A 57,671-nucleotide genomic window follows, 5' to 3' on the forward strand; every position below is an offset into this window, starting at 1 on the left:
GGCCAGCTAGCCTGTGTGGGCTTGCTGACCTGGCCTTTGTGGAGCTGCCGGGAATCGAACCCGGGTCCTCTGCTGCATTGCCAGGGCTTCTCCGTGTGCAGTCCGCTATGCCTCTACTTGGATCTCCCGATCTCGCGAACAAGTCAGGATGACGATCCCAGCCACTGTTTGGTGTTCCTCATCATCCCGCGGCCGGATGAATCGGTGAGCCCTCTAGCTGATGCCAGTACCCGGACCGAGGGCAAGCCCGGACTGACAGACACGCAGTCGCTACTTAGGCAGCGAGTGCGTAGTCGCGCTGATTGGAATCGGCGCTTATAAGGTTGCGATGACGCTTACGGTGGTCTCTCGCCTGCACCGACACGCTTCCCCTGACTCAACATACAAAGTCGAAACCGTTCAGCCCCGTATGTTCCCGAACACTGTGTCCGGGCTGTTCAGTGTAACGCCTCGCATGGCCACTTTCATCCCATTAACTGCCGGCACGGCGATCCGTCGCTCGCGATGCGGCATCGGCGTCCACACGCTGCACCACCGTGCGCAGCATTCGGCGCGCCACGACCAACCGTGCCGGCAGAGAGGCGTACCAGACCGCGCGACCGGCCAGACCACGGGGGAAGAACACCAACCGCTGCTCGATCGTCGGCTGCTTCGCCGTGCCGCCGACCGTCAGGTCGAGCCAGGCCTCGCCGGGCAGTCGGGTGGAGGACTTGAGCCGAGTGGTGTGTTCGGTGCCCGACGCGGATGCGTCGGGTCCGGTGACGTCGCGGTGCCAGCCGGTGAGAACGTCGGCGTCGGCCAATCGTTCGAGTGCGGGCCGGATCGCGGTCGACTTCGCTGCGCTTCGGGCGACGCGGGTGTCGGTGTAGACGACCTCGCCTGCCCACGCCGGATCCGAGGGCAGCGGGTCCGACGGTGCCGCGGTGCCGGTGGCGTCGGTCCACCGCGTCTCCACCTCACCGTCGTCGATCTTGCGCAGTGCCAATCTCACGGAGTCGCGGTAGCCGGTCAGGCCGCCGTCCGGACGGGGTACGACGGCGTCGATGTCCATCTCGTGGCCGACGGCGTCGTATTGCAGCGATTCGATGAGCGGCATCGCCAGCCCGCGCGGAATGGGAGTCACCAGCCCGATCCAGTGGCCTGCCAGACGCGGCGTCAACACCGGGAGCACGATGATTCGACGCTGCCGCAGACCCGCGACGTCGGCGTAGATGTTCATCATCTCGCCGTACTGCATGACGTCGGGACCACCGATGTCGAACGTTCTGGATTCGGTGATCGGCGCACTCGCGGCCCCGATCAGGTAGTGCAACACGTCGCGCACAGCGATGGGTTGGATGCGGTTGTGTACCCACCGCGGTGTGGTCATCACCGGAAGCCGGTTGGTCAGGTGCCGGATCATCTCGAACGACGCCGAGCCGGATCCGATCACGACCCCCGCCTGCAGCACCACGGTGGGAACGCCCGACTCGATCAGAATGCGACCCACCTCGGCACGAGACTTCAAGTGTGGCGAGAGCTCACCGGTCGGCGGATGCAACCCGCCGAGGTAGACGATGCGACCGACGCCGCACTCGGCAGCAACGGCCGCGACGTTCTCGGCGCTGTCGCGTTCGGTGTCGGCGAAATCCGAGTGCCCTGCGGTGCCCATCGAGTGCACCAGGTAGTACATGATGTCGACTCCGCTGAGCGCTTCCTTCAACGATTCCCGATCGCTCAGATCGCCCTGAACGATCTCGACATTCGCCGCCCACGGCACGTTGTCGAGCTTGCTGGGGGTGCGAGCAAGCACTCGGACCCGGTACCCCTCGTCGAGCAGACGCGGTGCCAGACGCCCGCCCAGGTATCCCGTGGCACCGGTGACCAGAACGCGGGGAGGGCGTCCGTCGTCCTGAACCACGGGGATGTCGGACGGCGAATCGGAAGCTGTCATAAACGAGGTCATTACCCCCGAGCGGTCCAGTTCAACCTGCGAGGGCGATCATCGCGATCGCGCCGAGCGCCAACGCCATACCGATCTTCTGCAGAGTGCCGACTCTTTCGCCGAGCATCACCATGGCCAGCAATACCGTCGCGGCCGGATACAGCGAGGCGATGACGCTCACCAACGAGAGAAGACCGTCCTGATAGGCGTAGATCAAGGCGGCGTTGGCGACCACGTCGAGCACGCTGACGAACGCCGCAAGCTTGAGCACGCTGCCATGCGGGGGCGAGAAGTGCCCGGATGCCAGAGCTACTACCCAGACCACTGCGGTTGCCGACGCACGCGACGCCGCAAGCGGCCACAGTCCACTGCCGTCGCCGATCTGGTGCAGAAAAATGAACGCGAAAGCGAACGTCACGCCCGAACCGACCGTCAACCAGGCCACGGTTCGGGTGAACTTCATCTCCCGACCGCCTGCCACTTCACCGGTCACCTCGTCCGGGGATTCCTTGCTGACCAGCACCACGGCCACCAGGGCGACGGCGATACCGACGAACGCGATGATGCCGGGACGCTCGCCCATCGACAGCCCGACCAGCACCGGGATACCGGCGACCAGTACTGCGGTGACAGGCGAGACCACAGCCATCGGCCCGGCGGCGAGGGCAAGGTAGAACCACCACACCGCAACGCCGCCTGCGACACCCGAGGCCAGTCCCCACAGCATCGCCTGCAGCTCGATGGTGCCACCGACGAATGGAGCTACGAACAGAACGATCACCAGCGACAGCGGGTAGGACACGATGACCACCCGGAGGGCGGCAACCCGGCGGGATGCGACACCGCCGACGAAATCGCTCACCCCGTAGCCGACGGCAGCTACCAGAGCGAGCAGAACAGCGGTCAGCGCATTCCCTTCACACGACGCCCCAGCTCACGAGTGACCTCGCGTTCGGCGGTGCGCTTGGCCAACGACTGTCGCTTGTCGTAATCCTGCTTGCCCTTGGCCAGCGCAAGTTCGACCTTGACCTTGCCGTCGGAGAAATACATCGACAACGGCACCAGCGTCAGGTTTCCCTCTTTGACCTTGCTTGCAAGACGATCGATCTCGCGACGGTGGAGGAGCAGTTTGCGGTTCCGCCGCGGCGCATGGTTGGTCCAGCTACCGAGCGTGTATTCGGCGATGTGCAGTCCGCGTAGCCAGATCTCACCGTCGTCGACGGTCGCGAAGGCGTCGACCAGCGAGGCCTTGCCGTCACGCAGACTCTTGACCTCGGTTCCGACGAGGGCAACTCCGGCCTCGAGGACGTCGAGTATGGAGTAGTTGTGCCGCGCCTTGCGATTGGTCGCGATGGCCTTGCGGCCCTTCTCTCTCACTGCAGGGCCCTTTCTCGAGCGTTCGCCGGATGGATCGGTTCCACGGGCAACCGCTCCAGCATAGAACCGAACGGCAAGCGAATTTATTCGCGCACGTACAGACGCAACGTGATGTACGCCGTCACCGCCGCCATGCCGACTCCCACCAGCGCGAGGAACGGCGAGACGAGGAGAACGTCACTATTCGATATCCGGGCCAGAATATTCGCCTGATACACATCCGAGAGCACGTCGTCGATGAACATGTTCTTCGCGGTGAACAGGCCCGCAATGGCCAGCGCAGATCCGATCAAGGCCGCCACCACCGCCTCGAGCAGGAACGGCAGCTGGGTGTACCAGCGAGTGGCACCGACCAATCGCATGATGCCGACCTCGGTTCGTCTGGTGAACGCGGCGATCTGAACCATGTTGGCGATCAACAGGATTGCGGCGATCGCCTGCACCGTCGCGATGGCGAAAGCAGCGTTGCGCACGCCGTTGAGCACACTGAACAGGCGCTCGACCAGATCGCGCTGATTGAGCACGCTCTGCACTCCCGGTCGATTCTCGAAGTTGTCGTTGATGACCCCGAACCGTTCGGGGTCACTCAGACGCACCTTGAACGACGCGGGAAAGCTGTCGGCACTGACCAGTTCGGCCAGTTCGGGCTGATCCTTGAACACACGCTCGGTTGCGTCCTTCACCGCGTCCTCACGGTTGAGGTACTGCACCGACACCACCGACGGGGTGTTCTCGAGATCCGAGCGCAACGTCGCGCAGGTTTCCTGCGCACAGTCGGCATCGCTCGCCGAGATGTCGTCGGTGAGGAAGATCTGCACCTCCACCCGATCGAGGAAGATCTGCTGAGTCTTTCCCGCCATCTGCACCACGAGCAGTCCGCCGCCGAACAGGCCGAGGGAGATAGCGGTCGTCAAGATCATGGCGATCGTCATGGTGATGTTGCGGCGAAGTCCGGTGAAGACCTCGCTGAAGATAAAACTTGCGCGCATCGCGGAATCCGAGCCCTTCGATTCGTTCGGTCGTGAAGTCCGATAGGTCCTGGTCGGGTGTCGTCAGCGACCGACGCCGTAGACCCCGCGGGCCTCGTCACGAACGACTCGTCCGTTGTCGAGTTCGACGACGCGTCGGCGCATCGAGTCGACGATGTGGTTGTCGTGGGTGGCCATGAGCACCGTCGTTCCGGTGCGGTTGATGCGCTCGAGCAGCAGCATGATGTCCTGGCTGGTATCCGGATCGAGGTTGCCGGTCGGCTCGTCCGCGAGCAGTACGAGCGGACGATTGACGAACGCCCGAGCGATGGCCACGCGCTGTTGTTCACCACCGGACAGCTCGTTGGGCAGACGATCCGACTTGCCGCCGAGTCCCACGAGGTCCAGAACTTCGGGAACGGTGCGCTTGATCATCGAGCGTGGCTTGCCGATCACCTCGAGCGCGAACGCCACGTTCTCCACGACGGTCTTCTGCTGCAACAGGCGGAAGTCCTGGAACACGCAGCCCATGCTCTGCCGCAGCCGAGGCACGCGTCGGGCCGCCAACCGGTTGACGTGAAAATCGGCGACGTGGATGTCCCCGGAGGTGGGCGTCTCCTCCTTGAGGAGCAGCCGCATGAACGTCGACTTACCCGAACCCGACGGACCGATCAGGAACACGAACTCACCCTTGTCGATGGAGACCGTCACCTTGTCCAGGGCAGGCCTGGTGGAGGTCTTGTAGGACTTGGAGACATTCGAGGTGCTGATCACGGGTCGCCAGTGTAGTCCTTACTCGCCGGTAACCGCCGGAACCGCTGGGGCGTCGCGGCGAGTCCCGAGAGACGGTAAAGGCCGCCTCAGCGCGCGGATGTCGGCGCAGGTTGGGTGGGTATCAGCGACTGAATCGCCGGGGGAATCGGCACGCCGAACGGCGCGGTCGTCGTCGACGGCACAGTCGTCGTGGTCGCAGGCTGGCCGGATTCGTCGACGCTTCCCGACCCATCCGGATCGGCGGTGGCCGTCGGAGTGGGCGAGACCGTGGTTGTCGAGAATCGCGGCTCGGAGGTCTGCGGTTGGATGTAAGGGGTGGTTGCATCCGGGTCTACGGCGACCGGGCCTTGCACTGGTTCGGCGTCTCGTTCTGCGATGTCGGCACTGACCTGCCCGTACAGCAGGCCTGTGAGCACGAAGCAGATCCCGAACGCGACGGTGGACGTGCGCACCCGGCCGTAGATCTTGTTCGGAATGCGCCACTGCCGCCAATTTCGCTGCGAGCGTTCGGTTCCGGTGTCGGGTGTACTCACTGGTCTTCCGTCCGATCTCGTCCTGACGATTCGGGTGCGACTCCGGCCGTACTCACGTCGGGGGCAACGTTGATGCCCTCGGGCTGCAGCGCAGCGGCCACTCTCACTCGAAGCTCTCGCCCCACCTGGAATTGCTTGCCCGGCAGTGTCCGTGCGACCAACCGCACGTTGACCTGCCCCACCTCGATGCTCTCCACGCCCATCACGGTCGGTTCGTCGAGCAGGAGCGGACGCAACCGCGTATCGGCGAATGCGTCCCGGCCGACTGCACGGAGCAGCGCGTTGACCTGGGTGAGATCGGCGGTGCTGGGGACAGGAACATCGACGACGGCGCGCGCCCAATCCTTCGACAGGTTGATCGCCTTGACGATCTGCCCGTTGGGGACCGTGATGACCTCGCCGTCGACGCTACGAACCCGGGTCACTCGGAGCGTGACGTCCTCGACGGTGCCCTCGGCGTCTTCGGCGGAGCCGTTGACGGCGATCTGTACGACGTCACCGAAGCCGTACTGACGTTCGGTGATGATGAAGAAGCCGGCCAGGATGTCTTGAACCACGCGCTGAGCACCGAAGCCGAGGGCGGCTCCGATGACCGTCGCGGGTGCGACAAGACCGCCGACGCCGAAGCCGAAGCGGCGCAGTACCTCGATGGTGACGAGGATGTAGATGAGAGTGACCAGCACCCAGGTGATGACCTGAGCCAGCGCATGACGGTGTTTCGCGGCCTCGGATCGCACGAGCGCGTCGCTGTGCTGGTAGTTCTGGTCGATGCGGGCAGTGATCCGAGATCCGGTCCAGGTGACGAAGCGCGCGGCCAGCAGTCCGCCGAGGATGTACAGCACGATTCCGAGGCCGTTGAGCTTGACCTCGTCCGTCACGTTGAGCCAGGCCGTCATCGGATCGTTGGAGTGGAGCCTGCGCAATGACCGGTCATCTACTGCTCCCCTCGCATGCGCCAGCGGATTCCGGATTCGAGGAATCCGTCGATGTCCCCGTCGAGAACAGTAGACGGATTGTTCACCTCGTACTCGGTACGCAAATCTTTGACCATCTGGTACGGGTGCAGTACGTAGGAGCGCATCTGATTGCCCCAGGAGCTGCCGCCGTCACCCTTGAGCGCGTCCATCTCGGCGCGCTCTTCCTTGCGCTTGACCTCGAGCAGCTTGGCCTGCAGCACTCGCATGGCCGACACCTTGTTCTGCAGCTGCGACTTCTCGTTCTGACAGGTCACCACGATGCCGGTCGGGATGTGTGTCAATCGAACGGCGGAGTCGGTGGTGTTGACCGACTGCCCGCCCGGGCCGGACGAGCGGTAGACGTCCACGCGAATGTCGTTCTCAGGGATCTCGATGTGGTCGGTGGTCTCGACGACCGGAAGAACTTCCACCTCGGCGAAGGAGGTCTGGCGTCGACCCTGGTTGTCGAAGGGACTGATGCGCACGAGCCGATGCGTGCCCTGCTCCACCGACAACGTGCCGTACGTGTACGGGGCCTTCACAGCGAACGTGGCGCTCTTGATACCCGCTTCTTCGGCGTAGGACGTGTCGTAGACCTCGACGCCGTAGCCGTGCTTCTCGGCCCAGCGGATGTACATGCGCATGAGCATCTCCGCCCAGTCGGCGGCGTCGATTCCACCTGCGCCGGACCGGATGTTGACCAGTGCGTCGCGCGCGTCGTATTCGCCGGACAGCAGGGTCCGTACTTCCATGGCTGCGATGTCCTCTCGGAGCGAGGCACGTTCGGCGTCGGCGTCGGCGGTGGCCGATGCGGCCGCCTCGCCCTCCTCGCCCTCGGCGAGCTCGTACAGAACCGGCATGTCCTCGAGGCGCTGACGGAGCTCTTCGACGCGGCGAAGCTCGGCCTGCGCATGCGAGAGCTGACTGGTCACCTGTTGAGCGTGTTCCTGGTCGTTCCACAGGTCCGGCGAGGCCGCCTGATGTTCGAGTTCGTCGATGCGTCGCCGCAGTTCCTCGACGTCGAGAACCGACTCGACGGTGGAGAGAGTGGTGTCGAGCTCGGCGAGGTCTGCAGAAACGTCGGGATGCACGAGAGTCAAGGTTACCGGCACACGAACCCGAGCCCGACCGCCCCCGATTCCGCCGGCCCGCACGAGCCGGACGGAGACCGTCGTAAAGGGTTCGAACCGCGGTGATTTCAACTCTCGCCGGGCCACCGGTCGACTGCTAGCTTTCGGCTCATCGGCATATTCGCATGTCGACATGCCTGTCACCGCCCGGTGCCGGCCACACCCGCAGTCCACAGGAGCGTCGTATGACCGTCACCGACCAGTACCTCGAGAACAACAAGGCCTACGCCGCGACGTTCGACGGTCCCCTACCGCTCCCGCCGTCGAAGCACGTCGCCGTGGTGGCGTGCATGGACGCCCGACTCGACGTCTACCGCATTCTCGGTCTCGCCGACGGAGAAGCCCACGTCATCCGAAATGCCGGTGGCGTGATCACCGACGACGAGATCCGTTCGCTGGCCATCAGTCAGCGTCTGCTCGGCACCAAGGAGATCATCCTGATCCATCACACCGACTGCGGCATGCTCACCTTCACCGACGACGAGTTCAAGAAAGATCTGCAGGACGAGACCGGCATCGAACCGAACTGGGCCGCGGAGTCGTTCTCCGACTTGGACCGCGATGTTCGCCAATCGCTGGCACGCATCGAGCAGAGCCCGTTCGTCACGAAGCACGAATCCATCCGAGGCTTCGTCTTCGATGTGGCAACCGGGAAGCTGAACGAAGTCACCGGATAGGCCCGACCACACAGATCGCCGTATGCGAGACGCCGTATGCGCGGCGATAGTCTTCTCCCGTGACCGACTACGCCGCTGATCTCTCTCTCGCCCTCCGACTCGCCGACGAGGCCGACGCCATCACCCGTCGACGTTTTCTGGCCATGGATCTGTCGGTCGATTCCAAGCCCGATCTCACGCCCGTCAGTGACGCGGATCTGGCGGTGGAGACGATGATTCGCGCCGAACTCGGCTCGGAGCGTCCGGCAGACGCGTTGCTGGGCGAGGAGTACGGCGGCACGGCCACCTTCAGCGGCCGCCAGTGGGTCGTCGATCCCATCGACGGCACCAAGAATTTCGTCCGTGGCGTTCCGGTGTGGGCGACCTTGATCGCTCTGCTCGACGACGGCATACCTCGCGTCGGAGTGGTGAGCGCGCCTGCTCTGAACCGGCGGTGGTGGGCGGCACTCGATCTGGGAGCCTGGACGGCATCGGACGGGGGCACTCCGCGCCGGATCGAGGTCTCGAAGGTCGATTCGGTGGCCTCGTCGAGTCTGAGTTTCTCCAGCCTCAGCGGGTGGACCGAACTGGGCATCAGGGATCGGTTCCTCGATCTGACCGACGCCGTGTGGCGGGTGCGCGGTTACGGCGACTTCTTCTCGTACTGCCTCGTCGCGGAGGGGGCAGTCGACATCGCCGCCGAACCCGAGGTCTCGCTGTGGGACCTGGCCGCCCTCGACGTTCTCGTACGCGAGGCCGGGGGCGATTTCACCGCGCTCGACGCCAGCGCAGGACCACACGGGGGCAGCGCCGTGGCCACCAACGGCCTACTGCAACACCAGGTCCTCGCACTCCTGTCCCCCAGCGCGAAAAATCTCGCCTAGAGAACTACAGCCAGAATCAGCGCGATCAGCGGCGTGATGCCCTGCACGAATGCGGGCCGGAAGTACTTTGCGCCGCCGGTGGCCAGAACGAGCGCTGCGCCGACGATGCTCGCGCACGCGAAGTAGACGATGGCGTCTCCCGCGGATCCGCCCACGACGAGGCCCACCACGATGCCGACGGCCAGAAACAGGTTGTAGAAGCCCTGGTTGAAGGCCATCGATTTGGTGATGTCGGCGTCGTTCTGGCTGGCCACGCCGAACCTTGCCCATACGGCCGGCTTGGACCAGAGCACGCTTTCCATGACGAAGATGGCGACGTGGAGGGCCGCGGCGAGGGCGGCGAAGACCTGGGCGATCGGATGCACGCGAACAGCCTGTCACACCGATACGACGGGTGATACGAAAGGTCGTTCGAGTGTCGAGCGCCACCGGTACTTACTCGACAGTAGACAGCTAACTTACTCGGGAGTAAGATCTGTGAAGTCCGTGCCCGACGCCGAGGAACTGGTGATCATGAGCAAGCAAGACAGTGTGGTCGACGCGAAGGCCCCGAAGGTGCCCCGCGATACTTCTGCGGTTGGCCTCAACCCGTTCAAGAGAGATGCGATCGGAACCGCCATGCGCGTTCTGACCGCCATCACCGGATCGGAACTGGCGGAGAAGTACAACCTCCGCCAGACCATCGACCGGGTGACGTACGAGAGCACCAAGACCGGGTTCAAGACCCTCGGCGCTGCCAATCGCACGTTCGCCAAGGTCACCGGTGGCGGCAAGCCCAAGCGTCTCGACGACGGTGCCGCCAAGAACCTCAGCTACTTCGACCTGACGCCCGACGACGAACAGCGCATGATCGTCGAGACGGTCAAGGAGTTCGCCGAGGAGATCCTCCGCCCGGCCGCCTTCGACGCAGACCACAGCGCCTCGTCGCCCGAGGATCTGGTTCGTCGTTCCGCCGAGCTCGGCATCACGCTCATCAACGTTCCCGAGGAACTCGACGGTGCCGCCAGCGAGCGTGGCGCGGTCACCAATTCTCTCGTCGCCGAGGCACTCGCCCACGGTGACATGGGCTTGGCACTGCCCATCCTCGCGCCCAGCGGTGTCGCCGTCGCGCTCACCCAATGGGGCACCGACGCGCAGCAGAAGACCTACCTCCCGGCATTCGTCGGCGAGAAGGTGCCGAACGCAGCAGTGGTCGTCAACGAGCCCCGCGCACTGTTCGATCCGTACGCGTTGCAGACCAAGGCCGTTCGCTCCCCCAGCGGCTACAAGCTCAACGGAGTCAAGAGTCTCGTACCCGCTGCCGGCAGCTCCGAGCTGTTCGTCATCGCCGCAGAACTCGAAGGCCGTCCAGCATTCTTCATCGTCGAGTCCGACTCCAAGGGCCTTGTCGTCGAAGCCGACCCGAGCATGGGCCTGCGCGCAGCAGGCCTGGGTCGCCTGATCCTGACCGACGTCGCAGTTCCAGAGTCGGCACTGCTCGGTGACGGTGACGCAGATCAGCGGGCCGCCGAGTACAGCGCCGCCATCGGACTGGCGCGCCTCGGCTGGGCATCACTGGCCGTCGGCACCAGCCAGGCCGTACTCGACTACGTCGTTCCGTACGTCAACGACCGTGTTGCCTTCGGTGAGCCGATCAGCAACCGTCAGGCCGTGGCCTTCATGGTCGCCAACATCGCCATCGAGCTCGATGGCATGCGGTTGGTCACGCTGCGCGGTGCGTCTCGCGCCGAGCAGGGACTGTCGTTCACTCGTGAGTCCGCGCTGGCTCGTCGACTCGCATCCGAGAAGGGCATGCAGATCGGTTCCGACGGCGTGCAGCTGCTCGGCGGTCACGGTTTCACCAAGGAGCACCCGGTCGAGCGTTGGTACCGCGATCTGCGGTCCGTCGGCGTCGCCGAGGGCATCGTTCTCATCTAGCTCGCCGCCCCGAATTCCATGGCACTCACCCAAGGACATACACGATGATCAATCTTGAACTTCCCAAGAAGCTTCGGGCGCAGGCGAATCAGGCTCACCAGGTCGCTGCCGAGATCTTCCGCCCGATCTCCCGCAAGTACGACCTCGCCGAGCACGAGTACCCGGTGGAGCTCGACACCATGGCGTCGATGGTCGAAGGCATGTCCGACGCCGGTGGCGAAATCGGCGGAGCCGCCGGTGGCCGCGAGAAGGACAGCGAGTCGGCCAAGCCCAGCAAGACCGCGAATGCCAACGGCGGCAACATGTCCGCTCTGGTGAACGTGATCGAGACCTGCTGGGGCGACGTCGGCCTCACGCTGTCGATCCCCTACCAGGGACTCGGCAACTCGGCCATCGCGGCGGTGTCCACCGACGAGCAGCTCGAGCGCTTCGGCAAGGTATGGGCGTCGATGGCCATCACCGAGCCCAGCTTCGGATCTGACTCCGCGGCCGTCACCACCACCGCTGTCCTCGACGGCGACGAGTGGGTGCTCAACGGCGAGAAGATCTACGTCACCGCCGGTGAGCGTTCCACCCACATCGTGGTGTGGGCAACGGTCGACAAGTCGCTCGGCCGCGCGGCCATCAAGTCGTTCGTCGTCCCGCGTGACGCTCCGGGCCTGTCGGTTGCCCGCCTCGAGCACAAGCTGGGCATCAAGGCCTCCGACACCGCAGCCCTGCTGCTCGAGGATTGCCGCATCCCGAAGGACAACCTGCTCGGCACCGCCGAAGTGAACGTCGAAAAGGGCTTCGCCGGCGTCATGCAGACCTTCGACAACACCCGGCCTCTGGTGGCAGGTATGGCAATCGGCGTCGCACGCGCGGCACTCGAAGAGCTGCGGTCCATCCTGGTGGACGCCGGAGTCGACATCTCGTACGAGACGCCCGCCTACAACCAGCACGCGGCAGCCGCAGAGTTCCTGCGCCTCGAAGCGGACTGGGAGGCAGCACATCTGCTCGCACTGCGTGCAGCGTGGATGGCCGACAACAAGGAGCCCAACTCCTTGCAGGCCTCGATGTCCAAGGCGAAGGCCGGTCGCTCGGCCGTCGACATCACGCTCAAGGCAGTGGAACTGGCCGGCACGTACGGCTACTCGGAGCGCCCACTGCTCGAGAAGTGGAGCCGCGACTCCAAGATCCTCGACATCTTCGAGGGAACCCAGCAGATTCAGCAGCTGATCGTTGCTCGTCGAGTGCTCGGAAAGACCTCGGCAGAACTGAAGTGACTCCTGGCTCGTCGTCGAGCCGAGAATCAACCACACAACGGCACCGGACATTGCGTCCGGTGCCGTTGTGCGTGCGCAAGAAAGAAAACTCCGGAGCCGATGTCGATATCGTGGTCTGTCGAACGTCGTCATCGTGTACGGCGACTCGCGCCGCGACACCGAGGTACCGAACCCAGGAGCGCACCATGAAGTACATCCTCTTGATCAACGCAAACACCGCACCCGGAGCAGCACCGGGCTGCAGCAGTGTCGAGGACTGGATGACCTACGAGAAGGAGATGAAGGAGGCGGGCGTCTACGTATCCGGTCACGCCATGGCGGATCTCACCACTGCCACGGCCGTGTGCGTCGATGCCACCACCGGAGAACGCACCGTCACCGACGGACCGTACGCCGAGTCACACGAAGTACTGGGCGGCTACGACGTCATCGACGTTCCCGACCTGGACGCTGCACTCGAATGGGCGGCCCGATGCCCGGGCTCCAAGGACGGCGGCACGGTGATCGTCCGTCCCCTTGCCGAGTTCTGAACCGCCCACGTATCGGGTTCTTCGGTGACCGATGCCGAGGTTCGTCGAGCGCTCGACTCGGTCTTCCGAGCCGAGCGCTCGATTCTGCTCGCCTCGCTGGTGCAGCGGTATCGCGATCTCGACCTCGCAGAAGAAGTGACCTCGGACGCCATCGAATCGGCGCTGAAACACTGGCCGGTCGATGGTGTCCCGGCCAGGCCTGGTGCCTGGTTGCTCACCACTGCCCGACGGAAGGCGGTCGATCGCCTGCGGCGCGACCAGAGCCTGGCCGCAAAAGTCGGAGTGCTGCAGGCGGATACGGATCGTAGCGAACCGAGTCACCTGAATTCGCTCGACGACAGTCTGCCCGACGACCGACTGCAGTTGTTCTTCACCTGCGCGCATCCGGCCCTCGCCGCCGGTGACCGGCTCGCACTGACTCTCCGATGCCTGGCCGGTCTCACCACCGGCGAGGTGGCGCGGGCGCTGCTGATCCCTCCGGCCACGGCAGCGCAGCGAATAGTGCGAGCCAAGAACAAGATTCGCGTCGCACGGATCCCGTTCCGCCTCCCGGGCCCGGACGAATTGGCAGACAGGGTGCCGATGGTGCTCGAGGTGGTCTATTCGATCTTCACCGAGGGCTATTCTGCGACGTCGGGTCATCACGTCGGACGAATCGATCTCACCGACGAGGCACTCGGGATGGGCCGACTCCTGCACGCCGCATTGCCGGGCGAGCCCGAGGTGACCGGTCTACTGGCGCTTATGTTGCTCGTCGACGCACGACGCGATGCTCGAATCGGACCGGACGGTGAAATCGTGTTGTTGGCCGACCAAGACCGTCGACTCTGGAATGCCGCGTTCATCGCCGAGGGTACGAAACTTGTGGTCGAGGCCCTCGGCGGCGGCCGGAGCGGTCCTTACGCCGTGCAGGCGGCCATTGCTGCACTGCACGACGAATCACCGGACGCCGACAGCACGGACTGGCCTCAGATCGTTGCCCTGTACGACGTGCTCATGACGCGGGCACCGAGCGCGGTCGTCGCGCTGAACCGGGCGGTCGCGCTTGCGATGCGCGATGGTCCAGCGGCCGGGCTGCAGGAATTGGATCTGCTCGCCGATGAGCCGTCACTGCGCCGCTATCACCCCTATCCGACGGCGAGAGCCGATCTGCTGCAACGACTCGACAGGTTCGAGGAGGCGGCTGTCGACTATCGACGAGCGTTGGATTTCGCCCGAACCGCACCGGAGAAGCGCCTGCTACGACGTCGGCTCGCGGAGGTGAACACCTGCCGCGCTCAGGCCGACAGCACCACGTCCACCTGACCTGCTGTCAACGGGCGGTCTGCGTACACCGAGCGAACTGCGTCGGCGTCGGGATTGCCGACGTCGGGTCCACGGGCGATCAGCTCCAGGCCCGCGCGCTCGGCCACCCGGGCCGACGCGACGTTGTGCTCGAGGAGGTACGCCACGATCGGCAATTCGGGCTCGGTTCGGTGCGCGCACTCGACTGCGATCTCACACATCTCCGCGGCGTACCCGTTGCCCTGTGCGTCGGGATGGAGGCGATAGCCAAGATTCCAGAAGGTGTTCCGCCGCTTCGAGCATCCGCCGTAGCCACTGATCGTGCGGTTGCCGCGCTCACGAATGATCCAGGTGGACAGTCCGTCCCGCCGCCACTGCTCCGCCCAGCTCTGCAACATTCGTTCGGTTGCACCGGGATCGGTGTGCCGCAGGCTCGGGAAGTGTGTCCACGACTGCGGGTCGCTGCAGATCGCGTACAGCGCATCGAGATCCGTGCCGACCGGCTCGTCGAGATCGAGACGCGAGGTTCGTGTTCGCACACCGTGAATCCTAGGCGGAAGAAGTCTGGTAGACCGGTGGTACACGATCGAGCGAAGGGTGTGACCGTCATGGCCGAGTGGATCAAGAAGATCGAAGAGAACGCGAAGGGCCTCATCGCCGAGGCAGAGCAGGAACTGACCGCACTCGAGGGTGCGGACACCGTCGACCTCACAGCTGACGATGCAGACACGACCGACGGCGATACCCCTGAAACGGTCACCAGCGACGATGCGCGAGAGCAGGTCTCGGACTGACGCCATGACGGACCGCCGTCCGCGGCCGCAGTGGACGGCTCAGTCGTCGAACACGGACCAGCAGATACTGTTTCTTCTCTGCTGATCCTCCAGTACCAACTCCCGCACACTGTTCGGTAGTCGTTCTCGCTGCCATCGCAGTTCCTCGCGGCCCGTGTTCGTCTCCGCACCTGCAGGTGCGGCGGCCCGTACCGCCTTGATGGCGTAGGCAGCCGCCCCCAGGTCGTGCTCGGGTACGTGAGCTACACACGCCGCCTGGCCGGCCGCATATGCGGCGAAGCGCTCGGCACCGCTCAGCGGCCGTGCCGCACCCATGGCATGGCCACCGAGAGCGCGGGTAGCCATCATCGCGAGTTCGCCGCGCGTCCATTCCCGAATGCCCTCGATTGCCTCACGCGGCCGCGAGTCGGAGGGTTCGACAGTCTCGAACAAGTGGAGAACATGTTCCGCGCACTCGGCCGCCCAGAGCGCGAGACTCCGGTGATCGTCGTCGGTCAGAAGTCCACCGCGACGCACGGTGACGAGGCGAGAGTCTCGGACGGCGGGAAGAATCACGTGAGTCGATCCTCCCAGCGGTGTCGCGTTCGGCCGTCGCCCGAACGGCCGGTCATGCGTCTATCAGAGCATGAAAAAAGACCCAGGACATCTGTCCTGGGCCTTTTTCGGTGGTAGCGGGGACAGGATTTGAACCTGCGACCTCTGGGTTATGAGCCCAGCGAGCTACCGAGCTGCTCCACCCCGCGTTGCATTTACGAAGTTACTCCCGTGTGTACAGCCAATGCAAATCACATGACTTCTCGGCGCTCTCACGCGCTCGAACGAGTGCATGACAACGCGTCACAGCGCGCGGTTATCACGTCGGAGGCGGTTCAAAATAGTGCTCCGCGTCTCTTTTGATGCGTGTTTCGAGTCACATAACGGTGGGGTTACAGACTTGAAACAATACCGCCACAAGTTGGTCTGAGCTGCGAAAACACCTACCTTCGTCCCAACATGTGGACACCCGTCATCCCATTCCGGCTCAGTGACGGTGAGCAGATCCTCGACTACCTTCACGGACGGCCCTAAACCGCTGGGCCTGCACCACCCCGCCGCTCCTTTCGCTCTGCCCCGCGGGTGTGGTCCCCAAGACGTACGGGGGCAGAGCCGCGACGATACGAAGTGCCTGGTCGCCACCGCCATCAACACCGGCGAAACGATTGCAGGCCAGTCGCGCCAGTAGAGCGCGGAGAGGATTCACCCCGAATGACCACACTGAACAATGTCGGCAAGCGTGCACTCGGATTGGCCGCCATCGCAGGTGCCGCCGTAGCAATCCCCCTCGGCCTCTCGGCCGGAACCGCCAACGCAGCCCCGAACAACTGGGACGCGGTCGCGCAGTGCGAGAGCGGTGGCAACTGGAGCATCAACACCGGTAACGGCTACTACGGTGGCCTGCAGTTCTCGCAGAGCACCTGGACGGCCAACGGCGGATCCGGATCACCGGCCAACGCATCCAAGGCCGAGCAGATCCGCGTCGCGGAGAACACTCTTCAGACCCAGGGACCGGGCGCATGGCCCGTGTGCGGTCAGCAGCTGAGCAAGGGTGCCTCCGCTCCCGAGCCCGAGGCAGCTCCCGCACCGGCACCGCAGCCGGCTCCCGCACCGGCACCGGCACCGGCCGTGGCTCCCGAGGCCGCAGCGGCCACGCAGGCTGCACAGGGCGCATTCGACGCCGCGTCCAAGCTTGCCGACCAGTACGGCCTGAGCACCCAGTTCCAGCACCTCGTTGCTGCCAACGCCCCGGTGCTCGCGCCCATCGGACGCTGATCCACCCGGCAGTTCGTCGAACTGCCACACACCTTGCCGCTGTGCCCCGCGCACGAGCCAGGTGACGAAGAACAAAAGAGCCGCCTCACCGTTTCGGTGAGGCGGCTCTTTCTCGTTCACATCATCGTGCGGTGAACGTGTCGATCAACTGCCGGTGCTGTTGTACGTGTCGACCGCGGTCTGCAGGTTCTCGAGCGCAGTGCCGAGTTCCGCCAGATCTCCACTCTGCTGCGCCGTGCGCACAGCGGAGAGTGCAGCGTTCAAACCGGTGACGGCAGCATCCCTGGTCGTCGAACCGCCGGTGGTCGGCGCAGGAGTGGCCGGGGTCGACCCGCCGTCGGACGGTGTCGTCTCCGGTACGGCACCTGGCTGCGTGGTTCCGTCGGTCTCACCGGGTGCCGTGACGGTACGACCGGCACCTGCTCCGAAGACCTGCTCGATGGCTTCGGGCAATGTGGCGGCATACCCGACGCGGCCCTCGTACGAGACCAGCACTCGAATCAACTGCGGGTACGCAGAGGCCTCGTTGGTACGCGAGGCGTACACCGGCTCCACGTAGATCAACCCGCCGTTACCGACCGGAAGGGTCAGCAGGTTGCCGAACTCCACGGTGTTCTCACGGCGCACGATGCCGAGACTCTCGGATACGTCCGTGGTGGTCGTCATCTGGTTCTGCACCTGGTTCGGACCCTGAGTGGAGGTATCCGTCGGCAACCTCAGCACCGTGATCTTGCCGTAGTTCTCCGGATCGGAATCCGCACTGACGTATGCGCCCAACACCTCTCGGCGGTAACCGACGAGCGCGCTGGTCAGCTGGAACGACGGCTGATTCTCCTCGTTGGAGATGTCGGAGGCGACCACGTAGTACGGCGGCTGCTTCGCCGCGGTGTTCTCTGCGGTCGGGTCGGTCGGAACCTCCCAGAACGCGTTGTTCGTGAAGAACTCCCGCGGATCGTTGACGTGGTACTTGGTCAGCAACTCACGCTGGACCTTGAACAGGTCCTCCGGGTAGCGGAAGTGGTCGCGGAGTTCGTCGGACACCTGGTCCTTCGGGATGACGGTTCCCGGGAACACGCCTTCCCATGCCTTGAGCACCGGATCGTTCTCGTCCTGCTCGTAGAGCTTGACGGTGCCGTCGTAGGCATCGACGGTGGCCTTGACCGAGTTGCGGATGTACGACACCTCTCGGCTCGGCAGCGCACGCGTCGTCGTCGACTCGATGCTGTCGGCAGTGGCGTCCTCGAGCGACATCCGCTGGGCGTACGGGAAGTTGTCCAACGTGGTGTACCCGTCGATGATCCAGACGAGCTTGCCCTCGACGATCGCCGGGTAGGTCGATCCGTCCGTGGTCAACCACGGTGCGACCTTCTGCACGCGGTCGCGGGGGTCACGGTTGAACAGGATCTTCGACTCGTCGCCGATGACGCTCGAGAACAGGATGTTGCGCTCGGCGTACTTGCTGGCGAAGACGAGTCGGTTGAAGAAGTTGCCGACGTCGACGCCTGCTGCACCGGTGTAGGTGTAGCTCTTGCTGTCGGTGTCGTACTCGCGGGGCTCGCCGGTGGAACCGACGATGGAGTAGTCCGCGTCGGAGTTGGCGATGACCGGGCCGAAGTAGATGCGCGGCTGGTCCAGGTCGCCGGGGCCGTCCTTACGGATGGTGCCCTCGGAATCGTTCTCGATCCAGTTGACCTGGTAGTTCGGGTAACCGCCACGCCCACCGCTGGATTCGTCGGCGACGGCCTCGTCGACGGAGTTGGCCGGCGCTGCGACGAAGCCGTTTCCGTGTGTGAACACGGTGTGGCGGTTGATCCAGTCACGCTGGTTCGCGTCGAGCGTCTGCGGTGAGATCTCGCGAGCTGCAACGACGTAGTCGCGCAGGTTTCCGTCTGCATCCGGGTAGCGGTCGACGGCGAGCGTGTCGGGGAACCCGTAGAAGTTACGGATCTGACGCTGCTGAGTGAAGGTGGGGGCGAGGATGTTCGGGTCGAGCAGTCGGATGTTGGACATCGTCGCAGACTCGGCTGCGACCTCGCCCGGGCTCAGAGTCGCCTCACCGGAGTAGTCCCGGTAAGTGACCTGCTCGTCGGTCAACCCGTACGCGTCTCGGGTGGCCGCGATGTTCCGCTCGATGTATGTGCTCTCCTTGTCGGCCGCGTTCGGGCGCACCGAGAACTGCTCCATCACCAGCGGCCAGACGGCACCGATGAGGATCGACGAGAGCACCAGCAAAGCCGTGGCCAACGCCGGGATCCGGAGATCACGCAGGAATATGGCTGCGAAGAAGGCGATCGCACAGATCACCGCGATCGCCAGCAGGATCAGTTTGGCCGGCAACACCGCGTTGATATCGGTGAAGCTGGCACCGGTGAACGTGGGTTCCTTACGACTGCTCGAGAGCAGCGTGTACCGGTCGAACCAGTATGCGACGGCCTTGAGCAGAACGAAGGTACCGGCCAGAACGGCGAGCTGAATGCGTGCGGCGCGGGTCAGAGCACCCTCGCGTCCGGCCAGTCGAATCCCGCCGAACACGTACTGGGTGACCAGGTTCGCGAAGAACGCAACCAGGATGGCAACGAACAGCCAGTTGAGAACGAAGCGATAGAACGGGAGGTCGAACGAGTAGAAGCCGACATCCAGATTGAACTGCGGATCGGTGATCCCGAAGTCGCCGCCGTGGAGGAACAACTGCACGGTCGCCCAATTGGTCTGGGCGATCATGCCGGACAGGAACCCGAACACCACTGGAATTCCGATGCCGAACAGGCGCAATCGGCTCATCACCGTGGTGCGGTACCGCGCAATCGGATCGTTGGGCCCGGCGACGGGCACGAACACCGGACGGTTGCGGTACGCCACGGCAAGCGCCGCGAACACGATGAGTCCGACGACCAGTGCGACGACGACGAAGATCGCCAATCGCGTCAGCAGTGTGGTGGTGTAGACGCCGCGGAAGTCGACCTCTCCGAACCACAGCCAGTTGGTGTAGATGTCGATCAGACGGGGACCGATGAGCAGCAAACCTGCTGCTACCAAGGCCAATACGAGCAAGATCCGGCTGCGCCGTGACAAGGACGGCATACCGGTGGGGGGCCTCATGCCCACGTGCCACACTCCAACTTCGGGCGACGCCGACGGCGCCGCAGATGACTTCGGCGGCGCACTCGCCGTGCGCCGCATGTCCGTTTCGCCCTACTGTACGTACGTTGATCCTACGGCTGCGACACCCGTACTGCGTCCGCGCCAGGCCGCAGGTCAGGAGCATCGGCATCCAGTGAACCATTCGGATGCGAGGATAGTGCGGTGAGCAACGACAGCAACGGACTGCCCGGCCAAGACGATTTCGGTAGCGAGTTCGACCCCGAGTCGGGTGGGCAGGACGTGGCCGAGGCTCTGGCTCGATGTGCCCGCGAGGTGGCGGATTTCGTCGATGCAGGTGGGTGGCACCAGGCACCACAGATGTTCGCGTTGGTTCCCACTGCAGCGCTCGCCGCGGCCGAGCCGGGACTCCTCGACGATCTCGCCGACGGCGCTGCCCTCACCCCGATCCAGCAGCATTCACTCCCCGAGGACATCACCGGCGGCTCCCCCGCCCTGGACGAGTTCCTCGCCACCTCGACATGGCCCGAGGGTGTCGTCGGATGCGCCCTGGTTCAGGAGATCGTCGTACTCCCCCCGGCTGCCGAATCGACCCTCGACGATGCCTTGATGCCGTTGCTCGCCGATCCCGATGCGGCCGACCAGGCCGCGCGCTCGGCCGCCGAGAACCACCCCGAGAAACGAGATGCTCGGTTGATCGTCGCGGTCCTCAAGGACGGTCCGTCCTTGACTCTGCTGCAGTTGCACCCGGACGAGGACGCCGACCCGTTCGCGCCCATCGATCTTCGCATCGCGGAGGACCTGGCCCCCAACGTCGTGCACGGCCTCTACGCAACGTTCGACGTGATGGAAGACGACTAGCGACAGCGCTGGGTCAGCTGCAGGACGGTACGTCGCCGCCGGACCCGATCGCCTGCAGCGAGTCGACCGCACTGTCCAGCGACTCGACGCGGACCAATCTGAGGCCGTCGGGGACGTTCTGTTGCGCCTCACCGCAGTTCGCGTCCGGCACCAGGAACGTGGTGGCTCCGGCTTCGCGGGCGGCGATCAGCTTGTACGGAATGCCGCCGATGGGGCCGACCGTCCCGTCGGCATCGATGGTTCCCGTCCCCGCGACGAACTCTCCGTTGCTCAGCTCACCGGGACTGAGCTTGTCGACCACGGCCAGGCTGAACATCAGACCGGCCGACGGTCCGCCGACATCGGCGAGGTTGAACTTCACGTCGAACGGCACGTCCGGCTGCTCTTCGGGCGTGACTCCCAGGTATCCCAGGGATGCATCGTCGGGCCGAGCACCGAGAACCACCGCACTGGTCTGCGTCGAGCCGTCTCGCACGTATTCGATGTCGAGAGAATCACCCGGCGCTCTGGAACTGACAGCCTCGCGAACTGCCGACGCGGTCGCGACGGGCGTACCGCCGACAGAGACCAGCGTGTCCCCCACATTCAGCACGCCCGCAGCAGGGCCGTCCTCGGCCACACTGGCCACCGCCAGTGACACCGGCAGATCCAGGTGGTGCAGAGCAGCCAGCTCGGCGCTGGATTCGGACTCCTCGAAATCCGCCTGATTACCTTCCTGCACTTCTTCTTTCGTCTTGTCCGGCGGATAGACCTCCTCGCGCGGAACGAGTCCTTGCCTGCCGCTGGCCCAGAAGCCGAGAGCCTCGAACAGATTGAGCTGATCGCGCACGGCCACGGTCGTCATGTTCAGGTGCCCGGTTGTCGGGTCGACCTCGGTTCCGTCGATCTGCACCACGGGCACCCCGTCGACGTCGCCGAGAGTGTTGTACGTCGGGCCGGGGCCGAGGGCGGCGAACGGAACGGTGACGACCGAGCCGGTGACGCCCAGCACCACCACGGGTACCAGGGCAGCGACAAGAGTGGCGATCCTTCGGTTCACTCCGTAGACACTAGATCCGAATACGGTCGACGGTGCAGACCGCCCCTACCGAGTGCGTCCGTGCCGACTTCTCACGGGTCCCACTGTTCGCCGTCAGCGTGACGATCCACCACTCTCTCCGTTCGCCGGGCTTGTACCGTTGAGTCATGAGCAATTTTGGTTTCGGTGCCTCCGACGACGACCCGGACAAGAAGAAGGATCCGGACGGCTCGGGCAACCCTGCCGGCTTCGGGTTCGGTGGCGAGGGATTCGACCCAGCACAGCTGGGCCAGATGCTCACCCAGTTCGGCCAGATGCTCAGCGGAATGGGAGCTGCAGGCGGGACCGGTTCGGGACCGGTGAACTACGACCTGGCCAAGCAGCTGGCACGCCAGCAGATGGGCGACTTCAGCCCGGTGTCGGCAGGCGAACGAGAGGCCATCACCGACGCAGCGCACCTGGCCGAGCTGTGGCTGGACGGGGCGACGACGCTGCCCGCCGGTGCCACGAAGACCGTCGCGTGGACACCGGTCGACTGGCTCGACAACACGATCGACACCTGGAAGCGCCTGTGCGACCCCGTCGCCGAGCAGATTTCGGGCATGTGGACCTCCGGCCTTCCCGCCGAGGCCCAGCAGATGGCCGGGCCGATGATGGGCATGCTGACCCAGATGGGCGGAATGGCGTTCGGCTCGCAACTCGGCCAGGCTCTCGGCCAGCTGTCCAAGGAGTTTCTGACGTCGACCGACATCGGCCTGCCCCTCGGACCGTCGGGAACGGCGGCGTTGCTGCCGTCGGCCATCGCGTCGTTCAGTGAAGGACTCGAGCAGCCCGATCGCGAGGTGCTGGTGTTCCTTGCCGCTCGTGAGGCCGCCCATCAGCGGCTGTACAGCCACATTCCGTGGTTGCGGCAACGGGTTCTGGCCACCGTCGAGGAGTACGCGCGCGGCATCCGGATGGACTTCTCTGCCATCGAGGAGGCCGCCGCAGGACTCGACCCGTCCGCACTGACCGATCCGTCGAAGATCGAGGCGATCCTGCAACAGGGTGCCTTCGAGCCACAGACCACGCCGGAGCAGAAGCACGCACTCGAGCGTCTCGAGACGCTGCTCGCCCTGGTCGAAGGCTGGGTCGAGACGGTGGTTGCGGCCGCTCTGGGCGAACGCCTTCCCGGTGCCGTCGCGCTCGGCGAAACCATCCGGCGCCGTCGGGCGTCGGGAGGCCCGGCCGAACAGACCTTCGCGACGCTGGTCGGTCTCGAACTGCGACCCCGCAAAGTCCGCGAGGCAGCCGATCTGTGGCGTCAGCTCCTCGCCGCATCCGACATCGAGGGACGTGACGGTGTGTGGGCACACCCCGATCTGCTGCCCGACTCGTCGGACCTGGACAACCCCGCGGCGTTCATCGACCGGGTCGTCGGCGGTGGCACGTCGAGCTTCGACGACCCGATCGCGCAGCTCGAAGCGATGGAGGCCATGGAAGCCAAGGAGCGAGCCGAGGCTGCCGAGCGTGCTGCCGAAAACGACGACAAGGGCACCGACGGTGATCCCGAGAAGGGTTCATCCACAACCTGACCCCGCCGGTTTCGCACCACTTCGATCGAACGCGTCGAGCGCCTGCTCGGAGGCACTTCCACCCTGTGGATAACGTGCCCCGAGCGGGCGCTCTTCGCTGTCGGCGCTGTCAGAGTGTGTCTCATGATCACACCGACCGTTCGACTCGATCCAGCGGTGGCAATTCTGCCGCGACGAGACGGCACCGTTCAGTTGGGCTGGAATCCCGAGACCAGCGTCGTCGTCACTCCACCTCCCGGCGCCGAGCCGGGCTCGATACTCGAAATACTCCGACTCCTCGCCGCGGGCCATTCCAGACCTCACATCGTCTGTCACGCAATGACATTGGGACTGTCCGCCAATCGGACATCGGCGATGCTCGGAGAGTTGGAGGATTCCGGGCTGCTGATGCACGGCACGAGCGAACCGGTGGTGCCCGACGCCTCGATGCGGGCCTCGCAGTCCGGACCGGGGGCGGTGAAAACCGTCCACCTCGTGGGGCGGGGGCCGATCTCGGACGCGTTGGCCTCCGGCCTGAGTCGCACCGGCGTCACCGTGACCCGGACCAGTCTGACTCCGACGCGCTACCCGCACTCGGTGGTGAGGTCGTGGAACTACGACGTCGTGGTACTGGCCGACGATCTGGTCGCCGAACCTCGGCTGGTGACCGACCTGGTGCGTCTGCGCATCCCACATCTGCAGGTGCGGCTACGAGACGGGAAGGGCATCGTCGGGCCTTTCGTGCTGCCCGGTCGGACGAGTTGCCTGCGGTGCGCTGATCTGACGCGCTGCGACTTCGAGCCGGAGTGGCCGCATCTGTCAGCCCAGCTGCTCGGCTCGGTCGGCCAAGCGAGCAGCGCGACGGTGTTGGCCACGGCAGCGTTCGCGTTCGCTCAGTTGGAGAACCTCATCGGCCGATCCGACGCCGCGCTTCCCGAGACTGCGGACTGCACGATGGAACTGGACTTCGCAGCAACCGGAACCACCGTGCACAAACGACCGTGGTCCAAGCACCCGCACTGCGATTGCTGGTACTGACGAATCGCGCTCGCGGCGAGTTCACCTCGACCGATAGGGGTCGGCGCGGGGCGGTCCGAGCAATTGTCGGAAGGTTCAGCCATGATGGAGCTGTGTCTGACATACCGCGCCGTGGATCGACTCGTACTGCCAAACTGGCCAGCATTCCCCTCGGAATGGCCGGTCGTGCCGCCGTAGGGTTCGGCAAGAAGCTCGCGGGCGGCAATCGCGACGAAATCGATGCGGATATGGCCGCCAAAGCAGCAGAACAGCTCTTCTCCGTTCTCGGGGAACTCAAGGGCGGTGCCATGAAGCTCGGGCAGATGCTCTCGGTGATGGAAGCGGCCGTTCCGGAGGAGTATTCGGAGCCGTACCGCGAGGCGCTGACCAAGCTGCAGGCGCAGGGCCCGCCCATGCCCGCGAAGACCGTGCATCGGGTGTTGGACCAGCAACTCGGGACTGCGTGGCGGTCACGTTTTCTCGATTTCGACGACACAGCGATCGCCTCTGCGAGCATCGGGCAGGTGCACCGAGCAACGTGGTCGGACGGCCGCGATGTCGCGGTCAAGATCCAGTACCCCGGTGCAGACGATGCATTGCGCTCAGACCTCAAGACGCTGTCGCGGTTCGCGAACCTGTTCAGCACGGTGCTCGCAGGCACGGACGTCAAGCCGGTGCTCGAAGAACTGACGGCTCGTACCGAGGACGAGCTCGACTACCGTATCGAGGCGGCCAACCAACGTGCCTTCAGCAAGGAATTCGCGGGCGATCCCCAGTTCGCCATTCCCAAGATCGTCGCCAGCGCACCCAAAGTCGTTGTCAGCGAATGGATGACGGGTCGGCCGCTGGCCGATGTGATCGCGAACGGAACGGCCGAGGAACGTAACCAGGCGGGCGAACTGCTCGCGTTGTTCGCATTCGTGTCTCCGGCGCGGGCGAAGTTGCTGCACGCCGATCCTCATCCGGGCAACTTCATGATGCTCGACGACGGACGTATGGGTGTCATCGATTTCGGTGCCTGCGCTCCGATGCCCGACGGCCTCCCTCCGGTTCTCGGCAGAATGGTCTCGCTCGCGCGTGACGAGAAGTTCGACGAGCTCGTGGTGTTGTTCACCGAGAGCGGCTTCGTGGTTCCGGGCCGAACGGTGACGGAGAAGGAGATCGAAGACTATCTGCGTCCCTTCACCGATCCGATTCACACCGAATCGTTCCACTTCACCAGGGCCTGGCTGCAGAAGGCTGCGGGCACCGCGACAGATTTCAACAGTGCGCAGTTCCGCACCGTTCGCGCGTTGAACATGCCCGCCGAGTACGTGATGATCTTCCGGGTGCTCGGTGGGCTGGTCGGAATCTGCGCGCAATTGGACGCCTACGCGCCGTACATGGCCATCCTCACCGAGTGGCTGCCCGGCTTCACCGACTGATTCGTTCGGCGAAACCGGGCACCGGTCTCGGACATCATGCTGCGTTCTTGCGCGGACGTCCTCGGGGACGCTTGCGGGCGATGACGACACCCTGCTCGAGGATCTCGCCGCCCCATACGCCCCACGGCTCGGCGCGGTCGAGGGCCGCGCTCAGGCAGGTACGCCGGATGGGGCATTCGGCGCACAGCGCCTTGGCCTGCTCGAGTTCGGCGGGGGTGTCGGCGAACCACATGTCGGGGTTCGCCGCTCGGCAGGGCACCGACAAGGCCAGTTCGACCGATTCGGTCGAATACTGTGCAGCGTAGGCACTCTCGGACTCTGGTCGGCATGTCGTCCGGATCGTGGCGGTTGACACGTCGGTCTCCTCTACTTTTCGTGCGGCGTCGTTATCGGTTCGAGGGGTGATGCGAACCTGTCGGCCTCACGCTCGGGTAGAGGAACTACCTGAACGAGAAAGGCCACGGTCCGCGAGTGCGGGTCCGTGGCCTGGTGGGGCTTGTCGAAGCGTCTACCGACAGTGAAGTCGGTATCTGCTGTCGAGCACGGACGCACATGGTGCGCGGTGACGTCGGGCTGCCTGAGCAACGGCTTTCGCTCCTGGTGCCAGGGCGACCTGGGCGGAATTCGACCCCGAGTCCGCATATGCGGACTCCTGCATGGGGCCGAAAGCAGAGGAACGAATCCACGTCTGCGCAACAGAGCCTGCGGCGGCGGCATGAGTGCCGAGGGGGGCAACTCCGAAAGGTGCCGTGCCGAGGACAGGGCTGAACGCGACGGTTGCGTCGGCAACGGCGGCGTGGAATGTGTTGATCATTTTTCTCAGCTCCTGTTCTGGTCTCGTAGGCGGATTGGACGGTGCGCGATCTCCCGCGGCACGTGAAACAGACTAAGCCCCCCGCCGATATCTGCACAAGTTATTTTCTACCTGCGGTTTTGCGGAGATTTCCCTACCTTCGCGTCACGTGTCCGAGGCCCGCACCACGGTGAGGACTTCTTCTCCGAACCGTTCCAGTTTCTTGGCCCCGATTCCCGGAATCGCCACCAGCCCACGCTCGTCCTGCGGTTGCTGTTCCGCGATGGCCGTCAGCGTGTTGTCGCTGAACACCACGTACGCGGGCACCTTGAGTTCGCGGGACTTGTCCAATCTCCACGACTTCAGCGCGTCGAGCAGGGCGATGTCGACGTTCGACGGGCAACTGTCGCATCGACCGAGCATGGTCGCGGACGTGCCGATCAGGGGCTTGCCGCACAACCGGCACTTGGGACCGGACTTCTTGGCGGCAGGCGCGGCGATACGCGAGGCCGGTGAGTCCTCGGGAATCAGACCGTTGAGAAACCTCGACCGGCGCCGCGATTTGCGTCCGCCCTCGTTGCGGGCCAGCGCCCAGGACAGATGCAGGTGGACGCGAGCTCGCGTGACACCGACGTAGAGCAGCCTGCGTTCCTCCTCGACGGCCGCCTCGTTGTTGGCGCTGGGGTCGTTGCCGATCGCGTGCGAGATCGGCAACGTGCCGTCGGCGAGACCGACGATGAACACCGCGTCCCACTCGAGACCCTTCGCAGCATGCAGCGAGGCGAGGGTGACGCCCTGGACCGTCGGTGGATGCCGCGCCTCGGCACGTGCGGCGAGCTCCCCCAACAATTTCTCGAGGGTCAGCTCCGGCTCGTGCACCAGAAGTTCTTCGGTGAGCTGCACAAGACCGCCGAGCGAGGCCCACTTCTCGCGGGCCTGCGCGCCCGTCGGCTCGGTTGCCGTCAGGCCGAGCGGGGCCAGCACCGCTCGCACCAGAGCCGGTAGTCCCTCGCCCGCCTGCGCGCCGTCGGGCAGATCGTCGCGACCGCCTGCCTGCCGCAGCGCGTTGACTCCCTGCCGCACCTCGGGTCTGGTGAAGAATCCCTCGCCGCCGCGCACCTGATAGGGAATCGTCAGCTCGGTCAACGCCTGTTCGTGTGCCTCCGACTGTGCGTTGATGCGGTACAGAATTGCGATCTCGGCCGGCTCGACGCCCTTCGAGATCAGCCTCTTGACCGCACGCGCCACACCGTCGGCTTCCGCAGGCTCGTCGTCGTACTCGAAGAACTCCGGCTCGGGTCCCGGCTCACGCTGACCGATCAATTGCAGTCGGGTGCCGGCGATGCGACCGCGAGCGGCTCCGATGACGCGGTTCGCCAGCGACACCACCTCGGGCGTCGAACGGTAGTCGCGCTCGAGCCGAACCACGGTGGCCTCGGGGTACTTCCGTGAGAAGTCGAGTAGATACCGCGGAGATGCGCCGGTGAAGGAATAGATAGTCTGGTTCGCGTCGCCGACGACGGTGAGATCGTCACGCTCGCCCACCCAGGCGTCGAGCACCCGCTGCTGCAACGGCGTCACGTCCTGGTACTCGTCGACGACGAAGCAGCGGTAGCGCTCGCGGAACTCGTCGGCCACCGACGAATGTTCTTCCAGCGCGGCGGCCGTGTGCAGCAGAAGGTCGTCGAAATCGAGCAACATCGAGTCGCCGCCGCGGGACTTGAGCTCCTCGTAGCCGGCGTACACGGCGGCGACCTTGTTCGCGTCCATCGGAACGTCACGGCGATTGCTCGCCGCGATGCGTGGATAGTCCTCGGGTGCGATCAACGATCCCTTGGCCCATTCGATCTCTCCCGCGAGATCACGGATCGCGTCCGTGGACGTCGACACCCCGGCACGGTTCGCCGCCTGCGAGACGACGGTGAACTTGCGATCGAGAAGCTGCCACCCGGTGTCGCCGACCACCTGCGGCCAGAAGTACTTGAGCTGGCGCATGGCCGCGGCGTGAAACGTGCGAGCCTGCACCGGAGGACCGTCTCCCCCGACGCCGAGCTCGCGCAGACGGCCACGCATCTCGCCGGCCGCGCGCGCGGTGAACGTCACCGCCAGCACCTGCCCCGAGGACACGTGCCCGGCCGAGACGAGATGGGCGATGCGTCGGGTGATCGTGCGCGTCTTTCCTGTGCCTGCACCGGCCAGAACGCAGACCGGGCCGCGGGGAGCCAGTACCGCCGCGGATTGCTCCGGATCGAGTCCGGCGGTCATCGCGTCGTCAGCCATGAGGTCCATTGTGTCAGTGCGTACCGACAGTTCCACCCGGGGCCGAACCGGGCGGCGAGTCGGCCGATGCAGGTGTCGGTCGGAACAATCGGGTCGGCGCTCCTGTTGACTGTTGGCGTGACCACTACCGAGAACACCCCGCAGACCCCGGCCGCGCTGACCGTCTACTCCACCACGTGGTGCGGTTACTGCCGTCGGCTCAAGACCCAGCTCGACCAGGCCGGAATCGAGTACGCCGAGATCGACATCGAGCAGAACCCGGAGTCGGCCGACTTCGTCGGCAGCGTCAACAACGGCAACCATGTGGTGCCGACCGTGCTCTTCGCCGACGGATCGACGGCGACGAACCCCACTCTGGCCGAGGTCAAGCGCGCACTGTCGCTCTGATCGGCGTCAGGCCGTCGCCGCCCACGCCTCGAGCATTCCCCGAGCGATGGAGATCGAGCCCGGGAGAAGCAACCGGGAGGTCGATTCCGATCCCCAATCGCCCAGCTCGAGCGCGGCGAGAACTTCTGCTCGATCGAACCAATGGGCTTCGGCGATCTCGCCGTCCTGGAAGTGCAGCGGTTGCTTCGGGTCGGCGACGGCGGAGAACCCGATCATCACCGAACGCGGAAACGGCCAGGGCTGGCTGCCCAGATACTCGATGTCGGAGACGTCGAGGCCCACTTCTTCTCTGATCTCCCGCGTCACACAGGTTTCCAGCGACTCACCGGCCTCGACGAAGCCTGCCAGCACCGAGAACCGACGCTCGGGCCACGCAGGTGCTCGCGCCAGCAGCACCCGATCGCCACCGTCGTGAACCAGACAGATCACCGCCGGATCGGTACGCGGGAATTCCTCGTGACCGGTGGACGTGCTCGTCCGCGACCACCCCGCGCTCGACGGAACCGACGGTGCACCGTCGAGTGAGCTGAACTGCGCGCTCGCATGCCAATTGAGGATCGCCAGGGCACCGGTCACCATCGACAACGCGTCGCTGTCCAATCGATCACCGTCGGTACGCAAGTCGCCGACCGTGCCTGCCACGACCTCCACCCGGCGAGCCCACAGGTGTCGATCGCCGTGTATTCCGAGAAAGACCGCGTCGGCAGTCGGCTCGGCAGCGACGTCCGCGGCGGGGCCGAGTACCAGGCCGTTCTCGTCCACCGCGAATCTGCCTCTGCCGTCCACGTTCAGGATGCGAGCAGTCGGCCAACCCGCTGCCAACGCTGCGGTGTCTCGGCGCAGTTCCTCTGCCCTGTTCAGTGGCGATCGGGACAGTCGAGGTGGGTGGGCGAGTTGGAAGTTCGGCACGCGCACGACCCTACTTGGCCTCGCCTAGTCACCCACGCGACGGATGTAGAGCAAGCGATCGGATGCCTCGACTGCATCGACCTCAGGAGTGCCTACTCGGAACAGTTTGCCGCCCCGCACCACTCCGAGAACGATGTCGGTGAGGTGCCGCGGAGATCCACCCACCTCGTCGCGTTCGACTTCGCGCTCGGCAATGGCGAAGCCTGCCTCCGGGGTCAACAGATCTTCGATCATCTCCACCACGGAGGGGGTCGACGTGGCGATCCCGAGCAGGCGGCCCGCAGTCTCCGAGGACACGACCACCGAGTCGGCACCGGACTGACGCAGCAGGTGCGTGTTCTCCGCTTCTCTGATGGCCGCGACGATCTTCGCCTTCGGAGCGATCTCGCGGGCGGTCAGAGTCACCAGCACCGCGGTGTCGTCCCGGTTGGTCGCGACGATGATGGCCGCCGCATGCTGAGCTCCGGTGAGTCTGAGCACGTCGGACTTGGTCGCCGAACCGTGAACGGTGACCAGGCCCAGGGCCGATGCGGCGTCGAGAACCGTCTGATCGGTGTCGACGACGACGATGTCGGACGCCGACACGCCGTCTCCGAGCATCGCGTCGACTGCGGTACGGCCCTTGGTGCCGAAACCGATGACCACGGTGTGATTGCGCACGCTGCGTCTCCATCGCTGAATTTTGAATGCCTGCCGGGACCGCTCGGTGAGAACCGACAGCGTGGTACCGACCAACAGAATGAGGAATAGGACCCGGAGGGGTGTGATGACCAGGATGTTGACCAGTCGCGCCGACGGGCTCATCGGTGCGATATCGCCGTATCCCGTCGTCGACAGCGACACGGTTGCGTAGTAGAAGGCGTCCAGGAAGGACAATTCGCCGTTCTGGTTGTCGCTGTAACCGTCGCGATCGAGATAGACGACGAACGCCGCCAGGAACAGGATCCCCAGCGCCATCAGAACCCGCTTGTAGATGGCGCGCCACGGACTCGATTCCAGTTCGGGTACCCGGAGCACTCCCACGAGCGCGAAGTCGGGCTTGTCGGTCAGCGCGCCACTGTCGCTCAGGCGCGCCCGCAACCTACCTGCCACGTCGCCCGCCGAGGTACTCACCGAAGTCGAGATCATTCACGGCACGCAGCGTAACCCCATGCCAGGCTTCTGTGCCGACGACGCTGGGTGTGGCACGGTATGGGCATGACACAGAGATCGAGTCAGGCAGCCGCACTGCGCCTCGCGGGACTGCTGGCCGGAGCGGGAGTTCTGCACTTCGCCACGCCGAAGTTCTTCGATGCCCAGGTACCGACGGCCCTGCCCGGCTCGGCGCGGACCTACACGCAGGTCTCGGGCGTCGCCGAACTCGCCGTGGCCGCAACGCTTGCCGCACCGCGGACCCGTCGACTGGGCGGTGCACTCGCAGCGGCCCTGTTCGTCGTGGTCTTTCCCGCCAACATCAACCTGGCGTGGAAGTACGTGCAGAGCCCCAAGACCTCGCCGGCTCTCAAAGCAGCGATGCTCGCCCGACTCCCGCTGCAGATCCCACTGGTCACCGAGGCTCTGAAGGCTCGCCGGAACGCACCGTAGCCCCCGGCCGCTCGGACCCGGCCGGGCCCTCGAGCAGCTGGGCCAATTCCGTTGCGTCCGGCAGGTTCTCGGGCGCGATGGTGTGACCGCTGCGCACGTAGTGGAACGCTGCGCGCACTCGATCGAGCGGAACCGGTTCGGTGCGCCCGATCGACATCAGCTCGGCCCACGCCAACCGGTAGGCCGCAAGCTGCATCGCCACCGCCCGCTGCTCCGACGCCGTCGGCTCTGCGCCCGTCTTCCAGTCGACGACGGTCCAGCCGCCGTCCGGGTCCGCGAAGACTGCGTCGATGCGCCCGCGCAGTACTGTTCCCGCCACGGACGTCTCGAACGGCACTTCCACTTCGACGGGGCTGCGGAGCGACCAGTCCGATTCGAGAAACGCCTGCTGGAGGGTTTCGAGGTCCACGTCGGCCGAGGCCCCGGTGTCGGCCGAGCCCGGCAATTCGTCGAGGTCGAGCAGTCGTGTCGCGCCGAACCGCCGCTCGATCCAGGCGTGAAACGCGGTTCCTCTACGCGCCAACGGGTTCGGCGGGAACGGGAGCGGCCGCCGCAGGCGTGACGCCAACGCATCGGGGTCCGCCGCGAGGTCGACCAGCTGCGTCACCGACAGGTTGCCGGGAAGAGCGACGTCGACTCCCGCGACCGATCTCGCGGCCCGCTCGGCCAGCAGAGTATCGACGTCCGCGGCCCAGTTCTCGGGGTCGTCCTGGGTTCGATCCTGGTCGCCGTCACGCTCTTCGCTCGGTGTGGCCGAGACATCTGCCAGCGCGCGCAGCACCTCCTGCGCACCGCTCTCGATTGCTCCGCGTCTGGGACCGAGTGGATCGCGTGGCCAGGACGCGGTGTGCGGTACCGCCCCGAGCGGGTTCGACGCCCCGTCGTCCGGGGCCGGGGCCCACTGCTCGATCACTGCGGTGTCGGCGAATTGCTCGATGTGCGTGTGCAACTCGTCGAGAAAATCCGATGGCCCACGCGGCTTCGTGGCGGTCTCGTCCCAGTGATGCGCAGATACCAGCAGCACCCGTTCGGTTCGGGTGAGTGCCACGTAGAACAGTCGGCGATCCTCAGCGAGTCGACGCCTCGCCAGCGCATCCTTGTGACCCTTGACGGCGTCCTCGAGGTCCTTGCGATTGTGCAGCCGGTCGAGTCCGAGAACCGGAACCCCTTCCGAGCCTTCGCCGTCGAGTGCGCGGTCACCGCGCAGCGACGGCGGCAGCTCGGCCATCGCCCCGAGCCAGGTCGAGGATGCGTTCGAGGACGGGAACACGCCCTTCGCCACGTGCGGGACCGCCACCACCTCCCATTCGAGGCCTTTCGCAGAATGGACGGTGAGCAACTGCACGCGATGGGGGGCGACATCGACCTCTCCGGGGGCAAGGCCGTCCTCGACCGTCTCCGCAGCGGCGAGGAACGACAGGAATCCGGTGACCGTGGCGGACGGATTGTCGGCGTAATCGGCCACCACATGGGCGAATTCGTCGAGATGTTCACGTCCGACCGCACCGTCGGTGCTGATCGGTGTGCGGGCCTGAGCTTCGACACCGATGCCCATGATCCGTTCGATGTCGCCGACCAATTCCGTCAGCGGCTGACCGATTCGATCGCGCAGTAGGTGCAGCTCGCCCGCCAGGGCGACGATCCGGCGATGCCCCACCTCCGAGTACCGCTCGGCCGGACCGGGATCGGCTATCGCGTCGGCCAGGCCGGCCTGCTCCGACTGCTCGCCGGGCAGGGCGCTACCGAGCGCCGCATCGAGTGCCTCCGGGTCGTCGACGCGACCCGCGGTGCCGTACCCGCCGCGGATCTCGAGTTCTCGGGCCCGCTGCGAGAGTGCCCGCAGATCCGTCGGCCCGATCTGCCACCGAGAGCCGGTGAGGATGCGCATCGCCGAGCTACCGGCAGTGGGGTCGGCCACCAGCCGCAGCATCGCGATGATGTCGGCCACCTCGGGAACGTGCAGCAATCCACCGAGCCCGACGACCTCCACCGGCAACCCGCGGCTGCGCAGCACCTCCGCGATCGGCTCGGCATCGGCGTTGCGGCGCACCAGAACCGCGGCGGTGGGCGGGGTGCGATCCTGCTCCAGGGCAGCGCGGTACTCCCCCGCGATCCGGTCGGCGATCCACTCTCGTTCGTCCAGAACGGTGTCGGTGACGGCCAGTCGTACATCGCCGGGAACCGCACCCGGCCGGGCCCGCAAGGTCGGCACCGGCACACCGACGCGGCGCAGTGGGTCGGTGATCAGGTTGGCCAGCGTCAAGGCCTCGGGCGGATTTCGCCAGCTGGTGAGCAGCTCGAGTCGAGGTGCCGGACTTCCGTCGGCCTTCGGAAAATCGGTGGCGAACCGAGGCAGATTTGCTGCCGATGCGCCGCGCCACCCGTAGATCGACTGCATCGGGTCGCCGACGGCGGTCAGGGCCAACTGCGGGTCGCTGCCGGAACCGAACAGAGACGACAACAGGACGCGTTGGGCATGCCCGGTGTCCTGGTACTCGTCGAGCAACACGAGCCGGAAGCGTTGCCGTTCGGCGATTCCCACCTCGGCATGCTCGGCAGCGACCCGCGCCGCCATCGACATCTGCGAGCCGAAATCCAGTGCGCCCTCGCGCCGCAGTGTCTGCGCCAGCCGTTCCACCAACGGCAACAACCCGATTCGTTGATGTTGCGCGTCGAGGATGTTCAGCAATTCCTTGGTGGGGCCGCCGCGTTGTCGCGGCCCCGGCCCGAGAGTGTGCACCAATTTCTCCAGCTCCACGTGCGCGTGGCGCAGATCCTCGGGATCGACCAGATGCTCGGCCAACTGACCGGAGAGTGCCAGTACGGCCTCGGTCACCGACGTGGGGTTGCGGTCGGTGTCCAGGTCGCCGTCCCAGGTACTGACGACACGGTGGGCCAGCTGCCACAGTTCGGTTTCCGAGAGCAGTGTCGCGGACGTTTCGATCGGCAACAACAAACCGTGCTCGGTGAGCAGTCGACCTGCATAGGAGTGATAGGTACTCACTTCCGGCTCGGCACCGAGGATTCGCTCGCGCAGTGCCAGGCTGGGGTCGAGTGCGCGCACCAGGTCGGATCCGGCCAGCCGAGCCAGCCGAGCTCTGATCCGAGAGGTCAACTGCTGTGCCGCTTTTCGGGTGAAGGTCAGACCCAGAACCTGATCCGGGTCGACGAAACCGTTGGCCACCATCCACACCACGCGGGCAGCCATGGTCTCGGTCTTGCCGGCACCTGCCCCCGCGACGACGAGTGTCGGGCCGGGCGGCGCTGCGATCACCGCGGCTTGTTCGTCGGTCGGTGGATGCTTCTGCCCGAGCGCCCGGGCGAGCTCGACCGGCGACACCCGCACCGAACCGGTCCGTGTCTTCCCCGATGTCGTCACTGCTCGGTCACCTGCCTACCCGTCTCGTGTGCCGGGCAACTGGACTTGACCGGGCAGTGCCTGCAGCCGTCGTTGATCCGCGCCTCGAACGTGGGTCCCTGTGTTGCCGATGCGGCCTGGTGCACGGTGTCTCGCCACTCCTCGAGTTTCTCCGGTGTCGGCACTTCCTGGACACGCTGCGTGGCCCCGTCCTTGTTGTGGGGCTTGGCGACGAACACCAGCCGCGCTCCGCCCGGCTCGCCCGCAGGCTCGCCTTCGATGGCACCGGCTGCCGCGGCGACCTGGTAGGTGGCCAGCTGATGATGGCCCTGGGCATCCTCCTTGGACATGACGGTCTTGGCCGTCTTGACGTCGATGATCACCGGTCGGCCGTCGGGATCGTGCTCGAGCCGGTCGATGCGACCGCGCAACGCCACCGCCGGCTCGTCCTCCGAGCGAGCCTCGAGTATGCCGTCGACGCGCACTTCGACTCCGGCCTCGGTGAGCTCGCCTCGACTGCCCTGCAACCACGTCTCGAACGTCTCGAGCATCGCCCCGGTTCGGTCGAGCTCGTGCCGTGAGTACCACTGCGATCCGAGATCCACTGCATCCCATGCCGTTTCGAGGGCGCGACGGAGCTGCTCCGGTGGTATGCGACCGGCTACCGCCTGGACGAGAGTGTGCACGAGCGTGCCGGTGACCGCATGGGTGTTGGTGCCGTCGTTGCCGCCGTGACGTTCGAGCATCCACCGGAGCGGACAGGTGGTGAGTTGTTCCACCGTCGACGGGGACAGCGGCACCGGACCGTCGCCGAGCTGCCACAGCGGCGCGTCGGTGCTGGGCCCTGCCACCCCGAACCACTCGTCGGGATGCGCGCCGCGGACACCGGCCGCGGCGAGTGTGGCCAGATGCCGCGCCGCTCGGGCTCGCTTGTCCGGATCCTGCTCGGCGACAACGGGATCGCACACCACACTCCGGAGTTCGGCCACCAGCATGGGCAACGCCAACACTCGGTGTGCAGGCTCCGGCCCGGGCAGCTCGAGTGCCGGATCCGACTCGCCTCCGCCGTCGATGCCGCGTAGTTCGTCCACGAATCGAGACCGGACCAGGTCGGCATCTCCGGTACTGGAATCGACGGCCGTGACGAGCAAGGTCGATCGAGCGCGACTGCACGCCACCAGAAACAGCGTGCGCTCCTCGGCCAGCAGCGGTGCCGACTTCGACAGTCGCCCGTCGAGCGCCGCAGCCGCATCGACCTTGCCGGATACGAGGTCGACCAGGGTGTCGGTGCCCAGGAGGCTGCCACGCGACCGCAGGCCGGGCCACAGCCCTTCCTGCACCCCGGCAACCGCGACGAGCTCCCATTCCCGACCCGCAGCAGAATGCGCACTCAGCAGCGTCACCGCGTCGGCCCGGACCGTGGGGCGGTGTGAATTCAGAGTGGGAATCTCTTGCTGCGCAATGTAATCGAGGAATCCACCGATCTGAGCCCGCGGCAACCTGTCGACATATGCTGCCGCCGCGTCGAACAGCGCCACCACCGCATCCAGGTCGCGGTCGGCCTGAGTACCGGCCGAGCCACCCCAGGCGGACGCGGTGGACCAACGCCGCTCGAGCCCCGAGGCCTGCCACGCCGCCCACAACACGTCCTCGACACCGCGGCCCGCGCGGGCGAGCGCTCGTGCCTTCCGGATCACACCCAGGGCTCTGCGCAACGGGGCGGACTCCACATCCGAGAGTCCGCCGGTCCACCCGGCGCTCCCCCGCGCGTCGTCGGTGAGGACGACTCTGAGCAGCTCGGCCGAGTCGCGCTCGCCGCCCGATGCGAGTTCGAGCCTGCGCACGCCCCGGCGCAATCGCCGCAGACCCACCGGATCGGCTCCGCCGATCGGCCCGGAGAGCAACGCCAGTGCATCTTCACCGTCGAAGCTCGGGTCGGAGATCGCCCGCAGTACCAGCAGGAGACCCACGGCCCCGTGCTGGCGGTGCAGCGGTAGCTCCGAGGTCGGGGTGATCATCGGCACCCCTGCGCCGTGCAGAGCCCGACGCAACGGCGCGAGGGTGCGCGGCACGGAACGCACCACGATCGCCATCTCGGACCATGGCATGCCGTCGATCAGGTGGGCACGACGCATGGCGTCGGCGATGATCGCCGCTTCCTTCGCGGGCGAGGACACGACGTGCACTCGCGCTGTCGGTTCACCGAAGCGGGCGGTGCCCACCGGTTCCGGACAGCGGTGCCGACCGAGCCCGGGCAGCCGTCCGGCGACGATGTCGGTCAGCTCCGCGACCTCGGGCACGGACCGGTGATTGCGAGTGAGCACGACGCGACGCGGCGAGTCCACCTCCACCAGGTCGGCCACGAAGGCGGGATCGGCACCCCGGAAAGTGAACACGGATTGATCGGGATCTCCGGCGACAACGGTGGATTCGGTATCGGTGCCGATCAGCCGAACCAACTGTGCCGCTTGCGGATCGAGGTGCTGCGCGTCGTCGACGACGAGGTGCCGGATGCGGGCGCGTTCGCTGCGCAGCAGTTCGGGATCGGTGGCGAACGCCATCAGCGCGGCACCGATCAGCTCGGCGGCGTCCAGACCCGGTGCCGTCGCTCCTGCCGCTTCCACTCCGACGGCACCACGCAACAACATGGCCTGCTCGTATCCGGCAGCGAATCTCCCGACGGCAACCCACTCGGGCCTGCCGTGTTTGCGACCGAGTTTGGCGAGGTCTTCCGGACCGATCCCGCGTTCGGCGGACCTGAGCATCATGTCTCGCACCGCCGTGACGAATCCCGCGGTGCCCAGTGCCGGACGCAGCCGCTCCGGCCAGTCGCCTGCCCCGTCCTCGAGATCGCCGCGCAGCATCTCGCGCACCACGGCGTCCTGCTCGGCACCGGTCAGCAATCGCGGTGGCGGATTGCCGTACAGGGAGGCCTGTAGCCGCAGCACCGCGAAGGCGTAGGAGTGCACGGTGCGTACCAACGGCTCACGAGTCGCCCGAAGTGCGTGATCGCCGCTGAAGAGACCCGAGGTGATGACCTCGCGCACCGCGGTTGCCGCCCGTTTGGACTGCGTGAGCACCAGAACCGACTCCGGATCACCGGTGACGATGCGCGAGACGGCGTAGTCCGCGACGAGCGAGGTCTTACCCGTGCCGGGGCCACCCAGGATCTGCCACGGATTCCATCGTGGAGCGCCTTTCGCGGCCTCTGCTGCCGAGTCGGGTATCGACGACAGCAGCCGAGCTGCCGAGCCGGTCCACTCACGTGCCGGGCGAGCGGCCTTGGGTGCACGGACGAGAGTCACCGTCGCGCCGTGTCTGCCGTCCGAGCTCATGACACAGATGCAATCACGAGCCACCGACACATCGGCCGCCGCCCGGACGGAACCCTGGAGGAGATCAGTCGAGCAGCCCGTCCCGCAATGCACGCAGAACGGCGCTGGTTCTGTCGTTGGCACCGAGTTTGAGAATGGCCGACGACATGTGGTTCTTGACGGTTCCCTCGGCCAGATGCAGTGCGTCGGCTATCGATCTGTTGGTGTACCCGCTTGCGACGAGCCGGAGGACGTCGATCTCGCGGGCAGTGAGTGTGTCGGCGACTCCGACGTCGCTAGGGCGGCGCTTCCCGGCCCGAAGAGCGTCCAGCAGTCTCTCGGTGATGGCAGGTTGTGCCATTGTTCGACCGGCCGCGAGTTCACGTACAGCACCGCCGAGCCGCTCGAAGGTCACGTCCTTGAGCAGATAGCCCTTCGCGCCCGCGCGCAGCGCCCCGAGCACCAACTCGTCGTCGTCGAACGTCGTCAGAACCAGGACCGGAACCCGAATTCCTCTGTCCTGCAGGGTACGAAGCGTCCACAGGCCGTCGAACCGCGGCATACGTAGATCGAGCAACACCACATCGGGAGGATCGAGTTCGATCGACGCGACCGCAGCAGCGCCGTCGTCCGCCTCCCCGGTCACCTCGATGTCGGGGTCCAGTTCGAGCAGACTGCGGATACCCTGCCGAACCAGAGTGTGGTCGTCGACGATCAAGACCGTGATCACGGTGCGGGCACCGTCGCCTGGACCACGAACCCGCGATCGACCGAAAACGTGACCGTGCCGCCCAGTCCTTCGATGCGCTCTCGGATTCCTTGCAGCCCGTGCCCCGGCTCGAAATCGGCCGACGCCCGGCCGTCGTCGCGCACCGAGACCGACAGCGCACCGGTCGGATCCGCGCTTACCTCGATCCACATCTCATCGGCATTCGCATGGCGAATGGTGTTGGTGATCATCTCCTGCACGCAGCGGACCACCGCCACCGCGCGAGCGTCGTCGACCCTGATCTCGGGGTCGACCGTCAGATGCACGACCGGTTCGGGCAAGTGCGCAACCAGACGATCGAGCGACTCGCCCAGCACCGGGGTCCTGCTGCGCACCTCGCCGACCGTCGACCGGACGTCGCCGAGCAGGTCACGTGCGATGGATCGGGCCCGAACGACATGCTCGCGCGCAGGCTCGGAGACCTGATGGGACGCCACCTCGAGCTCGAGGCTCAGTGCGGTGAGCTGGTGACCGAGCACGTCGTGCAACTCTCGCGCGATGCGCAATCGCTCGTCGGCACGGGAGGAATCGTCCAACAACGCACTGGCGGTACGAAGTTCGGCGTGAGCGACCGCAAGTTCCCGACGCAACCGAGCCTGTCGCAGCTGCGCGGTCACCGACAACGCGCTGGCCACCTGCAGCGCTGCATAGATCGACATGATCAGCGCGATCTCCGAGATCCGTCCACCCCGGATCGCAACCGACACCCCCACGCAGCAGGTGTAGACCGCAACGATGACCGCCACCGACGACCCGGTCACCCGATACACGGCGAACGTCGAGGTGAAGACCAGCAGAATGGGCAGCCAACCCGCCGTCGGGGCGGTCAGCACCAGAACCGGTGCCAGCACCACCTGCGCGGCGAAGCATGCGCGCACGAGACGATCCGGCAGCCGATCCTCCCACCACATGCCCGCGGTCTGCGCCGACAGAAAGGCCGCGAACAGCGCAGCCCAGACCCACAGTGGAACCTCGAGCTCGTCGGCGATCGACCGATCGAAGACGACGAGAGCGCCCATGACGACAGCGAGCGCAGACACGAACGCACCGGCCAGAACGTCGGGTCCGAGGCGTCTCATTCTGTCGACCCTATCGCCCGTTTCGTCCGCACACCCCTGCCGAAAGTCACGATCACGATCGGTGACGATCGGCACCTGTGCGCAGACCAGGGCGGATCTAGCGTCGAGTTCGAGACAATCGAGAAGGGAGCATCGGATGGCAGCGATCGACGTTCGAGACATCACCCAGCGGTATCGGGGGCGCACCGCCCTGGCAGGCGTCAGCCTCACGATCGCCGAAGGCGAGACGCACGGCCTGCTCGGGCGCAACGGTGCCGGCAAAACGACAATGGTCGAAACCGTTGCGGGCCTTCGTAAGCCGAGCTCGGGTGCCGTGCGAGTTCTGGGACTCGACCCCTTCACCGACCGCGATCGGGTGCGAGCCGTTCTGGGAGTACAGCTGCAGTCCAACGACCTTCACACCGCGCTCACCGTTACCGAACTGGTCGATCTGTTCGCCTCCTTCTACCGTCGACCTGCCGATCGAGACGCTCTCGTTCGAGCGGTGGGCCTGCACGAGCACCGCTTGGTGCGCTACGAGCGATTGTCCGGAGGCCAGCAACAGCGGTTGTCGGTGGTCCTCGCCCTGATCGGTTCCCCTCGGGTCGTCATCCTCGACGAACTCACCACCGGACTCGATCCGGATGCACGACGCACCGTGTGGCGACTGATCGAGGACCTCCGCGCAGACGGTGTCACCATCCTGCTGATCAGCCATCACATGGACGAAATACACCGCCTGTGCGATCGCATCACCGTTCTCGATCGAGGGTCCGTCGTCGCCACCGGCACACCGGATTCTCTGATCGCCGACGCCGGCCTCGGAGGCGAGCACCGAGCCACCCTCGAAGACGCATTCCTGACAATGACGGAACGGAGCTCGGCATGACCGCACACGACATTCACGCTGCACCTCGTCCGGGCCTGCGCGCCACCGCCGCACTCGTCGGGGCCGAAATGCGCATGGTCACCCGGGACACGGCCGGACTGATCGTCCCCATCGCCCTCCCGGTTCTCGTACTGGTGATGAACGGATCCGGTACCTCGGCGGAGATCGTCGGGCCGGGCGCGTTCACTGCTTTCGATCGGTTCGTACTGCCGCTTGCCCTGACCATGATCGTCGCCGTCATCGGAATCGTGAACATGCCAAGCTTTCTTGCGCTCTATCGCAAGTCCGGCGTGCTGAAGCGACTGTCGACGACACCGATCGGACCGACGCAGGTGCTGGCTGCGCAAGTGATCACCAGCGCCGTCCAAGCCACACTCGGAATCGGTATCGCTCTGTCCACTGCTGCACTGCTCTTCGGAATCACGCCCCCGCACAATCCGATCCTGGTCGCGGCCGTTCTGGTGATCGGTGCCGCGGCGATGTACTCGCTGGGGATCGTGGTGGCCGCCGTTGCACCCACAGCGAACTCGGCCGTCGCGATCGGTCTGACCCTGTTCCTGGTTCTCGGTGCCACCGGCGGACTGTTCGGACCGGTCGCGGATCTACCCGGTCCGGTTGCGGCCGTCGGTGAGGTACTGCCCTTCGGTGCGACCGTCACCGCGCTGGGATCTGCCTGGGCCGGAACGCCTGTCGACATCGGCGGACCCATCGGACTCGTGGTCGCGGTGATCGCTGGAACCGCCTGCGCGATCCGGTTGTTTCGCTGGTCCTAGCGCGATACGGCATAGTGGTCGGCGTGCCCGAGTTGAATCTGCATACGTTCGGACCCGCAGACGGTCCCGAAATCCTCGCCGTTCACGGTGTGACCGGCCATGGTGCCCGGTGGTGGGACCTCGCCGAGAATCACCTCCCCGAAGCCAGGATTCTGGCTCCGGATCTCATCGGCCACGGACATTCGCCGTCCACGCCACCCTGGGACATCGACGCTCAGGTCATCGCCCTGAAGTCCGTGCTCGACGCCCATGCACGTGGCCCGGTCGTGGTCCTCGGACATTCGTACGGCGGCGCGTTGGCCGTGCATCTCGCGCAAAAATTCCCGGATGCGGTACGTGCCCTGGTTCTGCTCGATCCCGCGATCGCTCTGCCGCCGGAGGAGCTGCTCGAGGTTGCCGAAGCCACCGCGAAATCCCCCGACTACACCGACGCCGACGAGGCGCGCTCGGAGAAGATCCACGGGGCGTGGGCGGATGTACCGACCGAATTGCTCGACCGCGAGGTCGCCGATCACCTGGTCCCCGCCGACGGCGGAAAGGTCGCGTGGCGAATGTCGATTCCGGCGATCGTCGCGACGTGGGGCGAGCTCGCACGTCCGATCGTGGTCCCCGCCGAGTCCGTCCCGACCATCGTGGTGCGGGCCATGCGCGTCCAACCTCCCTATGTCACAGAGGAATTTCTCTCGGCGCTGCGAGATCGACTGGGCGATAACCTGCGTACCGTCGAACTCGACTGCGATCACATGGTCGGCCAGGCCAAGCCGGTCGAGGTGGCCGAGCTGGTGCGATCCGTGCTCTAGATGGCCCCGATCACCGAAGACCAGGTCGAGCGAGTTCGCGCGTTGGTCGCGTCCATTCCCTCGGGATTCGTCGCCACGTACGGAGACATCGCGGCCGCTGCCGACCTGTCGAGCCCTCGCATCGTCGGATGGATCATGCGCACCGATTCCGCCGACCTGCCCTGGCATCGAGTCCTCGGCGCAAGCGGAAGACCCGCCCCGCACCTGGCCTCGAGGCAGCTCGAGACTCTGCGCAGCGAAGGCGTGCAGATTCACGACGGGCGGGTGCCACTGAGCTCGATTCGATTCGACTTCGGGGCGCTCCCACCGTCACCTGCACCGACCACTAATCTCGGAGAATGAACATCAGGGACGCACTCGAGCAGTTCGATCCACGCCCCACGGCGAAGTTCGCGCTGTCGAAGGCGAGCACCTTCGTCGCCTCCGCCGGTCTCGTCGTCGACGAGGTCTCGGGTACCAGAGTGGCGGGGCACATCGATTTGACGGACGAGCACTTCACGCCGTGGGGCGTCGTCCACGGCGGCGTCTACACCACTGCCGTCGAGAGCGCCGCCAGCATCGGTGCCAGCGAAGCGGTCAAGGATCGTGGCGAGTTCGCGGTCGGCGTACACAACGGCACCGACTTTCTGCGCGCCAGCAAGGGCGGCCGCGTCGACGTTGTCGCGGAACCGTTGCAGCAAGGCAGAATTCAGCAACTGTGGCTGGTGACGATCACCGCCTCGGACAGCGGAAAAGTCATTGCACGCGGGCAGGTTCGCCTGCAGAACGTGCCGCTGCCGACATGACAGAGCTCGCACCGTGACACAGCCGGTCTGCGACGCGATCGTCCTCGCCGGCGGCCGAGGGTCCAGGATGGCAGATCCCGAGCACCCCAGTGCGCCGCAGGAGGTCGACAAGCCTGCGATGACCGTCGGCGGTCGTCGCATGGTCGACATTGCCGTGGACGCAGTATCGGGCTGCCGCAGAACGGTTCTGGTGGGTCCGAACCGTACCGGAGTACCCGAGTACGTGGCGCAGACTCGGGAGTCCCCCGCGGGCGGTGGGCCCGTCGCCGCCCTCGCCGCTGGACTGCGATCACTCGACGACCGTGCAGATCCGGAGGGCACTGCAGATCTGGTGGTGGTCATCGCGTCGGACATCCCGTTTCTCGACGCCCAGGCGGTCGTTTCGTTGATCGATTCGATGCAGAACACACAGACGGACGCCGTCTTCGCGCGCGACGATGCGGGTCGCACGCAGTTTCTGCTGGGAGTCTGGCGGTATGCCGCGTTGCGTTCCGCTGTGGCACAGCTGGATTCGGTGGAGGGCGCGCCCATGCGCACCATCCTTCCGGCCGATCATCTGGTGATCGCAGTCTCCGGTGTCGAGGACTGCGACACCCGCGCCGATCTTCTCGCCGCCCGCCTGGCCGCACGGCCGTCGGAAACGCTCGAGGTCGGCGACGCACTCCACCGCATTCGGAGCCGGATCCCCGCCCTGCCGATCAGGCGAATTCCCCTGCAGGACAGCGCCGGAACCGTCCTCGCGGAACCCCTCGTATCCCAGACCGCGTTGCCCGCAGTCGACATCTCCGCGATGGACGGGTACGCGGTCTGCGGCACCGAACCATGGACGCTCCGGTCCGACATCGCGTACGCCGGAAGCGCCGACATCGCCCGACTCACCGAAGGAACGGCCGTGCGCATCGCGACCGGCGCTGCGCTTCCGCCCGGAGCGACATCGGTGGTTCGCGACGAACACATGACCCGCGAGTCCGACGATTCGGCTCGGCGGATTCCGACGGCTCCGCAATCCGACGACACGCGTCGGCGCGGCGAGGACTGGCTGCCCGGGACCGAACTCGTCGCAGCATTCACCCCGATCGATGCGGCCGTACGGTCACTCGCCGCCAGTGCCGAGGTGTTCGAGGTGGCGGTGCGCGGTCCGGTACGCGGACGAGTAATCATCAGCGGCAACGAGATTCGATCCACCGGACCACTCGCTCCCGGCGAGACCAGGGACGTTCTCGGGTCGGTGTTGCCGGAGTATCTTGCACACTGCGGCATCACCGTCGTCGATGTGACGCTGCTCGACGACTCTGCGACGGGGTTTCGAGACGTGCTGACCCGAACCCAGGACGTGGACGTGATCGTCGTCGTCGGGGCAACCGGAGGCGGGGCGGCCGATCAGCTCCGCGCGACCCTCGCCGGCATCGATGCCGAAACCGTCGTCGGACGAATGCGCATGCGTCCCGGCGGTTCTCAGATCACCGCGGCACTGCCCGACGGCACGGTGGTGCTCGGCCTACCGGGGAACCCGCTGGCGGCCGTCGGTACCGCGATGCTCACCGCGCCCGCCATCGTCGATGCCCTGACCGGGAGAACGGTGCGCCCATCGCGGATCGGCCTGTTGTCCAACGCCGCCGAGGTTCGGTCCGCGACTCCCCGCATCGTCCCGGTCACCGCGGACGGCACGCGGTGGCGAGCAGATACCCAGGTCCGCACGGCGCACCTGGGTCACCTCGTCGGCCGCGACGCACTGGCTGTGATTCCGGCCGAGGTCAGCGCCGACGAGCCGGTGACAATTCTTCCGCTGCCGCACCGCTAGATTCACCGAGAGAGCGAACACCCTCGCGATACCGAGCGACAACGAGATCGACGATCGCGGCATGCACTCCGAGGGGTTCACCGACGCCGTCGGCCCCGGCGTCACCCAAACGAGTGTGAAAGAGCCCGCGCGCCAACAGATACGACGCCACGAACACACGTGTGTGCCCGGCTTCGCGCAGAGTCGACACCGCGTCGGACACGGTGGGAGTACTGGTGGCGACGTACCCGATCCGTACCGGGACCCGAGAGACGTCGGCCAGCATCGCTGCCGCGCGCCGGTGTTCTTCCAACGCTCGAGCGTCGGAAGATCCTGCGGCAGCGAGCACGATGCAGTCACCCGCCTGCCATCCTGCATCGCGCAATCGGTCCAGCATGACCTCGGCCAGCACCCGGTCGGGTCCGAGAGCGCGGGTGACCGCAACCGACGTGTGGGCGCTGTCGGCGATCTCTCGCGGCACATCGGTGTGGACGTGGTAACCCGATGCAAGGAAAGCGGGAACCACGACCGCCGACTCGGGGGTGTCACGCAGCACCTCGGCCGGGGACGGCCCGAGTACGTCGACGAATGCCACGCGCGTGGTACCGATCTGCGTCGAGACGGCATCGGCGAGTGCGGCGATCATCTCGACACCACGGGGGTTCCGGGTGCCGTGTGCAACCAACACCAAAGTCGGTGTCATCAGTACTTTCCCCCTTCTACGACGGCCGCACGTGCGCGCACGGCAGGCTCGTCGGGATCGCAGTCCGTTTCGGTCTCTATGTGATCGAGTGCGATGCGATAGCCACGCTTGACCACGGTCTGGATCGCTTTCGGCGCGCCGAGCGATGACCTGAGTCTGGTCATCGCGGTTTCCACCGCATGGGTGTCGCCGCCTCCGCCCGGCAGCGAGGCCAACAGGTCCTCACGGGAGACGACGCGTCCGGGATTGCGGGCCAATGTCTTCATCAGTGCCATGCCTGCCGGGGACACCGGTCGGACTTCACCGTCGACCACCACGCACTTACCGCGGACGCTGACGACGTGCCCGCCGGCATGCAGCCGGCCGGTTCGCCTCGGCAGTTCCTCGGCGATGTGCCGCGCGAGTGCCCCCAGACGCGCCCGTGCGGGCTGCGTGGTGGCCACGTTCAGTTGCTCGAGGGGCGCGGCCGTGACCGGTCCGACGCACACCGGCAGCACCCTCGATCGCATGGATTGCAGCAGAGGTTCGAGCACGCCGTTCTCGTCGGCGCGCATCAGCATCGACGCCACCGCCGGTGCCGAGGTGAAGCTGAGGGCGTCGAGATCGCCGACGACGACGGCTTCGATCATGCGGTCCATCGGGCTCTGGTCGTCGGGCGCGGTCCAGCGGTACACCGGCACCGGAACCACTTCGGCTCCTGCGCAGCGCAACACCTCGCAGAAGTCGGGAACAGGCTCCCATTCGGTGGTCGCGCCGTGCAGCTGCACGGCGACGCGTTTGCCCTCCACCCCTTCGGCGAGCAGATGTTCGAGTACCTCCGCCGAGGACTCCGAGGCGGGCGACCATTCCTCGCGCAGATCGGCCGCTCGGATGGCACCTTTCGCCTTAGGTCCGCGAGCCAGCAGGCGCGACGCGCCGAGTGCGCGCCCCAGTTCTTCTGCCCGACCCCACCCGTCCGCCGCCTCGATCCAGCCGCGAAATCCGATTCCTGTTGTGGCGACGGTGATCTCGGGCGGATCAGCGATGACGGCGGCGGTGACGCGTTCGAGTTCGGCGTCGTCGGCCAGTGGGATGATGCGAATTGCGGGGGCATGCATCACGGTGGCCCCGCGCCGCTCGAGCAGAGTCGCGAACTCCTCCGCCCGACGCGACGCGGTGATCCCGACGGTGAACCCGGCCAGAGGCGTTGCTGCCCCGGCGATTTCGCTCACGTAGAACCGCCGCGCACGAGCACGACGCCCTCGACGCAGGAGACCTCGAACGATCCGAGGGTGACCTCCGGGTCATCGAGGCAGCGCCCGTCGGCCAGGGAGAAGACCTGCTTGAGCAGCGGCGATGCAACGGTGGGTTCACCCCCACGGTCTCCCACCAGTCCGCGTGACATGACTGCTGCACGTCCGTACGGATCGATGTTGCCCACCGCGAACAGTCGTCCGTCGTCGAGCAGAAACAGCGCTGCCTGGGTGCCGCCTCGCAGGAGCACCGCCACTCCGCGCCCGGGAATCAGCGCGTCGAGTGTGCAGGCCGGGGTCCAATCACGAGCGATGCCGTTCGGTACCGCTGTTGGTGACTTCACTGTTGATGAATCGATGACAGTCATGGCGCACCTCCTGATCAGCTATTCCACGTTGCTTGTGTTTCTGACCCGTTAAGTCGCGATTACTCGTCTGTGCACATGCACTCAGTTTCGTGACCTGCCGGTTGTCAGCTCCCGCGTCGGCTCACGCGCCGATGCGCGGCATTCCCATCAGCACGGGTACCTTGCGCGCCCCGGACTCGTCGAACGCGATGGTGGGGTCGGCCTCGTCCGGAGCATTGACGAAGGAGACGAATCGACCGAGCTTCTCGTCGTCTTCGAGCACGCCTGCCCACTCGTCCTTGTATCCGGCGACATGGCGTCCCATGTCGGCCTCGAGCTCCGCACCGATCCCGAGACTGTCCTCGCACACGACCGCTCTGAGGTGATCGAGTCCCCCGTCGAGCGATTCGAGCCACGGTGCCGTGCGCTGCAGCCGATCGGCAGTGCGCACGTAGAACATGAGGTAGCGGTCGATGTAGCTGACCAGGGTGGCATCGTCGAGGTTGGAGGCCAGCAATTGAGCGTGCTTGGGTGACTGACCGCCGTTGCCGGCCACGTACAGATTCCAGCCGCCCTCCGTCGCGATGATTCCGACGTCCTTGCCGCGAGCCTCGGCGCATTCTCGTGCGCAGCCCGAGACCCCGAACTTGATCTTGTGCGGCGACCGCAGACCTCGGTAGCGGTTCTCGAGATCGACCGCCATCCCCACCGAATCCTGGACGCCGTAACGGCACCAACTCGATCCGACGCAGCTCTTGACCGTCCGCAGCGACTTTCCGTAGGCCTGGCCCGATTCCATACCCGCGTCCACGAGGCGCTTCCAGATCGCCGGTAGCTGCTCGACGCGGGCACCGAACATGTCGATGCGCTGACCTCCGGTCACCTTGGTGTACAGCCTGAAATCGCGGGCGACCTCACCGATGACGATCAGTTGCTCGGGCGTGCACTCGCCGCCGGGCATCCGGGGCACAACCGAGTACGTGCCGTTCTTCTGGATGTTGGCCAGGAAGTGGTCGTTGGTGTCCTGCAGCGACGCCTGCTCACCGTCGAGAATGTGATCCGAGGAGGTCGACGCGAGGATCGACGCGACGACGGGCTTGCAGATGTCACACCCCGCTCCCGCACCGTACTTGGCGATCAGCGAGGAGAAGGTGCGGGTGTTCGTGGCCCGCACGATCTCGAACAGCTCGGCTCTGGACTGAGAGAAGTGCTCGCACAACGACTTCGAGAGGACAACACCGGACGCGGCGAGCAGCGACTTGATCGAGGGCAGGCATCCGCCACAGGTGGTGCCCGCGGTGGTGCAGCTCTTCACGGCCGCCAGATCGCAGGCCCCATCGGCGATCGCCGAGCAGATGGCACCCTTGCTCACGCCGTTGCAGGAACAGATCTCGGCGTCGTCGGGAAGTGCGCCGATCCCGACCTGTTCGGCCGCCGGTGAGATCAGGGCTCCCGGGTCGCCGGGCAACTCGCGTCCGACGAGCGGACGCAGCAGCGAGTACGCGGAAGCATCGCCGACGAGGATGCCGCCCAGGAGGGTCTTCGCGTCGTCGGTCACGACGAGCTTGGCGTACGTGCCCTTGGGCGCATCGCTGAACACCACCTCGAGCGCACCAGGGGTGGCCGCCATCGCGTCGCCGAAACTGGCGACGTCGACACCCATCAGCTTGAGCTTGGTGGACATGTCTGCACCCGGGAATTGTGCTGCGCCACCGAGCAATCGGTCGGCCACGACCTCCGCCGTCGAATATCCGGGAGCGACCAGCCCGTAGCACCGACCCTCGACGGCGGCACATTCGCCGATCGCGTAGACGGCAGGGTCGGAGGTACTGCAGCCGATGTCGACCATGATGCCGCCGCGCTCACCGACCTCGAGGCCACTCTCGCGTGCCAGCCGATCCTGGGGACGCACACCGGCGGAGAACACCAGCAACGCGGCGTCGATGGTGCTGCCGTCGCTCAGCTCGACCGTCAGGCCGGCGCTGTCGTTCTCGGAGATCGACGACGTGCCCACTCCCACATGTACGTTCAGCCCGAGTTCGGTGACGAGGCGGGCCAACAGCGCACCGCCGCCCTCGTCCACCTGCAGCGGCATCAATCGTGGAGCGAACTCGATGACGTGCGGGGTCATGCCCATCTTCTTCAGCGCGTTCGCCGCTTCGAGCCCGAGCAGACCACCGCCGACCACCACACCGACGGCTCCCGGTCCCGCAGCGTCGGCGCGGGCACGGATCTTGTCCAGGTCGTCGAGGGTGCGGTAGACGAAGCACGCGGGCAGGTCGTGTCCGGTGATCGGCGGCACGAACGGGTAGGAACCGGTGGCGAGGACAAGAGCGTCGTACTCGACCGCGTCTCCCGCCGAGGTCACGACGGTGCGGTGGTCACGGTCTATGCGATCGGCACGTACTCCGGTGCGCATCTCGACGAGTGTGTCGCCGGGATAATCGTTCCCCGCCAGAGCGAGTTCCTTGTGGTCCCAGGCACCGACGTAGGACGACAGTCCCACCCTGTCGTACGCCGCCAGTGCCTCCTCGCACAGGACCGTGACCTTCCACTCGGCCGCCTCGTCGCGCGCACGCAACGCTTCGACGAATCGGTGTCCGACCATCCCGTGACCTACCACTACCGCGTTCTTCATTGCGGGTCCTTCCGATCTACGTTGCCGTGCAGGGCGTTTCGTCATTGCCGGTGATGGATCCTCAGACGGCTACCGGTGCGTCGGCGTCGGCGGAATTCGTCTTGCGCAGGTAGATCGCCCAGGTGACGATCGCGCAGACGATGTAGAAGCCGAGGAACACCCAGAATGCCGTGGTCGCGGACTTCGCGGTACCCGAGTACGACGCCCGCAGCACCAGGTTGATTCCGACGCCGCCGAGAGCGCCGATCGCACCGGCGATACCGATGAGGGCACCGGACATCTTGCGCGACCAGTGCTGTTGCTCGTCGACCGTCATGCCCTGAAGCTGAGCAGATTTCGCAGCGAAGATGGCGGGGATCATCTTGTAGACCGATCCGTTTCCGAGGCCCGAGAGCAGGAAGAGGGCGATGAATCCGACGACGAAGAGCACCATCACCGTTCCGCTGGCCGCCCCGGGAGTCGAATCGTCCCAGGTGCTGGCCGCGACCAGAATTCCGGTGGCGAACGTCATGGCCACGAACGTGTACAGGGTGATCTTGCCGCCGCCGATCTTGTCGGCGAGCTTGCCGCCGAACGGCCGCGACAACGACCCGAGCAACGGTCCGATGAAGGCGATCTGAGCGGCCTGCAGCGATGCCTGCGCCTGCAGAGCGGGAGTTGCGGGTGCCCCGTCGGTGAGTCCGGCGAGGAAGTTGATCTGCAGTACCTGCCCGAACGCGAAGCTGAAGCCGATGAACGATCCGAACGTGCCGATGTACAGGAAGGCGATCCACCACGAGTCCGAGAACTTCAACACGTCGATCATGGAGCGCCCGTTGGTCTTCTGGTTGTCCAGGTTGTCCATGTACAGCGCGGCACCGACGGCGGCCAGCGCGATGAAGACGAGATAGACGGCGCACACGATCTCGGGGGCGGTGTTACCGATGGTGGCGATGACCAGCAAGCCGATGAGCTGGATGACGGGCACACCGATGTTGCCGCCGCCCGCGTTCAAGCCGAGAGCCCATCCCTTCTCGCGCTGCGGATAGAACGCATTGATGTTCGTCATCGAGGACGCGAAGTTACCGCCGCCGAGTCCGGCGAACGCCGCAACGATGATGTATGTGGTGTACGACGCCGGGTTGAGCATGAAATACATCGTCAGCACGGTGGGGATCAGCAACACCAGAGCACTGAAGATGGTCCAGTTACGCCCACCGAACTTCGCCGTGGCGAAGGTGTACGGAATCCGCAGGATCGCGCCGACGAGTGTGGGGACGGCCACGAGGAAGAATTTGCCCGCGGCGTCGATGCCGTAGACCGACAACGGCATGAACAGCACCATGACCGACCAGATCGACCAGATCGAGAATCCGACGTGCTCGGCGATGACCGACCAGATCAGATTGCGCTTGGCGATCTGCTTGCCGCCGGCCTCCCATGCCTCGACGTCCTCGGAATTCCAGTGCGCGATGTGATGATTGACGGAGACGGGAACCGTTCCGGGCGGAACGGTCGCCGTGGTGGCTGAGCCGGCATCTGCCGAAGCGCTGCGAGAAAGGCTGGTCACGTGTGGCCTCCTGATCGGTGTGTGGACCGAACATAGGAAAGCCATGTTGCAGCGGCGCTGCGTGCGATGACTCGGAAGATTAACTCGGTCTCACGCGATCACGGGCACCGACGTGAGATGAAGCGTCAACGGTCGTCGTGCGTCACCAGGTGTCTTCGAGCATCCTCGGTCGGCAGCACAGGAATCCTCCGACCAGCAGAACCGCCACACACCCGGTCAGCAGCACCAACGAGAGTCCCCATCCACCGGACTGCGTGTGCAGCAGCCCGAACAGAATCGGACCGGTCGAGGACACCACGTAACCCAGTCCCTGAGTGAACCCCGACAGCGAGGACGATCCCACCGCGGTACGCGTCCTGAGGTTGATCAGCGTCAGCGACATCGGGAAGGTCATCGTGCCCAGCCCGACCAGGCACACCCACACGACCGTACCGGCGGCAGGCGACCAGTGCAGACCCGAGAAGCCGCCGAAATAGCAGACTGCGGCGACCACCACGAGGCCGAACGGATTACGCACTCGCGCACAGAGAGTCGGCGCGGCCAGCGACGTGACCAAGCCCATCGCGCCGAAGGCCGCGACAGAAGCACCGGCCAAGCCTTCTCCGATCCCCGCATCGATCAACAGCGTCGGCAACCAGGTGAGCATGGAGTAGGTGATCAGGGAGGTCATTGCGAACATCATCACCATCCCCCACGCCAGCGAGGATCGATGAATTCGGCCGCTCGGTTCCACGCGCACCGCGGCCGATCCGGACTCGGCCGAGACGTCCTTCTCGTCGTGGCCGCGTCGGGCCACCACCACACCGAGCCACGGCAGTGCGGCCGCGACGCCGACCACGGCCCAGATCCCGATGGACACACGCCATCCGTGCGCGTCGGCGATGGGTACCGCGAGCAGCGGCGGGACCATGGTGCTGATCTGCATGACGCAGATGTAGACGGTGCTCACCACAGCGAGACGATCGGAGAAGTACCGCTTGACCAACGGCGGGATGACGACGTTTCCGATCCCCATTCCCGCGAGGGCGATCGCGGACAGGGCGAGCAACGAGGCGGTGTTCGGCGCGAATGCACGGGTGGCCATGCCGATGGTGGTCAGTGCCATGGCCAGCAGCGCAGCTCGCTCGAGACCGGTGCGCTTGGCGAGAAACGGTGTTGCCAGACCGAACACGGCGAACATCGCCGGGGGCAACATTCCGACGACGCCGACAACCGTGTCGCCGAACTCGAGGTCGGTGCCGATCCTGCCGAAGAGCGGGCTGATCGAGGTCACTGCCGCCCGCAGCGTCAGTGCTGACAGAACGATTGCGGAGAAGACGAGAATTCGCCCGCGCAGGAGCGAGGTACCGACGGTTCGGGCGGCGGGGACGGTAGGCGCACTCACCGCGTAATCATAGGATGACCGGATCATTGGGTGCAAAGCATTACTATCGACGCTGCAACGTCCCCGGCATGAGGAGCCCACGTGCGGCAGGTCCAGCGATCGAGCCTGATCTCCCAGGTGACGGCTGCGCTGCGCGAGGAGATCACCTCGCAGCGATGGCCGGTGGGTACCCGCATTCCCACCGAACCCGAACTGTGCGAGATGACCGGCACCGGGCGAAACACCGTGCGTGAAGCAGTGCAGGCACTCGTCCACGCAGGCATGGTCGAACGCAGGCAGGGTTCGGGCACGTTCGTCATGACGTGCTCCGACCTGGGCGGAACCTTGGGAAAGTACTTCTCGGACGCTCGGCACCGCGACGTCACCGAGCTGCGCGAGACACTGGAAGTCACCGCGGCGGCTCTTGCCGCCGACCGACGCGACGACGACGACATCGTCGCGATGCTGAGCGCGCTGGCCGATCGCAATGCGGCGTGGTCCGACGAAACGCCGCTGGCGGATGCCGTTCGGATCGACGCACGGCTGCACCGCGCCATCGTCGCGGCCAGCCACAACGCCATCTATCTGGAGTTCTACGATTCACTGCTGCCGGTGATCCACGACGCCATGCGCCACCATGCGATCGAGCACGACGACGATTACATCGACGAACACACCGCACTCGTGGCGGCGGTCATCGACGGCGACGCCGCCCGCGCGATGCATGCCGCTCGGTCTCTGTTCCACGAACTCTCCGAATCACCGGCTCGCGCAGAGGAACTCCCGGCTCGCGCACCAGAACTCACAGAATGAGGCGCACCAGATCTGCTGTTCGTGCCAAGCCGGGGAAGGCCTCCGACGTCGAACGTGGGTGAAGCGCGTGCACTGCGAGACGAAAGATCAACGCGCGCAACAACATCTGCGGCCATTCCGGTAGATCGTCCCAGCGGCCGACCAGACCGTCGTCGGCGTCACCCCAGGAGAGGGCGTCCACCACGGCCACCCCGGCAGCCCACGGCGCGGGACGCCAGTACGGGGTGATGTCACTGATTCCGGGGGCATCGCTTCCGGAGAACAACACCGTTCCGAACAGATCACCGTGCACCAACTGATCAGGCGACTCGACTGGCTTGCGTAGTGTCGCAAGCTGTTTGACCAATTCCAGGCTGCTCTTGCCATCGCTGGACGACGGCTCGGGTGCCCCTGCACCGCGAGCCGAGCGCAGTGGGACCGCCTCCCATGCAGCTCTGTCGGCAGCAACGAACACGTCCACGTCGGCCCACGGCGCCACGGGCGGCTGAACCAGGAATCGGGGTCGCTCGAGTTGCGCGGTCGCCGCATGCAACCGCATCGACAACGAGATCACCTCGTCGTGGCGGGGCTCCGGTTCACCGGCGACGAACGTGTCCGCTCGCCAGCCCGACACGACGTAACGGCCGTCGGTGGAACGCACCGGTCGGGCGAGACGAACCCCGTCCACGGTCAAGGTCTCGCGCACCTTGGCCGACCACGCGGCGCGGGCATGGTCTGCCACCGGAGACAGCACGACGTCGCCCAGACGCCATCCACCGTCCCAGTCCGCGCCGAGAGGTGCAGGCTCGACATCGCGCAGCCCGAACGTAGAGATCACGTGCTGAGGAGGTTCGACAGAGCTCACGAGCGCCACGCTACCGCCGATCGCGGTGCCACTGCGAACGACGCGCACACACGGACCGCATCAGTACATGGGCAGACCGGGATCGATCTGCTTGGCCCACTCCACTATTCCGCCGTGCAGATGGGAGGCGTCCGAGAAACCGGCACCGACGAGGGCGGAGAGCACCTCTGCGGACCTGATGCCGGTTTTGCAGTAGAGCACGATGGGGATGTGCTGCGGGAGATCTGCCATTGCGGCCCCCGACAGAATTCGATCCTTGGGTATCGAACGCGCACCGTCGATGCGGACGATGTCCCACTCCACCGGCTCACGCACGTCGATGAGGGCAACCTCGCGACCGGACTGCATCATTGCGTGCAGCTCCGCCGGGGTGATCGACTCACCGGTGGATTCGGTGGCCGGGACCACTCCGCAGAATGCCTCGTAATCGATCAGCTCGGTGATCGGCGTTCGATGCGGGTCCCGAGTCAGACCGACGGTTCGATAGCTCATCGCCAGGGCGTCGTAGATCATCAATCGACCCAGCAACGTCTCGCCGATTCCGGTGATCAGCTTGATGGCCTCGGTGACCATGACCGACCCGATCGACGCGCACAGCACCCCCAGCACCCCACCCTCGGCGCACGAGGGCACCATGCCCGGCGGCGGAGCCTCGGGGTACAGGTCGCGATAGTTGATGCCTGCGTCGCCGGGGGCCCGATCCCAGAACACCGACACCTGCCCCTCGAACCGGTAGATCGAACCCCACACGTACGGGATTCCGACCAGGGCAGCCGCGTCGTTGACGAGGTATCGGGTGGCGAAGTTGTCGGTCCCGTCGAGCACGAGGTCGTACTGCCGAAAGAGCTCGAGCGCGTTCGACGAGTCGAGTCGAACACGGTGCAGCGCCACCTCGACGCCGTCGTTGAGTTCGAGAATCGAGTCCCTGGCGCTGTCGGCCTTCGGACGACCCACGTCGGATCGGCCGTGAATGATCTGCCGTTGCAGGTTCGACAGTTCGACATCGTCGAATTCCACGATGCCCAGAGTTCCGACACCGGCAGCTGCGAGATACAGCAGCGCGGGTGAACCCAGTCCCCCGGCACCGACGACGAGCACGCGGGCGTTGCGCAGTCGCTTCTGACCGTCGGTTCCGACACTGGGGATGATCAGGTGCCGGCTGTACCGCGCGACGTCCTCGGGCGTCAGTTCGCCTGCGGGTTCGACCAGCGGAGGTAGGTGGACCACGACGCAGCGACGCTCCTCGAATCGACACGGCGGCCGGTGACCCGATCGCCACGTTCGAATCTAACTCAGCCCGTCCGACACTCGGCCGATCAGCCTCGCGGGTAGGGCCACGGATTGAATCGGCACGTCTTGCCGTCCATGGGCACGACGCCCGCCGGGTCCAGTCGCGCGATGTCGTCGTTGGACGTCCCGAACGTCTGCTGCATCATCACCGGGGCGAGCCCGCCGTCGGTCTCGCACGGCTGGTGCTGTTGGTAACCGATCGCGTGGCCGACCTCGTGATTGATCTGGTACTGGCGGTACGAGCCGATGTCGCCCTGGAACGAGATCGCCCCGCGCACCCATCTCGGCTCGTTCAGCACCACTCGCTCGATGCCGGGGTTGTAGCAGGAGACCTCGAGTTGGATGTCGTAGCCACAGGCCTGCCGGATCGACATCTGCGACGTCAGCGAGATCCTGAAGTCGGGATCGCCCTGATCGATTCGACGGAATCCGAACCGTGGGTCGTTCGTCCAACTCTTGGGGTTGGCGAGGGTCTGATCCACCAAGCGGCCGAACGACTCGTCGCCGCCGAACCCGACCGTGTCCACGCCGTCCTCGACCTCGACCGTGAAGGTGAACACCCGCTCGGTCCCCTGCCCCACCTGCTCGGTGGTGCCAGGCACGGTGTGCCACGTTCCGGCTCCCTGCACTGCGAACGGACCACCGTCGGGCAGCTCACCCGACGAGATCGACGCCGCGAAATTGCCGTCGGCCTGTGGCGGCACGCCGATGATTCCGGTGCCCGACGTCGTATCCGAACTCAAGGTGCCGAATCCGGGATCGGCGTTGGTGGACTGCGCGACAGTGCCGGTGACGGGGTCACCGGTGCGCACGGCATCGAAGACGACGAGTGCGGTCACCACGATCAGAATCGGCACCGCGTACGCCCGCCATCCGTAGGTGGACGCGAACTTTCCGAGCTTGCTCTGCTTCTTGACGTCGCGTTCCGGACGACGACTGCGCTGCTTGACCTCGCGTTGTGTCGGGTCCCACTGAGCGCGGAGCGGTTGATGCGACCCGCGACTTCCCACGGTGCGTGGGTAATCGTCCGACCGATCGTCGTACCCCTCGTCGACGCCGCCCGACTGCACACCACCGCGGATACGCGGCCCGCCTCGGTCAGTCACTCGCTCACGATCTCACAATCCTCACCGCCCGCCGCTCGGCACGCCGATACCGGGACGGGAACTATCGGGTTTCAGGTACGAAAACATCGTACGAACAAACCGCTCGACGTGATCCGGTATTGCCCACTTTCCGCAACGGTCCCCCAGGATCCCGTGAGTGAAGGCAGCCACGCGTATCGTTGCCCGTGATCTGCGCTACGAGCGGTCCGAACCGACGGCCACCCGCCGGAAGTTCATGCCGGACAGTTCGTTGTCGAACCAAGACGAGCGCAGTTGTCGACGCGGATGGGAACAGAATTCATGACAGATCTCGACGACCGGCGGTCTTCCGACCGGCCGGCCACCACCGGTAATCGCCGCAGCGCACGGTTGCCGCGCGATGCCCGTCGGGCGCAACTGCTCGCTGCTGCGAGCGAAATATTCGTGACCCGCGGATATCACGCGTCCGGAATGGACGAGATCGCCGAATGCGCGGGCGTCAGCAAGCCGGTCCTGTACCAGCACTTCCCCGGAAAGCTCGAGCTGTACCTGGCG

52 protein-coding genes, 1 tRNA gene and 1 other RNA gene (1 of these 54 running past the window's edge) are annotated in these 57,671 nt (G+C 65.7%); 22 read left to right on the forward strand and 32 right to left on the reverse strand.

What is annotated here, in order from left to right:
• Nucleotides 1-36: 36 nt before the first annotated feature.
• The 9 genes from ssrA to prfB all read right to left on the reverse strand — a co-directional run bounded on the left by ssrA (nucleotide 37) and on the right by prfB (nucleotide 7,623).
• Nucleotides 37-407, reverse strand: a transfer-messenger RNA (tmRNA) gene (gene ssrA, locus ABZ677_RS20250).
• 65 nt (nucleotides 408-472) lie between these two features.
• Nucleotides 473-1,933 (reverse strand): SDR family NAD(P)-dependent oxidoreductase, encoded by a 1,461-nt coding sequence (locus tag ABZ677_RS20255; protein WP_052047534.1) that lies wholly within the window; start codon nucleotides 1,931-1,933, stop codon nucleotides 473-475.
• Between the two features lie 31 nt (nucleotides 1,934-1,964).
• Complete coding sequence (locus ABZ677_RS20260; RefSeq protein WP_094742125.1) at nucleotides 1,965-2,819, reverse strand: DMT family transporter; 855 nt, start codon at nucleotides 2,817-2,819, stop codon at nucleotides 1,965-1,967.
• A gap of 8 nt (nucleotides 2,820-2,827) precedes the next feature.
• On the reverse strand, nucleotides 2,828-3,301 hold the full coding sequence (smpB, locus tag ABZ677_RS20265; RefSeq protein ID WP_032397704.1) for an SsrA-binding protein SmpB: 474 nt from the start codon (nucleotides 3,299-3,301) through the stop codon (nucleotides 2,828-2,830).
• A gap of 83 nt (nucleotides 3,302-3,384) precedes the next feature.
• Nucleotides 3,385-4,290, reverse strand: a complete 906-nt coding sequence (gene ftsX / locus ABZ677_RS20270; protein ID WP_045195704.1) for a permease-like cell division protein FtsX — start codon at nucleotides 4,288-4,290, stop codon at nucleotides 3,385-3,387.
• 63 nt (nucleotides 4,291-4,353) lie between these two features.
• Nucleotides 4,354-5,043 carry a cell division ATP-binding protein FtsE gene (gene ftsE / locus ABZ677_RS20275; protein WP_027496574.1) on the reverse strand — a complete coding sequence of 230 codons (690 nt, stop codon included), beginning with the start codon at nucleotides 5,041-5,043 and terminating at the stop codon, nucleotides 4,354-4,356.
• A gap of 86 nt (nucleotides 5,044-5,129) precedes the next feature.
• Nucleotides 5,130-5,576, reverse strand: coding sequence for a hypothetical protein (locus tag ABZ677_RS20280; protein ID WP_094742126.1), 447 nt, complete (start codon nucleotides 5,574-5,576; stop codon nucleotides 5,130-5,132).
• Nucleotides 5,573-6,472, reverse strand: coding sequence for a mechanosensitive ion channel family protein (locus ABZ677_RS20285; protein ID WP_094634158.1), 900 nt, complete (start codon nucleotides 6,470-6,472; stop codon nucleotides 5,573-5,575). The genes ABZ677_RS20280 and ABZ677_RS20285 overlap by 4 nt, the downstream gene beginning before the upstream one ends.
• A gap of 38 nt (nucleotides 6,473-6,510) precedes the next feature.
• Nucleotides 6,511-7,623, reverse strand: a complete 1,113-nt coding sequence (gene prfB / locus ABZ677_RS20290) for a peptide chain release factor 2 (RefSeq protein ID WP_027496571.1) — start codon at nucleotides 7,621-7,623, stop codon at nucleotides 6,511-6,513.
• 224 nt (nucleotides 7,624-7,847) lie between these two features.
• Here prfB and ABZ677_RS20295 point away from each other — a divergent pair, with 224 nt between their 5' ends.
• Both ABZ677_RS20295 and ABZ677_RS20300 read left to right on the forward strand, forming a co-directional pair.
• Complete coding sequence (locus tag ABZ677_RS20295; protein ID WP_094742234.1) at nucleotides 7,848-8,339, forward strand: carbonic anhydrase; 492 nt, start codon at nucleotides 7,848-7,850, stop codon at nucleotides 8,337-8,339.
• Nucleotides 8,340-8,398: 59 nt separating this feature from the next.
• Nucleotides 8,399-9,202, forward strand: coding sequence for an inositol monophosphatase family protein (locus ABZ677_RS20300; RefSeq protein WP_358372620.1), 804 nt, complete (start codon nucleotides 8,399-8,401; stop codon nucleotides 9,200-9,202).
• Here ABZ677_RS20300 and ABZ677_RS20305 read toward each other — a convergent pair.
• The gene (locus ABZ677_RS20305; protein WP_358372623.1) at nucleotides 9,199-9,567 is read right to left on the reverse strand and encodes a DUF1304 domain-containing protein; all 369 of its coding nucleotides are present in this window, start codon (nucleotides 9,565-9,567) and stop codon (nucleotides 9,199-9,201) included. The two genes, ABZ677_RS20300 and ABZ677_RS20305, sit on opposite strands and share 4 nt — an antisense overlap.
• A 142-nt stretch (nucleotides 9,568-9,709) precedes the next feature.
• Between ABZ677_RS20305 and ABZ677_RS20310 the strand changes: the two genes are divergently transcribed.
• From ABZ677_RS20310 to ABZ677_RS20325, 4 genes are all read left to right on the forward strand, one after another.
• Nucleotides 9,710-11,119: an acyl-CoA dehydrogenase family protein gene (locus ABZ677_RS20310; protein WP_037190220.1), complete on the forward strand. Its 1,410-nt coding sequence runs from the start codon at nucleotides 9,710-9,712 to the stop codon at nucleotides 11,117-11,119.
• Between the two features lie 44 nt (nucleotides 11,120-11,163).
• Nucleotides 11,164-12,384, forward strand: a complete 1,221-nt coding sequence (locus ABZ677_RS20315) for an acyl-CoA dehydrogenase family protein (protein ID WP_037189836.1) — start codon at nucleotides 11,164-11,166, stop codon at nucleotides 12,382-12,384.
• A gap of 185 nt (nucleotides 12,385-12,569) precedes the next feature.
• Nucleotides 12,570-12,914, forward strand: coding sequence for a YciI family protein (locus ABZ677_RS20320; protein ID WP_358372626.1), 345 nt, complete (start codon nucleotides 12,570-12,572; stop codon nucleotides 12,912-12,914).
• 24 nt (nucleotides 12,915-12,938) lie between these two features.
• Nucleotides 12,939-14,219, forward strand: coding sequence for an RNA polymerase sigma factor (locus ABZ677_RS20325; RefSeq protein ID WP_358372629.1), 1,281 nt, complete (start codon nucleotides 12,939-12,941; stop codon nucleotides 14,217-14,219).
• Here ABZ677_RS20325 and ABZ677_RS20330 read toward each other — a convergent pair.
• Nucleotides 14,192-14,737, reverse strand: a complete 546-nt coding sequence (locus ABZ677_RS20330; protein WP_358372631.1) for a GNAT family N-acetyltransferase — start codon at nucleotides 14,735-14,737, stop codon at nucleotides 14,192-14,194. The two genes, ABZ677_RS20325 and ABZ677_RS20330, sit on opposite strands and share 28 nt — an antisense overlap.
• A gap of 69 nt (nucleotides 14,738-14,806) precedes the next feature.
• Between ABZ677_RS20330 and ABZ677_RS20335 the strand changes: the two genes are divergently transcribed.
• Nucleotides 14,807-14,992, forward strand: a complete 186-nt coding sequence (locus ABZ677_RS20335) for a hypothetical protein (RefSeq protein WP_358372634.1) — start codon at nucleotides 14,807-14,809, stop codon at nucleotides 14,990-14,992.
• Between the two features lie 39 nt (nucleotides 14,993-15,031).
• Here the strand turns inward: ABZ677_RS20335 and ABZ677_RS20340 are convergent, their stop codons facing one another.
• Complete coding sequence (locus ABZ677_RS20340; protein ID WP_037189845.1) at nucleotides 15,032-15,547, reverse strand: putative immunity protein; 516 nt, start codon at nucleotides 15,545-15,547, stop codon at nucleotides 15,032-15,034.
• 111 nt (nucleotides 15,548-15,658) lie between these two features.
• Nucleotides 15,659-15,735: transfer RNA gene (locus tag ABZ677_RS20345), tRNA-Met, on the reverse strand.
• Nucleotides 15,736-16,237: 502 nt separating this feature from the next.
• On the opposite strand from ABZ677_RS20345, the gene ABZ677_RS20350 reads away from it, so the two are divergent.
• On the forward strand, nucleotides 16,238-16,801 hold the full coding sequence (locus ABZ677_RS20350; protein ID WP_037189848.1) for a transglycosylase family protein: 564 nt from the start codon (nucleotides 16,238-16,240) through the stop codon (nucleotides 16,799-16,801).
• 144 nt (nucleotides 16,802-16,945) lie between these two features.
• Here the strand turns inward: ABZ677_RS20350 and ABZ677_RS20355 are convergent, their stop codons facing one another.
• The gene (locus ABZ677_RS20355; protein ID WP_170946050.1) at nucleotides 16,946-19,906 is read right to left on the reverse strand and encodes a UPF0182 family protein; all 2,961 of its coding nucleotides are present in this window, start codon (nucleotides 19,904-19,906) and stop codon (nucleotides 16,946-16,948) included.
• A gap of 276 nt (nucleotides 19,907-20,182) precedes the next feature.
• Here ABZ677_RS20355 and ABZ677_RS20360 point away from each other — a divergent pair, with 276 nt between their 5' ends.
• A complete protein-coding gene (locus ABZ677_RS20360) occupies nucleotides 20,183-20,761 on the forward strand; it encodes a PPA1309 family protein (RefSeq protein WP_037190227.1) in 579 nt (192 codons plus the stop codon).
• 13 nt (nucleotides 20,762-20,774) lie between these two features.
• On the opposite strand, the gene ABZ677_RS20365 is transcribed toward ABZ677_RS20360, so the two are convergent.
• Nucleotides 20,775-21,800 carry a PDZ domain-containing protein gene (locus tag ABZ677_RS20365; protein WP_037189850.1) on the reverse strand — a complete coding sequence of 342 codons (1,026 nt, stop codon included), beginning with the start codon at nucleotides 21,798-21,800 and terminating at the stop codon, nucleotides 20,775-20,777.
• A gap of 146 nt (nucleotides 21,801-21,946) precedes the next feature.
• Between ABZ677_RS20365 and ABZ677_RS20370 the strand changes: the two genes are divergently transcribed.
• The 3 genes from ABZ677_RS20370 (at nucleotide 21,947) to ABZ677_RS20380 (ending at nucleotide 25,773) form a co-directional block, all read left to right on the forward strand.
• On the forward strand, nucleotides 21,947-23,353 hold the full coding sequence (locus tag ABZ677_RS20370; RefSeq protein ID WP_358372639.1) for a zinc-dependent metalloprotease: 1,407 nt from the start codon (nucleotides 21,947-21,949) through the stop codon (nucleotides 23,351-23,353).
• A 123-nt stretch (nucleotides 23,354-23,476) separates the two neighbouring features.
• A complete protein-coding gene (locus ABZ677_RS20375) occupies nucleotides 23,477-24,370 on the forward strand; it encodes a hypothetical protein (RefSeq protein ID WP_358372642.1) in 894 nt (297 codons plus the stop codon).
• Between the two features lie 92 nt (nucleotides 24,371-24,462).
• Complete coding sequence (locus tag ABZ677_RS20380) at nucleotides 24,463-25,773, forward strand: AarF/UbiB family protein (RefSeq protein ID WP_037189855.1); 1,311 nt, start codon at nucleotides 24,463-24,465, stop codon at nucleotides 25,771-25,773.
• A 34-nt stretch (nucleotides 25,774-25,807) separates the two neighbouring features.
• Here the strand turns inward: ABZ677_RS20380 and ABZ677_RS20385 are convergent, their stop codons facing one another.
• Both ABZ677_RS20385 and ABZ677_RS20390 read right to left on the reverse strand, forming a co-directional pair.
• Complete coding sequence (locus ABZ677_RS20385) at nucleotides 25,808-26,128, reverse strand: WhiB family transcriptional regulator (RefSeq protein WP_037189857.1); 321 nt, start codon at nucleotides 26,126-26,128, stop codon at nucleotides 25,808-25,810.
• Between the two features lie 603 nt (nucleotides 26,129-26,731).
• The gene (locus ABZ677_RS20390) at nucleotides 26,732-28,855 is read right to left on the reverse strand and encodes an ATP-dependent DNA helicase UvrD2 (RefSeq protein WP_358372646.1); all 2,124 of its coding nucleotides are present in this window, start codon (nucleotides 28,853-28,855) and stop codon (nucleotides 26,732-26,734) included.
• A gap of 108 nt (nucleotides 28,856-28,963) precedes the next feature.
• On the opposite strand from ABZ677_RS20390, the gene ABZ677_RS20395 reads away from it, so the two are divergent.
• The gene (locus ABZ677_RS20395) at nucleotides 28,964-29,233 is read left to right on the forward strand and encodes a mycoredoxin (RefSeq protein WP_032398313.1); all 270 of its coding nucleotides are present in this window, start codon (nucleotides 28,964-28,966) and stop codon (nucleotides 29,231-29,233) included.
• A 6-nt stretch (nucleotides 29,234-29,239) separates the two neighbouring features.
• Here the strand turns inward: ABZ677_RS20395 and nudC are convergent, their stop codons facing one another.
• A complete protein-coding gene (gene nudC, locus ABZ677_RS20400; protein ID WP_358372649.1) occupies nucleotides 29,240-30,142 on the reverse strand; it encodes an NAD(+) diphosphatase in 903 nt (300 codons plus the stop codon).
• 24 nt (nucleotides 30,143-30,166) lie between these two features.
• Nucleotides 30,167-31,234, reverse strand: a complete 1,068-nt coding sequence (locus ABZ677_RS20405) for a potassium channel family protein (protein ID WP_032398311.1) — start codon at nucleotides 31,232-31,234, stop codon at nucleotides 30,167-30,169.
• Nucleotides 31,235-31,339: 105 nt separating this feature from the next.
• Between ABZ677_RS20405 and ABZ677_RS20410 the strand changes: the two genes are divergently transcribed.
• Nucleotides 31,340-31,726 carry a membrane protein gene (locus ABZ677_RS20410; protein ID WP_037190232.1) on the forward strand — a complete coding sequence of 129 codons (387 nt, stop codon included), beginning with the start codon at nucleotides 31,340-31,342 and terminating at the stop codon, nucleotides 31,724-31,726.
• Here ABZ677_RS20410 and ABZ677_RS20415 read toward each other — a convergent pair.
• The 4 genes from ABZ677_RS20415 to ABZ677_RS20430 form a co-directional block, all read right to left on the reverse strand.
• The gene (locus ABZ677_RS20415; RefSeq protein ID WP_358372652.1) at nucleotides 31,689-35,105 is read right to left on the reverse strand and encodes a UvrD-helicase domain-containing protein; all 3,417 of its coding nucleotides are present in this window, start codon (nucleotides 35,103-35,105) and stop codon (nucleotides 31,689-31,691) included. The genes ABZ677_RS20410 and ABZ677_RS20415 overlap by 38 nt on opposite strands.
• Nucleotides 35,102-38,419: an ATP-dependent DNA helicase gene (locus ABZ677_RS20420; RefSeq protein WP_358372655.1), complete on the reverse strand. Its 3,318-nt coding sequence runs from the start codon at nucleotides 38,417-38,419 to the stop codon at nucleotides 35,102-35,104. Before ABZ677_RS20420 ends, ABZ677_RS20415 begins: the two co-directional genes overlap by 4 nt.
• 64 nt (nucleotides 38,420-38,483) lie before the next feature.
• Nucleotides 38,484-39,128, reverse strand: coding sequence for a response regulator transcription factor (locus ABZ677_RS20425; RefSeq protein ID WP_358372658.1), 645 nt, complete (start codon nucleotides 39,126-39,128; stop codon nucleotides 38,484-38,486).
• Nucleotides 39,125-40,246 carry a histidine kinase gene (locus tag ABZ677_RS20430; RefSeq protein WP_358372661.1) on the reverse strand — a complete coding sequence of 374 codons (1,122 nt, stop codon included), beginning with the start codon at nucleotides 40,244-40,246 and terminating at the stop codon, nucleotides 39,125-39,127. The genes ABZ677_RS20425 and ABZ677_RS20430 overlap by 4 nt, the downstream gene beginning before the upstream one ends.
• A gap of 136 nt (nucleotides 40,247-40,382) precedes the next feature.
• Here ABZ677_RS20430 and ABZ677_RS20435 point away from each other — a divergent pair, with 136 nt between their 5' ends.
• From ABZ677_RS20435 to ABZ677_RS20460, 6 genes are read left to right on the forward strand one after another with little or no spacing between them, the layout of a single operon-like run.
• Nucleotides 40,383-41,114 (forward strand): ABC transporter ATP-binding protein, encoded by a 732-nt coding sequence (locus tag ABZ677_RS20435; RefSeq protein ID WP_358372664.1) that lies wholly within the window; start codon nucleotides 40,383-40,385, stop codon nucleotides 41,112-41,114.
• Complete coding sequence (locus tag ABZ677_RS20440; RefSeq protein WP_358372667.1) at nucleotides 41,111-41,887, forward strand: ABC transporter permease; 777 nt, start codon at nucleotides 41,111-41,113, stop codon at nucleotides 41,885-41,887. The genes ABZ677_RS20435 and ABZ677_RS20440 overlap by 4 nt, the downstream gene beginning before the upstream one ends.
• A gap of 23 nt (nucleotides 41,888-41,910) precedes the next feature.
• Nucleotides 41,911-42,687, forward strand: coding sequence for an alpha/beta hydrolase (locus ABZ677_RS20445; protein ID WP_358372670.1), 777 nt, complete (start codon nucleotides 41,911-41,913; stop codon nucleotides 42,685-42,687).
• Nucleotides 42,688-43,029, forward strand: a complete 342-nt coding sequence (locus ABZ677_RS20450; RefSeq protein ID WP_358372673.1) for an MGMT family protein — start codon at nucleotides 42,688-42,690, stop codon at nucleotides 43,027-43,029.
• A complete protein-coding gene (locus tag ABZ677_RS20455) occupies nucleotides 43,026-43,472 on the forward strand; it encodes a PaaI family thioesterase (RefSeq protein ID WP_037189865.1) in 447 nt (148 codons plus the stop codon). The genes ABZ677_RS20450 and ABZ677_RS20455 overlap by 4 nt, the downstream gene beginning before the upstream one ends.
• A 13-nt stretch (nucleotides 43,473-43,485) precedes the next feature.
• On the forward strand, nucleotides 43,486-45,273 hold the full coding sequence (locus tag ABZ677_RS20460; RefSeq protein ID WP_358372676.1) for an NTP transferase domain-containing protein: 1,788 nt from the start codon (nucleotides 43,486-43,488) through the stop codon (nucleotides 45,271-45,273).
• Here the strand turns inward: ABZ677_RS20460 and ABZ677_RS20465 are convergent.
• The 6 genes from ABZ677_RS20465 to ABZ677_RS20490 form a co-directional block, all read right to left on the reverse strand.
• Nucleotides 45,227-45,955, reverse strand: coding sequence for a sirohydrochlorin chelatase (locus ABZ677_RS20465; RefSeq protein ID WP_358372679.1), 729 nt, complete (start codon nucleotides 45,953-45,955; stop codon nucleotides 45,227-45,229). The two genes, ABZ677_RS20460 and ABZ677_RS20465, sit on opposite strands and share 47 nt — an antisense overlap.
• Nucleotides 45,955-47,166: a uroporphyrinogen-III synthase gene (locus tag ABZ677_RS20470; RefSeq protein WP_358372682.1), complete on the reverse strand. Its 1,212-nt coding sequence runs from the start codon at nucleotides 47,164-47,166 to the stop codon at nucleotides 45,955-45,957. The genes ABZ677_RS20465 and ABZ677_RS20470 overlap by 1 nt, the downstream gene beginning before the upstream one ends.
• The gene (nirD, locus tag ABZ677_RS20475; protein ID WP_037189868.1) at nucleotides 47,163-47,555 is read right to left on the reverse strand and encodes a nitrite reductase small subunit NirD; all 393 of its coding nucleotides are present in this window, start codon (nucleotides 47,553-47,555) and stop codon (nucleotides 47,163-47,165) included. Before nirD ends, ABZ677_RS20470 begins: the two co-directional genes overlap by 4 nt.
• Before the next feature lie 121 nt (nucleotides 47,556-47,676).
• Nucleotides 47,677-50,172 (reverse strand): nitrite reductase large subunit NirB, encoded by a 2,496-nt coding sequence (gene nirB / locus ABZ677_RS20480; RefSeq protein ID WP_358372685.1) that lies wholly within the window; start codon nucleotides 50,170-50,172, stop codon nucleotides 47,677-47,679.
• Nucleotides 50,173-50,233: 61 nt separating this feature from the next.
• Nucleotides 50,234-51,625, reverse strand: coding sequence for a nitrate/nitrite transporter (locus ABZ677_RS20485; RefSeq protein ID WP_094742239.1), 1,392 nt, complete (start codon nucleotides 51,623-51,625; stop codon nucleotides 50,234-50,236).
• 238 nt (nucleotides 51,626-51,863) lie between these two features.
• Nucleotides 51,864-53,105, reverse strand: a complete 1,242-nt coding sequence (locus ABZ677_RS20490; protein WP_052047594.1) for an MFS transporter — start codon at nucleotides 53,103-53,105, stop codon at nucleotides 51,864-51,866.
• Between the two features lie 81 nt (nucleotides 53,106-53,186).
• Here ABZ677_RS20490 and ABZ677_RS20495 point away from each other — a divergent pair, with 81 nt between their 5' ends.
• Nucleotides 53,187-53,897: an FCD domain-containing protein gene (locus ABZ677_RS20495; protein ID WP_358372689.1), complete on the forward strand. Its 711-nt coding sequence runs from the start codon at nucleotides 53,187-53,189 to the stop codon at nucleotides 53,895-53,897.
• On the opposite strand, the gene ABZ677_RS20500 is transcribed toward ABZ677_RS20495, so the two are convergent.
• From ABZ677_RS20500 to ABZ677_RS20510, 3 genes are all read right to left on the reverse strand, one after another.
• Complete coding sequence (locus ABZ677_RS20500) at nucleotides 53,887-54,741, reverse strand: TIGR02569 family protein (protein WP_037190242.1); 855 nt, start codon at nucleotides 54,739-54,741, stop codon at nucleotides 53,887-53,889. The genes ABZ677_RS20495 and ABZ677_RS20500 overlap by 11 nt on opposite strands.
• A gap of 60 nt (nucleotides 54,742-54,801) precedes the next feature.
• Complete coding sequence (gene moeZ, locus ABZ677_RS20505) at nucleotides 54,802-55,968, reverse strand: adenylyltransferase/sulfurtransferase MoeZ (RefSeq protein ID WP_094742139.1); 1,167 nt, start codon at nucleotides 55,966-55,968, stop codon at nucleotides 54,802-54,804.
• Nucleotides 55,969-56,057: 89 nt separating this feature from the next.
• A complete protein-coding gene (locus tag ABZ677_RS20510) occupies nucleotides 56,058-57,041 on the reverse strand; it encodes a DUF3152 domain-containing protein (protein WP_358372755.1) in 984 nt (327 codons plus the stop codon).
• Between the two features lie 396 nt (nucleotides 57,042-57,437).
• Between ABZ677_RS20510 and ABZ677_RS20515 the strand changes: the two genes are divergently transcribed.
• Nucleotides 57,438-57,671: the beginning of a TetR/AcrR family transcriptional regulator gene (locus tag ABZ677_RS20515; protein WP_037190243.1), read on the forward strand. 420 nt of this gene lie beyond the right edge of the window; 234 of the gene's 654 nt are visible here — the first part of the coding sequence; it begins with the start codon at nucleotides 57,438-57,440; its stop codon lies off the right edge, out of view.

The sequence above is a fragment of the Rhodococcus sp. NPDC006774 genome, assembly GCF_040636045.1.
In the GTDB taxonomy this organism is placed as follows: Bacteria; Actinomycetota; Actinomycetes; order Mycobacteriales; family Mycobacteriaceae; genus Rhodococcoides.

What these genes read in the sequence shown, in the direction of transcription:
- ABZ677_RS20255 (WP_052047534.1), bottom strand. Translation starts at nt 1,933, where the DNA reads ATGACAGCTTCCGATTCGCCGTCCGACATCCCCGTGGTTCAGGACGAC.
- ftsX (WP_045195704.1), bottom strand. Translation starts at nt 4,290, where the DNA reads ATGCGCGCAAGTTTTATCTTCAGCGAGGTCTTCACCGGACTTCGCCGC.
- ABZ677_RS20285 (WP_094634158.1), bottom strand. Translation starts at nt 6,472, where the DNA reads ATGACGGCCTGGCTCAACGTGACGGACGAGGTCAAGCTCAACGGCCTC.
- ABZ677_RS20295 (WP_094742234.1), top strand. Translation starts at nt 7,848, where the DNA reads ATGACCGTCACCGACCAGTACCTCGAGAACAACAAGGCCTACGCCGCG.
- ABZ677_RS20315 (WP_037189836.1), top strand. Translation starts at nt 11,164, where the DNA reads ATGATCAATCTTGAACTTCCCAAGAAGCTTCGGGCGCAGGCGAATCAG.
- ABZ677_RS20320 (WP_358372626.1), top strand. Translation starts at nt 12,570, where the DNA reads ATGAAGTACATCCTCTTGATCAACGCAAACACCGCACCCGGAGCAGCA.
- ABZ677_RS20335 (WP_358372634.1), top strand. Translation starts at nt 14,807, where the DNA reads ATGGCCGAGTGGATCAAGAAGATCGAAGAGAACGCGAAGGGCCTCATC.
- ABZ677_RS20350 (WP_037189848.1), top strand. Translation starts at nt 16,238, where the DNA reads ATGACCACACTGAACAATGTCGGCAAGCGTGCACTCGGATTGGCCGCC.
- ABZ677_RS20370 (WP_358372639.1), top strand. Translation starts at nt 21,947, where the DNA reads ATGAGCAATTTTGGTTTCGGTGCCTCCGACGACGACCCGGACAAGAAG.
- ABZ677_RS20375 (WP_358372642.1), top strand. Translation starts at nt 23,477, where the DNA reads ATGATCACACCGACCGTTCGACTCGATCCAGCGGTGGCAATTCTGCCG.
- ABZ677_RS20390 (WP_358372646.1), bottom strand. Translation starts at nt 28,855, where the DNA reads ATGGACCTCATGGCTGACGACGCGATGACCGCCGGACTCGATCCGGAG.
- ABZ677_RS20410 (WP_037190232.1), top strand. Translation starts at nt 31,340, where the DNA reads ATGACACAGAGATCGAGTCAGGCAGCCGCACTGCGCCTCGCGGGACTG.
- ABZ677_RS20420 (WP_358372655.1), bottom strand. Translation starts at nt 38,419, where the DNA reads ATGAGCTCGGACGGCAGACACGGCGCGACGGTGACTCTCGTCCGTGCA.
- ABZ677_RS20430 (WP_358372661.1), bottom strand. Translation starts at nt 40,246, where the DNA reads ATGAGACGCCTCGGACCCGACGTTCTGGCCGGTGCGTTCGTGTCTGCG.
- ABZ677_RS20435 (WP_358372664.1), top strand. Translation starts at nt 40,383, where the DNA reads ATGGCAGCGATCGACGTTCGAGACATCACCCAGCGGTATCGGGGGCGC.
- ABZ677_RS20440 (WP_358372667.1), top strand. Translation starts at nt 41,111, where the DNA reads ATGACCGCACACGACATTCACGCTGCACCTCGTCCGGGCCTGCGCGCC.
- ABZ677_RS20450 (WP_358372673.1), top strand. Translation starts at nt 42,688, where the DNA reads ATGGCCCCGATCACCGAAGACCAGGTCGAGCGAGTTCGCGCGTTGGTC.
- ABZ677_RS20455 (WP_037189865.1), top strand. Translation starts at nt 43,026, where the DNA reads ATGAACATCAGGGACGCACTCGAGCAGTTCGATCCACGCCCCACGGCG.
- ABZ677_RS20465 (WP_358372679.1), bottom strand. Translation starts at nt 45,955, where the DNA reads ATGACACCGACTTTGGTGTTGGTTGCACACGGCACCCGGAACCCCCGT.
- nirD (WP_037189868.1), bottom strand. Translation starts at nt 47,555, where the DNA reads ATGACTGTCATCGATTCATCAACAGTGAAGTCACCAACAGCGGTACCG.
- nirB (WP_358372685.1), bottom strand. Translation starts at nt 50,172, where the DNA reads ATGAAGAACGCGGTAGTGGTAGGTCACGGGATGGTCGGACACCGATTC.